This is a genomic window from Arcobacter siniprincipis (SeqCode), assembly GCF_048571125.1.
Classification (GTDB): domain Bacteria; phylum Campylobacterota; class Campylobacteria; order Campylobacterales; family Arcobacteraceae; genus Arcobacter; species Arcobacter siniprincipis.
Genome location: NZ_CP182343.1, coordinates 1 through 57,671 on the forward strand (window position 1 = coordinate 1; position 57,671 = coordinate 57,671).

Genomic DNA, 57,671 nt, shown 5'->3' on the forward strand with positions numbered 1-57,671 from the left:
ATGACAACAAAAGAGATTTTATCAGTTTTAAAAAATGAAACATCAAAATCAGACTATGACAGATACCTAAAACAACTTATTTACAAAAAAATTTCATCTGACGATAACATAGCTATTTTTGAAGTTCCTAATAAATACATTGCAAACTGGATAAAAAGCAAATATTCAAAAATCATTCAACACTGTATTGAGACAATAGATGGTACTAAGCCAACTGTTGAAATAAAATTAACAGGTGAGAAGAAGACTAAAAAAGAGATACTAAAAGAACAAGTAGGAAAATCAGATGTGGAAAGCACTATATTAAATCCATCATATACTTTTGATTCTTTTGTAGTTGGTTCATCAAATCAAATGGCCTTTAATGCTTCCCTTGCCGTTTCAAAAAAACCAGGTATTCAATACAACCCCTTATTTATCTATGGTGGAACTGGTTTAGGTAAAACTCACTTGCTTCAAGCAATTGGAAACGATGCAATAGAGCATGGTAGAACAATTATTTATGTTACAATTGAACAGTTCATGAATGACTTTACTTTTGCAATTAAAAACAAAAATATGGAACATTTTAGAAGTAAATATAGAAAATGTGATGTCCTACTAATCGATGATATTCAATTTTTAAGTGGAAAAGAACAAACTCAAGAAGAGTTCTTTCACACTTTTAATGAACTTCATAATGCTGAAAAACAAATTGTCATGACTTCAGATAGACTTCCATCTCAAATAGCAGGCCTTGTGGATAGATTAAAATCAAGATTTGAGTGGGGTTTAACAGCTGATGTTCAAATTCCTGGATTAGAGACAAAAATAGCAATTATTGAAAAAAAATCTGAATTAAATGGCATTCATTTAGATAGGGAAATAGTAAATTATATTGCTACAAATCTTGATAACTCTATTAGAGAAATAGAAGGTGTACTAATTAGAATAAATGCAAGTGCAGCCTTACTTAACCAAGAGATTAATTTACCTATGGTACAAAACCTTTTAAAAGAGCAAATTAAAGAAACAAAAGAAAATATAAAACTTCCTGATATAATAACAATCGTTGCAATAGAACTTAATATCAAACCAAGTGATATTAAATCTAAAAAAAGAACAGCAATTGTTGCAAATGCAAGAAGAATAGTGATATATTTAGCAAGAGAATTAACACATAACTCTATGCCAGATATTGCTAAGTTTTTAGGTATGAAAGATCATAGTTCAATTTCTCATAATATTAAAAAAGCAAATGAGTTAATTGAAAAAGATGAAAATTTTAAACTTATAATAGAAAATTTAAAAAATAAAATCATAAATAGAGGATAGTCGTAGAAAAGTTTTAAACCATTATGTGAATAGGTGTGAATATCTTTAATCTTTTAATCACTCTTCCAAGAGTTGATTTTATCGGATTAAACCAAGAGTTTTCATCTATTCACATAGTCTACTACTACCACTAAATAAAATAATAAATAAAGGGGATAACATGAGATTTATCATTGCTAAAAATATCTTTGAAAATATAATCTCTTCAATGCAACCATTTTTAGAAAAAAAAGATTCTAGTTCTATTACTTCACATATATATTTAGAAGTAATAAATTCTAAATTAATATTAAAAGCTACAGATTATGAAATTGGATTAGAATCTTATGTTAATGATATTGAAGAATCAACAGATGGAAAAGGTACAGTTAACGGAAGTAATTTATTAGGTATTATTAAAAGATTAAAAAATGACAAAATTACTGTTGAAACTATAGATAATAATTTAGTTATAAAACAAAGTAGATCAACTTTTAAATTACCAATGTATGATGCTAATGAATATCCTAATTTAATTATGAATACTGAATTAAATATATTAAATATTTCAACTATTAGTTTAGTAAATAGTATTAGAAAAATTACACCAGCTATTGATAACAACAATCCAAAATTTGAATTAAATGGTGCATTAATTGATATTAAAAATTCTAAAATCAATTTTGTAGCAACAGATACAAGAAGACTTGCTATTTCTCATTTACAAAATATTTCAAATAATGAAGCGCAATTTATTATTCCAAAAAAAGCAATTATAGAAATACAAAAACTATTTTTAGATGATGCAAAAATATCTTATGATGATACAAATTTAGTAGTAGAAACTGATAATTCTAAATTTTTTACAAAACTAATTAATGGGAAATTTCCAGATTATGAAAGAATTATTCCAAATACTTTAAAATATAATTTAACTTTACCAAAAGCTGTTTTAATAGATTCTATTAAACTAGTTACATCTTTGTTTTCAAATATCAAAATTACTTTTTCTCCAAATTCTATGGTATTTGAATCTTTAGATGAAGATACAGAATCTAAAACTCAAATTGATATTGATTTAAATATTAGTGAAAATTTTTATTTAGCAGTAAATGCTAAATATTTATTAGATTTTTTAAGCATGTCAAATAATGAAAATGTTGTAGTTGGATTCAATGAATCTAACTTACCATTTTATTTAGAAGATGATAAATTTTTTACAATTGTAATGCCAATTGTGTTAGACAAATAAAAAAGGATAATTAATGAGCCAAGAATATGGTGCTAGCAATATTAAAGTTTTAAAAGGTCTTGAAGCTGTTAGAAAAAGACCAGGTATGTATATTGGTGATACTAACACTAATGGATTACATCATATGGTTTACGAAGTTGTTGATAACTCTATTGATGAAGCAATGGCTGGATATTGTAAAAATATAAAAATTACTATGACAAAAGATCATTGGATCAAAGTTGAAGATGATGGAAGAGGTATTCCAACTGCTATTCATGAAGGTGAAGGAATTTCAGCTGCTACTGTTGTTTTAACTGTACTTCATGCTGGTGGTAAATTTGACAAAGATACGTATAAAGTTTCTGGTGGTCTTCATGGAGTTGGGGTTTCTGTTGTAAATGCCTTATCTAAAGAAGTTAAAATGACTATTTACAGAGAAGGAAAAATTCATTATCAAGAGTTTTCAAAAGGTATTCCAAAAGCTCCTTTAGAAGTTATTGGAGAAAGTCCTAGAAAAACTGGTACTACTATTGAATTTTTAGCTGATGATTCTATTTTTGAAGTAAATACTTATGATTTTGCTGTTTTAGCAAAAAGATTTAGAGAAGTAGCATATTTAAACTCATTTATCTCAATTACTTTAATAAATGAAATAACTAAAAAAACAGAAGTTTATCATTTTGAAGGTGGTATTAAACAGTTTGTTGAAGATATAAATACTGCAACAGCCGTATCAGACGCAGTAGCATTTAATGACAATGTTGATGGAGTAGAAGTTGATATTGCTGTTATGTATAACGATACTTATGTTGAAAAAACTTTATCATTTGTAAATAATATTAGAACAATTGATGGGGGAACTCATGAGGCTGGATTTAAAGCTGGACTTACAAGAAGTATTGTTAAATATTTAAATGAAAATGCAGCAGCTAGAGAAAAAGATACAAAAATCACAGGTGATGATGTAAGAGAAGGTCTTATTGCAATTATTTCTGTAAAAGTTCCAGAACCTCAATTTGAAGGTCAAACAAAAGGTAAACTTGGAAGTTCTTATGTAAAACCTATTTGCCAAAGATTAACATCTGAACAACTAGATAAATACTTTGAAGAAAATCCAGCACAAGCAAAAGCAATTATGGATAAAGCTTTAATGGCAGCACGAGGTAGAGAAGCAGCTAAAAAAGCTAGAGATATGACTAGAAAAAAAGATGCTATGACAGTAGGAACTCTTCCTGGTAAACTAGCAGAATGTCAAAGTAAAGATCCAGCTATTAGAGAATTATATCTAGTAGAAGGGGACTCTGCGGGAGGTTCTGCAAAACAAGGTAGAGATAGGGTTTATCAAGCAATTTTACCACTTAAAGGTAAGATTTTAAATGTAGAAAAATCAAGACTTGATAAGATTTTAAAATCTGATGAAATTAGAAACATGATTACAGCTCTTGGTTGTGGTATTGGTGAAGATTTTGATGAAGAAAAAATCAGATATCATAAAATCATTTTTATGACGGATGCCGATGTTGATGGATCTCACATTCAAACACTGCTTTTAACTTTCTTCTTTAGATTTTTAAGACCAGTTATTGAAAAAGGTTATTTATATATTGCTCAACCACCTCTTTATAGATATAAAAAAGGTAAAAATGAGACATATTTAAAAGATGACAATGCTTTATCTGCTTTTTTAATTGAAAATGGTTTAGAATCATTTGAATTCCAAGGTCTTGGATATAATGATTTAGTGGATTTATTTAAAACAGTTTCTAGATATAGAGGTATGTTACAACAATTAGAAAAAAGATACTCTTTAGCAGAAGTTTTAAAACACTTAATTGAGAATTCAAATTTAGTAAATTTAGATTATCAAGCTTTATATGAAGAAGTAAAAGGATTCCTTGAAGCTAAGGGATATAATATTTTATCAAAAAGATTAACTGATGAAAGTATTCAACTTTTCGTTCAAACAAATGAAGGTCTAGAAGAGTTACTAATAGATGATGAACTTTTTGCCTCACCATATTTTAGTGAAGCTACTTATATTTATAACAAATTAGTAGAAAGAGATTTAACTGTATTTGAAGGAAGAGATTTAGTAGAAATACTTGATGAAATAGAAACTTTAGCTAAAAAAGGTGCATATATCCAAAGATATAAAGGTCTTGGAGAAATGAATCCAGAGCAACTTTGGGAAACAACAATGACACCAGAAGCAAGAAGACTTCTAAGAGTTACTATTGATGATGCAACAATTGCATCTGATACTTTCACACTATTTATGGGTGATGAAGTAGAGCCAAGAAGAAACTATATCGAAGAGCACGCAAAAGACGTAGAACACCTAGACGTTTAGGAATTGATTCTTTTAATCAATTTCTGCGTTGGAGGAGTAATTTTTACTCCTCACGTACTTTAGTACGCTCCTTCCTAAAAATTCCACTCCGCCTTGAACTTAATCAAAATAATAAATTCCTATAGAAAAAAATTTTCTAATATAAATTCTGTTATACTCATTAATTAAATATAGGATAATCATATGATGACACAAGAAGATAAAGAATATATGTATTTTAATAAGCTTGAAAAAAATACTTTAAGTGTAAGTCCTCAATTTAAAAATACTAGCTTTGTTGAGGGTAAAGAATTTATACGATTTAGTAGAGGTGTCTCTATGAAATTCGGTGAAAGTCCTGATCATAAAATGCATAAAAGAGTAGAAACTAAAGATGGAATTGAAATTGATTTAAAAACAACAGATAATAAACAACAAGAAATAAAAGCTTATTTTTATGAAGATACTAGAAATATTAATACTTTAACAATTCAAAGATGGATGACAAAAACTGGAAATGCACATAAAGAATCTATGGTCATTTATGGTGAACAATTAGATTTATTAATAAATTTTGTTAGTGCATTAAAAGGTATACCATTAAATGGAAAAGGAAAAGTTACAATTCCAATAGATATGGCTTTGAATAATATAAGTAATATCACAGATGATACGGTATTAAATTATTTAGAGAAAAATCCAAACTTGATAAATAAAATTGTGAATAGTCAATTAACAGAGAAAGATATTGTTTCTATAGGTTATAGAAAAGAACAACTTAATATTTTTAAATCTATGCTTAATAATGATAACTTAAAAGAATCTGATTGGCAAAATTTTTTTGAAAAAAATACTTGGATTTTTGGTTATGGATTATCGTATATCTTTAATGAAAAGGTTATTGAAGAAAAACTTGAACAATATTCTAGTGGTTTTGATTTTAATACTAATGGAAAAAGAACAGATGCACTATTAAAAACATCAGGATTTATAAAGTCACTTTGTTTTGTTGAAATTAAAACACACAAAACAGATTTATTAAAACAAATGAAAATGTCTTATAGAGGTGATTGTTGGGCTATTTCGGACGAATTAGCAGGAGGTGTTTCTCAAGTTCAGAATACAATATCATCAAATTTAAAAAAATATTATGGGAAAATAGAAATAAAAAATAAAAAAACTGGAAATTTAACGGGAGAAGAAATTTTTAATTTTTTGCCTAGTTCTTTTTTAATTATCGGAAAGTTAGATGAATTTATATCAGAATTTGGAGTTAATGAAGATAAATATCGTTCATTCGAATTATTTAGGAAGAATATTAATTCACCTGAAATAATTACCTTTGATGAACTTTATGAAAGAGCTAAATATATAGTTGAATCAAATATTTAAATAAAGCCAAGATAGCATATAATCTCTAATATGAAAAAACTAAAATACCTCGAACATTATCCTAAAGATATAATTTTGCAAATACAAAAGCTAATAGATAATAAAAAGCTGGATAAGTATTTATTAAATAAATACAAAACTTCACATGATTATAAAAATGATAAAGCACTCTACTCTTATGCTATGGATTTTAAAAATAGTTATTTGAAAAAGTCACTTCCTCTTAGTAAGGTGATTTATGATGGGAAGATAAATGTTATCAATGATGCTTTGGGTTTGCATACTATTATTTCTCGGGTTCAAGGTGGGAAGCTTAAGAGTAAAAATGAGATACGAATAGGAACTTTGTTTAAAAATGTTCCAGAAGAGTTTCTTAGGATGATTGTAGTGCATGAATTAGCTCATTTAAAGGAAAAAGAACACGATAAGGCGTTTTATAGTTTATGTTGCTTTATGGAGCCTAATTATCATCAATATGAATTTGACCTAAGAGTTTATCTTACATATATGGATTTATATGGGAAACTTTATTAATATATAACAATCTGCAATAAAATCAATCCACTTTAAAAATTTATCTTATACTTCTACAAATCATATGATTAATGTCCCTTTTAAATGGGACATTTAAAAGGAATAATAAAATGAATATATGTGGAATAGAACTAAAAGCAAATCAAACAATCTTAGCAGTTCAGATTGATGGCGAATATAAAGATTTAAAAACTAAAAAAATCACTTTGGAAGATGATGAACTCCAAGAGTCTATAAGAAGTTATTGTAATGACTTATTAGTGTTTTTGACCGAAAATGATATTGAACAAGTATATATCAAAAAAAGAGCAAAAAAAGGAAACTTTGCAGGTGGTGCAGTTACTTTCAAAATGGAGAGTTTAATCCAACTAAATCCCAAATGTACAGTTGATTTGGTATCCGCTCAAGCTATGGGAAGTTTTGAGAGAAAAAATAGTATTGAGTACCCAGAAGCACTAAATAAATATCAAGAACAAGCTTATCTTACAATTTTAACTTCTAAATAAAAATAGCTTACAAAAATGTAAGTCAAATAAAGCGGAATTATCAAAAATGTCAAAATTATGTATAATTTTTTTGTAAAATAGTCTATTTTACGTTAAAGTTTTGTTTATCTTTTAAAAAAAATTTTACTTTTTTGCTAAAAGATAGCCTAAAAATCGATATTACTCATTATTTGTACTTATATAAGAACAAGTCCTTATATAAGTATAGTTTAAGCTTTAACATATAATACTTAAGTTTATTAAACAGTAGTTTAAAATAATATAAGAAATTTAAACTCAGTTTTTTAAAGTATATAACAAAGGGGAAAAAATGTTTAAAAAATTAGTAAAGCTATCTTTAGCTATAGCAATGTTTGGTACATTCTTGCAAGGGGCAAGTACATTTACTTTAAAACTACAATCTGCAGATCCATCAGGGTCTATTAATTTTAAGTTACAAGAGAAGTGGGCAAAAACTGTTGCTACAATGACTAATTCTGATATTAATATAGAAGTTTTACCTGTAAATAGTATTGTAAAATATACTGAAACATTAGATGCAATTGGTGCAGGTGTTCTTGATGGAGAAATTTCTTCAATTGCATATTTTTCTGGTAAAGATCCAGCATTTGCTTTAATGGGAAATACTGTTGGTGCATGGAGTGATCCAAATGATTTAATTTTGTTTATGGAATATGGAGGAGGAAATGAATTTATGAATAAATTGATGAATCCTTATGGTGTAACATTTGTTTCTGCTATGACAAATGGTTTAGAATCATTGGTTGCAAAAAAACCAATAAGAAGTGTTGCAGAGTTAAAAGGTTTGAAAATGAGAGCACCTGAGGGTCTTGTTCAAGCAGTATTTAAAGCAGCAGGTGCAGCGCCTGTAAATTTACCATATAGTGAAGTATTTACTTCATTAGATAAAGGGGTTATAGAAGCAGCGGATGCATCTACTTTAGCTGTAAATGCTCAAGCAGGACTTAATAAAATTGCTAAATTTCCTATATTCCCAGGTTTTCATTCTATTCCTTTAATGGATCTTTCTATTAATACTAAAACTTGGAATAAAATGCCAAAAAATTATCAAGAAATAATTAAAGTTTCTTTTAGAGATTATGTGAGACAAATTATTTCTACAATAAAACTTTCTGATAAAGCAGAAGCTGCAAGAGCAACAGAAACTAAAGATTATACTATTGTAACTTGGCCAGAATCAGAAAAAATAAAATTTAGGAGAATTGCACAAGGTGAGTGGGAAAAAATGTCTACACAATCTCCTAATGCAAAAGAAGCTTATGATCTTATTACTAAGTTTTTAAAAGATAATGGAATGATTTAATGGAAAATACTGAGCTGAAATATAATAAACTTGACCGATTAATAATTTTAATCGGTCGAAAGATTTGTATTTTTTATATAGTTTGTTTTATCATTATTTGTTATGAGGTTTTTTCTCGATATGTACTTAATTCACCTACTTCTTGGGTTCAAGAAACAACAACTTTGATTGCAGGTATTTTATTTATTTGGGGAGGATTACACTCTTTAACAATTGATAGACATATAAAAATAACTATTTTATATGATATGCTATCAAAAAAATACAAGTATTATGTTGATATTTTAATCTCAACATTATTGATAATTTGTTTAGTATTTATGAACTATTCAGCTTTTTTACTTTTCAAAAGTTCTTGGTTTAAGCCATGGGGTGCTTTTTATATGGAAACTTCGGGTTCTGCATGGAATCCACCTTTTCCAGCAATATCAAAACTTGTTTTATTTGTGGTTTTAATATTGATGCTTATACAAGTACTTGTTAAATTTATTTCTATACTTAGGAGAAAATAATGTTTGAATTACTTAATATTTCTTCTATGGGAATAGAAGCTGGTAGTTTATTGATGCTAGGAATGATAATTGGATTATTGATTCTTGGATTACCTTTGGCATTTATAACTGCCTTGGTTGCTGGATTCTTTTTGCTTTTTTGGATTGGACCCCAAGCTTCAAGTTTAATATCAACAAGAGTTTATGCCTTTGTTACATCTTATGCCTTTGTGTCCGTGCCCATGTTTGTATTGATGGCCGCCATACTTGATGGGTCAAATATATCAAGGGACTTATTTGCTGCTATGAAATCTTTTAGTGGTAATATAAGAGGAAGTGTTGCTATACAAACTATAGTTCTAGCAGTTTTTTTAGCTGCAATGTCTGGAATTATAGGTGGTGAAACAATTTTATTAGGAATGATTGCTCTGCCTCAAATGTTAAAAATGGGTTATGATAAAAAACTTGCAATTGGGGTTGTTGTATCTGGTGGTGCTTTAGGAACCATGGTTCCTCCATCTATTGTATTGATAATTTTTGGTTTAACAGCAAATGTTTCAATTTCAGATTTGTTTACAGCATCATTTTTACCGGCTTTAATGCTTGCAGGATTTTATATAGCGTATGTATTAATAAGAGGATATTTAAATCCAAGTATGGTGCCTGAATCAGTACAAGAGTATGTTCCTTGGAGCGAGAAGATTAAGTCTTTAAAAAAAGTTATTCTACCATTATTGGTTGCAGCAAGTGTTTTAGGAAGTATTTATATGGGTATAGCATCAGTTACAGAATCTTCTGCTATTGGTGTATTGGGTATTACTCTTTCTGTTTATTTAAGAAAAGAACTTACTTGGAAATTGATGGTTGATAGTGCTTATAAAACGCTAGAAACTTGCGGTACTATTATTTGGATAGGAATAGGTGCTACTTTATTAGTAGGTGTATTTAATCTTATGGGTGGAATTGAGTTTGTTAAAGGTGTAATATTAGCACATGGAAGTGGTTCTCCTATTTATATAATATTTTTAATGATGGTAATTCTATTTTTCTTAGGTATGTTTTTGGATTGGGTTGGAATTGTTTTATTAACAATACCTATTTTTATGCCAATTGTTATTGCCTTAGGTTATGACCCTGTTTGGTTTGGTGTGTTGTTTGCTTTAAATATGCAAATAGCATTTTTATCCCCTCCATTTGGAACGGGTGTATTTATTTTAAAAACTGTTGCTCCGCCAGATGTCTCATTAGGTGATATATTTAAAGCTGTAATACCTTTTATAATGTTACAGGCTTTAGCAATTGTCGTGTTAATTATATTTCCAGAAATTGCATTATGGTGGAAATAAAAATTTTATTTGTAATTATTTGAATATATAAAAGTTAATAAGGAGAAAATTATGTCAGAAAAAAGAGTTTATGAAATGTATATTAATGGAGAGTTTGTTTCTAATAAAGGTGAAACAACTCCCGTAATTAATCCTTCAACAAAAGAGATTATTTCTTATATCCCAAAAGGAAATGCAGAAGATGCAAAAGTTGCTATTGATGCAGCACACAATGCACAAGATTCATGGGGAAAATTACCAGCAGTAGAGCGTGGTAATTACCTAAGAAAAATTGCACAAAAAATTAGAGAAAATAGTGATATGCTTGCAAAAACTATCACTGAAGAACAAGGAAAAGTATTAGGTTTAGCAGAAGTTGAAGTTAATTTCACTGCTGATTATTTGGATTATATGGCTGAATGGGCGAGAAGATATGAAGGTGAAATAATCCAAAGTGATAGACCAAATGAAAATATCTTTTTATTTAAATTACCAATAGGAGTAGCAACTGGTGTCTTACCTTGGAATTTCCCATTTTTCTTAATTGCAAGAAAATTAGCTCCTGCACTTTTAACAGGTAATACTATTGTTATAAAACCAAGTGGTGAAACTCCAAACAATGCCTTTGAATTTGCAAAATTAGTTGATGAAATAGATCTTCCAAAAGGTGTATTTAACTTAGTTTCTGGATCTGGTTCAACTGTTGGAAATGAACTTGCAGCAAATGAAAAAGTAGGAATCGTAAGTTTTACAGGAAGTGTGCCTACAGGTGTTAAAATCATGGAAGCAGCTTCTAAAAATGTAACAAAAGTATCTTTAGAATTAGGTGGGAAAGCACCTGCGATTGTTATGGCAGATGCTAATCTTGATATTGCAGTTGAAGCTATCAAAAATTCTAGAGTTACAAATAATGGACAAGTTTGTAATTGTGCTGAAAGAGTTTATGTACATAAAAGTATTGCAAAAGAGTTCAGTGAAAGAATTACAAAATCTATGGCTGCTTTAACTTGTGGTAATCCTTTAACAGAAAAAATTGATATGGGACCACTTATTAATGAAGATGCTATTACTCATGTTCAAAAATTAGTAGATTCAGCAGTTGCAGCAGGAGCTTCTATTACAACTGGTGGTAAAAGATGCGATAGAGATGATGGATATTTTTATGAGCCAACAGTAATAATTGATGTAAAACAAGATATGGATATTATCAAAGAAGAGATTTTTGGACCAGTACTTCCAATCGTAACATTTGATACACTTGATGAAGCTATTGCTTTAGCAAATGATAGTGAGTTTGGATTAACTTCATCAATCTATACACAAAACCTTGATATAGCTATGAGAGCTTGCAAAGAGATAAAATGTGGAGAAACATATATCAATAGAGAAAACTTTGAAGCAATGCAAGGTTTCCACGCTGGATGGAAAAAATCTGGTATTGGTGGAGCTGATGGTAAACATGGTTTAGAAGAATTCTTACAAACTAAAGTTGTATATTTACAATACGATTTAAATAAACAATAATCTATCTATAAAAATAAGTTACCTTTTAAGGTAACTTATTTAAAACTACAAATTCTATAAAAACTATTACAATTAATTATTTCATTTTTATATAAAGTATTTAGATTAATTTTTTTGAAGAGTTATGTGAGATAAGAAATTATCTCACATAGTTAAGAGTTAAGCTTCTTTTTTTACTTCTACTAGATTTTCTCTATTTAAAGTAACACCAAACCCTGGTTTATCAGAAACTTTTAGTCTCCCATTTACTGGAACTGGCTCATCTAATAGTAGTGGATAATATTGTGGTAAAACTTTATCAGCTTTTGGTGCCATCATTAAACATTCTGTAAAAGGTGATGATAGCTTAGTAATAACATAATGGTGGCTATAAACACCACTTCCATGTGGAATAACTAACTTACCTGCTGCTTCTGCGAGATTACCTATTTTGATTAGTTCAGTCATACCACCACACCAACCAACATCTGGTTGTAATATATCTAAATCACACATTTCAATTAACATTTTGAAACCATATTTAGTAGCTTCATGTTCTCCACCTGTGACCATCATAGTATTACCAGCTGCTTTTTTCAAGTCTCTATAAGCCCAATAATCATCAGGGTTAAAACACTCTTCAATCCATTTCATACCTAGTTTTTCAGATTCATGCATAAGTTTTTTTGCGTATGGAAGATCTAGTGACATCCAACAATCCCACATTAGCATAAAATCATCACCAACTGCTTCTCTCATTTTTCTTGCGTATTCTATGTTTTTCTTCAATCCTTCTTCACCATCCGCTGGACCATATACAAGTGGCATTTTTCCACCAATAAATCCCATCTCTTTTGCTAAATCTGGTCTAGGACCTGTGGCATAAAACTCTAATTCATCTCTTACTTTTCCACCAATCATAGAATAAACAGGCTCATTTCTTATTTTTCCTAGTAAATCCCAAAGGGCAAGGTCTACAGCAGAAATAGCATTCATAACAATACCTTTTCTACCATAATAAAGTGTTCCTCTGTACATTTGTTCCCACATCTTTTCGGTGTCTGAGGGATTTTGGCCTACAATAAATCTATCTATATGATTCATCACTAGCCAAGCTGCAGGGTAACCACCAGTTGAGATACCAAAACCTACTTTTCCAGTATTATCTTCAACTTCTACTACAATAGTTTTAAGGGCATTAATTCCAAAGCTTGTTCTTGTTTGTTTATATTCAGGGAAAAGGCTCATAGGAGTTGATATTTGTTTAACAATCCAATGCTCTTCACCTTGATCATGGTAATCAGCCCCTCCACCGCTTACTACATAAGCTCTGATACTTTTAATTGTTCTTTTTGACATTTCCATAATTTACCTTTTAATTATAAGATATTAAGTTTTTGCAAATCACTTTTTAGTTCTTGCTTTTTTTCTTCACTTAAAGAATATGCTGGTAACTTTTCATGTTTATTTTCTTTTAGTACTCTAAAATATACAGCTTGTTTACAAGCTTGTAAAAGAGGTTGGCTATATGTATAAATTTTCATTGCACTATTCATTTTATCAAAGTACTCTTTTGTAAGTTCTTCATTTCCTTCATTAAAATATTTATATGTATTTACAGTAAATTCAGGTGCAAAGTTTACTGTAGCATTGATAAATCCATCAACACCTAGATTTAAAGCATCTATGGCTTGACTTTCAAAAGCACAAAAAACTGAAAAATCTTTTTTCTCATCTTTTATTTTTAACATTTTTTCAATATGTTTTATATTTTCAACAGTCTCTTTTATACCTATTAAATTGTCATTTTTTAAGGCGATTTTTCTAACAATATCATATGTAAAATCAAATCCACTCAATGTTGGGAAATTATAAATTAGTACATTTTTAGATGTTCTATTACATATTTCACCATAATATTTTATAATAGTTTCTTCATCATATACAACAAAATATGGATTGATAACCAATAATGCTTCTACATCTTTATCTTCTAAATAGTTTATAAATTTAAATGCTTTACTTGAATTTGTTTCTCCAACACCTACTATAACTTTTATTCTATTTTTTGTATGTGCTAATATGTTTTCAACCAAAAATTTCTTTTCTTCAAATGAAAGTGAGAAGAATTCCCCTGTTGTACCTAAAATGGCTACCCCATCTACACCTTTTTCAATTAAAAAATCTATGTGTTTTTTTATAGAATCAATATCTATTGTTGAATCTTCATTAAATACAGTTATTAAAGGTGGAAATACCCCTTGAATTTTACCCATAAAACTCTCCTTATTTTTTATATAGTACTTATATAAGTATATGAACTTATATACGTTTAGATAAGTTTAATGTTTTTTTACTGTTTTGTCAAGGCAAATTTATTGGAATTTTTAAATTCTTAGCTTTATATTTTAATATGATATAATATTTTTACTACGCAATTTTTAATAAATTTTATATGGAGAAATATTGAAGGCATTACATTCAACAACTTCTAGAATTATCAATATTCTTGAGTTAATTTCTAATAACAAAGAGGGTTATACCTTAACTGAAGTTTCTAAGCTTTTGGAGATACCAAAGACGAGTTTATCTCCTATATTAAAAACCTTGGCTTATTATAATTATCTAGCTTACAATGAGATAACATTAAAGTACTCTATTTATATTGGAATATTAAGTGTATCCTCTTCTGTAAATAAAAATAATGCAATTGTGAAGTTTATAAAAGAAGAGATGAATAAAATAGTAGCAAGTTGCAATGAGATTTGCCAATTGGGAGTTCTTGATAAGGATGAAGTATTATATGTGGAAAAAGTAAATGCTTCAAATCCCATTCAATTAGCAACTTCAGTGGGTGTACAATTTCCTGCAAACTGTAGTGCACTTGGAAAAGCATTACTTTATAAACACTCATTTAAAGAGTTAAAGAACGTGTTTCCTGGTGAACTTGAAAGAAGAACAGAAAACACTATTACCTCTATTAAAGACTTGTATGAAGATATTATAAAAATAGATCAAAATGGATATGCAACAGAGAGAGAAGAAGGAATGAAAGAAGTTGAGTGTATTGCGGTTCCTATTATCAAAGATAATCTTGTTTTAGCAGCTATTAGTGTATCTATACCTTTATTTAGAAGTTCTCAAAAGAAAAAAGACAAAGTAATTGACTTATTGACTGAAAGTAGAAAAAAAGTAGAAAAGTATATTTCAAATATGAATGTAAAATCTATTTTTGACTAAAGTCTATTTTATTTAAAATAGACTTATCAAAATTGCAAAACCTAATACAAAAAGAATCACTCCTGAAATCTTCTCTATTTTATTTGAGTATTTTTGTATTAGAACTCTATTATTTTTTGAATTGATTAAATATACGATAAAAATATCCCAAAATAAAACTACAAAAAACATCCAAAAGGCATAAATTATCTGAAAATCCAAGGGTATTTTATGCGTGCTTGAAATAGAAAACATAGTGAAATAAAATATTGAATTTTTCGGATTTAATATTGCTGATAAAAATCCTTTTAGAAAGTTTTTTAATAACTCTTTTGTTCTTTTGATATTTTTATCATTTTTAAATAACTCCCTTTGTTTTGAAAATATCAAGTGATAAGATAAGTATAATAAATATAGAGCACCTACTAGTTTTATACTTATAAAAAGTATTTGATTATTTTGAATAAGTAAAATTCCAAAAAGAGCAAATAAAATATAAAGTCCATTTGCAAAAGCAATACCAAAAGCTGTAAGAATACCTGCTGCTTTTCCATTTTTTGAAGAGCTTGAAACTAATATAAAAAAATCAGCACCAGGACTTAGAAGTGCAATAAAGTGTGCAAGCGCTAGGGGAATAAAACCTTGTATAAAAATATCTATATTCATAAACTTCCTTTTTAGAAGTCTATACAAATAAAAAATATTTTTATTGTACGAAGTTGTCCTGATACTCTTTTGGAGTTAAGGCTACGATTTTTAAAAAGTTTCTATGCAAATGGCTTTGATCATAAAAACCACACTCTAAAGCAGTCTCTACTATACTTATGCCTTTTTTTAGTAGTACCTTCGCATACTCAATTTTTAGATTTATAAAATATGAATATACAGATATTCCTAACTCCTTTTTAAAAAGTTTGATAATATAAAATGTAGAAAGATTAAACTTTTTTGATAGTTCATCTAAAGATATATTTTCACTAACATTTTTATTTAGATATTCCATAATATCTTTTACTTTTGTTTTATAACTCTCTTTTGAAGCTATTTTAAAATCACAATGATTTAAGTATAAATTTGAAATAAATTCCAATAATAAAACCTCTTTTTCTAAATAGAGTTCAGAAGAAAAAATCACTTCACATAATTTAATAAAATCTTCATACTCTTTTTTATTTTCAAGAAATTCTTTAGAAAAAGGAACAAAAGAGTTTAAAGCTGGATTTAACTCTTTTTGTATTTTAAACAGCCATTGTTTTTTTATATAAAGCATATAATAACTTGTCTCTTCACTAGTGATATTATTACAAGAGTGAATTATATTTGGATTTACTATTGCTAAACTATTTTTTGCAATTATATATTTATTGTTTTTATTTGTATATTCTCTTTTTCCACTAACTAAAGCACCTATTGATAAATCATCGTGCAAGTGCTCTTTATAGTTTAATTTGGTCTTAGAGTATCTTAGTTCAATATAAGGAATTTTTTCATCTATAAAAAATTGGGTTTTGTTCATTTTAAATTATTTTATCAATCCAATCTCTTTGAAATATTTTTTAGCACCAGTATGTAATGGAGCAGATAATCCTTCTAAAAAAGATTTTTTGGTAATAGGTGTAAGTGCTAGATGGGCTTTTTTAAATTCATTAAAGTTTTCCATAATCTGTTTTACTACGGTATAAACAGCTTTATCGCTCATCGTAGAATTTGCAACTAATACAGCCTTTACAGCAAAAGTTGGTATCTCTTTTGGGTTACCCCTATAAATTCCACCGGGAATATCAGTTTTTGTGAAGTATGGATGCTCTTTAACAAATTTATCAACTTTTGCTCCTATGATAGGGACAATTTTAGTATCTGTAGAGTTTGAGGCATCTTTAATATTAGCTGTTGGATGCCCAACCATATAAAAGTATCCATCAAGTTTATTATCCCTTAGGGCATCTGGCATTGCTGAAGACTTTAGATTTCCAACATAAGATAAATCAGATGTTTTTATATTTAAGGCTTTAAATAGAGCTAATGCAGTGGCTTCATTACCTGATCCTACATTTCCTATATTTATTCTTTTCCCTTTTATATCCATAATGCCATTTATATTTGCATCTCTTCTTGTAACTAAAGTAAATGATTCTGGATAAATAGCAAGTATTGATCTTAATTTAGGAAATTTTTCACCTTTAAACTCCCCTATACCCTTTGATGCTTGATAAACAATATCTGACTGAACAATTGCAAAATCTAGTTCACCACTTTTTATTGCATTTATATTATAAACAGAACCTCCTGTTGATTCAATAGAGCATCTAATATTTGTCTTTTCTTTTATTTTATTTACAAACTTACAGATTGTTCCACCAGTTGGGTAATATGTTCCTGTTACTCCACCTGTACCTATTGTAATAAATTGTGTAGCAAATAAGAAAGTGGCTGAAATTCCCAATAATATAAACTTTTTCATAATGACTCTTTTGATTATTTTTTGCTTTTTATTATACACATAAAAGATACAAAATAAATAAAAAAATAGTTTATTTATCTTTTTTATATATTGATATTAATATTCCAAATAGTATTAAAATTGTAGAAATTATCAAAGTAGAAGTTATTTTTTCATTTAAAAATAATACTCCTAAAAATATAGCAAGGGGAGGAATAAGTAGTTGTAAAATCCCAGAAGTTATAATTTTCATATTTGGAAGTAAGTGGTACCATAAAAGATATCCAATAGAAGAAGTTATGCCTCCTGAAACAAATGCTAAAGTTATCCCATAACTTGAAAGCTTTACATTATGAACAAATAATGCAAAAAATATAATCGCAAAAAAAAGAGATATTGTAAAGTTATCGGTTGTATTTAGTGTAGCATTTGATGATTTCTTTCCAAAGATTGTATAAAGTCCCCACGCAACACCCGATATCATCATCAAAATAGAGTGATAAAGTGATACTTCAAAACCTTCACTTGGATATAATAAGTAAATCAATCCTACAAAAGCTAAACTTATTCCTAAAGCTTTCCTAATATCAATACGCTCCTTTTTTATCAAGGCTGTAATTATAATAGTCAGTTGTACCATTGCAAAAAGTATTAAAGCTCCAAGTCCCGCATCTAAATTTATATAAGCATAAGAAAAACAAATAGCATATAAAAAAAGTAAAAAGGAAGTATGCCAATTTTTATTTAGGCTTAAATTTAGTTTTTTTTCTTTAAAAGACAAAATAACTAATAAAGTCAAAGCTCCAAAAAAAAGCCTAAAAAATGTAAAAGAGTAAGGGTCAATTGAGTTATTTATTAATGCAGCTCTTGCTAAAACTGAGCTTGTTGCAAAGAAAAACAAAGTAAGAGAAACAAGCAAAACAAGTTTTATATTCATCATTTTATTTAAACTCTGGATTATTTTTAAGAAACTCTTCTACTTTGTCTGTATGAGCGTAGATTTTTCCTGTTCTTCTCATATATGAGTTTACTATGTGATAACCATGATTTAATGATGCGGCAATTGACCCTCCTGTATTAAAAGCGATATCTCCTGCAACATACAAAAAAAGTATATTTGTCATGTAGTGTTCATTGTAAATTGGTTTATTTTCACTATCTAATTTTATTCCACAATTTTTTAGAAAATCTATTGGACTAGTTCCTCCAATGGCATATATTATCCTATCAAACAAAGTAAAATATCCATCATCAAAATTAACTTTTATTTTACCCTTTTCATTTTCTAATGAGATAATATTTGTATTTAGTCTAAGTCTTAATTTCTCTTGTCCATTATAGGTTCTTAAAATCTCTTCATTTTCTGGATTTAATCTTGTAAATTGTGCTTTTCTATAAACAAGTGTTACATTATTGTTTTCATCAGCTAATTCATATGCATACTCAGCAGCACTATTCCCACCACCTACTACTAATATTTTCTCCCCTTCACTACAGCCGTCAAGATTAAAATTTACCTTTGCTTTTATAGAAGGGGGAATTCTATAATCTGGCTTATTTGGTTTACCCATTTTACCAATTGCAACTACGACAGCTTTTGATTTGAAACTTTGACTTCCTGTACTAATTAAAAACTCATCTTCTTTTTCATTTTTAATTATTGATTCAACTTCTGTATTAAATAAAGTATCAATCTTATCAAGGTCAAGAAGTTTGTCAAAAAAATCCAAGGTTGACTCTTTAGTTCCATCCATAAAGGGAATATTCCCTTCTATTTGCACACTTTTACCTTTCCAATCTTTATCAACTCTTTTATTTTCTTTATAGAATTTTCTAATAGTACTTGAGTGATTATCAGCTTTATCTATAAGTATGATATTTTGGATACCATGAACTGCAGCTTCAAGTGCTGTAGCAATTCCCCCTGGTCCTCCACCAATAATAGCTATGTCATAATTATCTGTTTTCATAATAAAGCTCCATAAAATAAGTTTTTCTAATAATATAATAGCATGAAATGATAGTAGTATAACATTTGTAAGAATATTTTTGATAAAATCATGTACTTATATTATTTAAATAAATTTTTAAACAAAAGGCAAGAAACAATGAAATATGGTGAAAAAGAGATAGTAGAATTTGATATTAACAAAGAAGAGAATTTTTGGCCAAACAAAAATGATAAAAATTATGTAATAAATATAGAATTACCAGAATTCATGGCAAAATGTCCAAGAAGTGGTTATCCTGATTTTGCAACAATATTTATACATTATACACCTAATAAAAAAGTTATAGAATTAAAGGCTTTAAAATTATATATAAATTCATTTATGCTTAGGGAAGTTTCTCATGAAAATGGAGCAAATGAGATTTTTGATACTTTAATGGAGAAATTGGAGCCTAAATGGTTAAAAGTTATTGCTGATTTCAAACCTCGTGGAAATGTTCATACGGTTATTGAAATAGACTCAGATAAACTATAGGTTGTAACCTTGGAAAGATTAGTAACTACAGCACAAGCGGCAGAGATACTTGGTATATCTTTACAAGGTGTTCACTATAGAATAAAAAGTAATCAACTAAAGTCAATAAAACAATCTGGAAAAACCTATGTTTACCTTTGGGATGATAATACTAAAAAAGAGGGTTATTCCACTTCGGTTGAAGAAGTAGCCCAAAGAAAAGAAGAAGAAAATATCTATATCCAAAAAGTAATAGAAACAAAAGATGAACAAATTCTTCTTTTGAAAAAGTCAGTAAAATGGCTACGAAGACAGTACCAAGAAGAGATTGAAAGACTAGAAAAAAATCAAGATAAGATTATAAGCGTATTTGATTCAGAGATAAAACTTCTACAAAGTGCCTTTAATGAAATGCGTGCAATTTATAAACCACAATTAAAACCCTTGAGTCCAAAGAAGAAATTTATATCCCTAGTAGACTTTACAGCTTTGATGAAAACCTATAAAAAAACTGATAAAGAGATAAAAATTTTGATTTTAAAAGCTATTAAAAATGGGGATAAAAGATTTATTTATAATAAACATACAAAAAAAGTTTTGATTTTAGATGAAGATTTTTCGGATTTTAAGTAAGAAAGAAGTGCTAATAGCACTCCTCTCCAGATACCTAAACACACCATAAAAGAAGGTGCCTTGCTATGTTCCCATCCTGGGGCGTTGTCTTCAGATATGATTGTAAAGGTCTAAAGAAGAGCACAAAAAGTACTTTATACTCTTTGTGCTTCTCTTTAAGGGTTGTAATCTTATCCTAATAAACTTAAAATTCTTATAAATTGAAAACTTGACTTTTAATTATAGAAGAGTACAATTCTATCCTTATTTTAAAAAAAAGTGATAATTTGACTAAAAATTTTAATCTCATAGGAATATTTTCCTTAATCTTTGCAATGTTTATTTGGGGTAGCTCTTTTATTGCATTAAAAATAGCGATGCAAGATTTAGGAGAGTTTACAGTTCTATTTTTTAGAATGTTGATAGCTTCTTTGTGTTTTGTTTATTTTATAAAAAGATTTTCAAAATATAGTTTTGAAAAAAGTGATATAAAATATATGCTTTTATTATGTATTTTTGAACCCTCATTATATTTTATCTTTGAAATTAAAGCTTTAACTTATACTTCTGTATCTCAAGCTGGAATGATTACCTCTTTGATGCCTATTATTACTGCAATGGGAGCTGGTTATTTTCTTAAAGAGCTTGTTTCAAGACAACTTTTATTTGGTTCTGTAATAGCAATGATTGGAGCTATTTGGTTAAGTGTACAAGGTAGTGTAACTTTTGGTGCACCAAATCCTATGCTTGGCAATTTTTTAGAGTTGTGTGCTATGGCTTGTGGGGCAGCTTATACAATACTTGCTAGACATTTAATAGAAAAATATCCTGCTCTTTTTATAACTGCAATTCAAGCGTTTGCAGGAGCTATTTTCTTTTTTCCTTTTTTTATATATGAATATATGACGCGAGATATAGTTTTTACTCAAAATTCTGTTATATCTTTAGTTTATTTAGGTGTTGTAGTTACTTTGGCTGGTTATGGCTTATATAATTATGCCTTGACTAAAATTGAAGCTTCAAAGGCGGCAATGTACATAAATCTAATTCCTATCTTTACAATGATTTTGGCATTTTTTATATTAAAAGAAAAATTGAGTATTGAAGAGTTGATTGCTAGTGTAACAATTTTAAGTGGAGTTATAATATCTCAAATCCCTGTTAAAAGATTTAGAAGAAAAAGAAAAATAGTTTGATTTATCTAACTCTTTTTTTCTCAAGTTTTGTTTCGGCAACATTTTTCCCAATGGTTAGTGAAGCAGTTCTTGTCTATGATATTTTACAAGGATATAATTTAACTCTTTTGCTTTTTGTAGCAACTTTAGGTAATAGTTTAGGCTCATGTGTAAATTATTTTCTTGGGTTAAAAGGTGAAGAGTATTTAGAAAATAAAAAGTATATCTCTAAAAAGAGTATAGATAGGGCAAAAATTTTTTTTGATAAATATGGAGGCTGGTCACTACTTCTATCTTGGATGCCAATTATTGGTGATCCTATTACTTTAATAGCTGGTGTTTTAAAATACAAATTCACATATTTTTTTGCTTTAGTAATAGTTGCTAAATTTGTAAGATATGCAGTATTGGCATATCTTACTTTATTGTATTAGATTATATTTATATTATAAGCTTTAAATTGAGCAAAAATATTATCATTTATTTTAATTCCAAGATTTTTATAACTTGAATTTGTAATTTTTGCATCTATTAAATCTTTTTCTCCACATCTAATACTCAAAAAAGTATTAATTCCATCATCATTAATCTTTTCAACTATTCCTTTTAAAGAGTTTCTTGCACTATTTGAGTTTATACCTTTTGTAATTACTATTGAGCTTGTTTCAATTAAGAGTTTTACAGATTTATTAAGAGTTAATTCTCTTTTTTCTAAAAACTCTGTGCTAACTATTGTTATTAGCTTTTGTTCTGAAGCTAAGGTAATCTCTATTTCACAAGTTTCATTTTTCGATAATATATTAGTGATTTTACCTTCAAGTTTTGAAAAAACCGGTTTTTCATTTTTGAGATTTATAACAAGATTATCAAAAAGATTACTCATATTTTTTAAATAAGTTTCGTGAAGATTCATTAACTCATCGTATGCACTTATAATCTCTTTTGCATAAGTGGTTATAACTGTACCTCCACCCCCAACACCACCAGTTACTTTTGTGACTAAAGGTTCTTGCGAAAGTTTGTTCATAATATCTACACTATCCCATGCTGCTTTATAGCTCATCTTCATTTGTTTTGCAGCTTTTGAAATAGAACCATATATTTGGATATTTTTTAAAAGTTCTACTCTTCCTTTACCTATAAAGCCTTTTTCATCTTTATTTACCCAAAAATTGCCATTAATATTAAATTTATTTTCCATAAATGAAATATAACCTAATGAAATATAATTGTCAATATTTTATAATATAAATAAATGAATAAAAAATAAACAGAAATTAATTCCTTATATATAAAAAAAAGGTAATATATTAAATTTATAATTTATTTTAAGGCTTATAATGGGAAAAATACCTAAAAGTATTTTTTTAATAATTTTTTTTACATCATATCTATTTGCTTCACCTTCACAGAAAGAACTTTCTTTGAGTTTTAAAGAAAAAGAGTGGATAAAAAATAACCCAAATGTTGATATTGCTATATCAATGCGTTTCCCTCCTTTTTCTTATATTGAAAATGGCAATTCAAAAGGTCTAGTTATCGATATTCTTCAAAGAATTGAAAATTTATCAGGTTTAACTTTTAAGATAAATGCATTACCTTGGTCCGAAGCTTTGAACAGTTTTAAGAACAAAGATGTAAAGATTATCTGTAATATATCTTATACTAAAAAGAGGGAATCTTTTACTTTATTTTCAAAGCCTTATTATGAAATACCTAATTTTATTTTTGGATTAAAAGATAATGAAAGCTATAAGGGAGCGGATAGTTTAAAGGGAAAAACTTTAGCTGTGACTAAAGGTATTTTTTATATTAATGATATAAAAAAACAAGGAATAAATGTCTTAGAATTTGATACGGCATTAGAAAAAATCAAAGCAGTTATTGAAGGAAAAGCAGATTATTTTGTATCTTCTTATACAAAAGGAGAAGAAGTAATTAAAGATAATTCATTTACAAATTTAAAAGTAATAGATGAGTTTACAAAAATCAAAAAAGAGGATTTAAGATTTGGAGTTAATGTAGATAATCCTATTTTAAACTCTATAATAGAAAAAGCCTTAGATAAAATTTCCACTCAAGAGTTAAACTCAATAGCGGATAAATGGATTATATTTGCTAAAGATAATGCTGATTATAAATATGTTAACTTTACTGAAGAAGAAATAAAATATATTAAGAGTAATCCTAATATAAAATATAGTGAAATAAATTGGATGCCTTTGTCTATTATTGAAAATAATGAGATGCAAGGTATTATAGGAGACTTTCTTAAAATAATAAGTGTTAGATCAGGTCTTAAGTTTCAATTTGTTCCTTCAAGGTCTTGGAAAGATGTTTTGGATAAATTTAATGAAGGAGAAATAGATTTAATTCCTTCTGTTACTTCAAGTTCAGAAAAAGAGTCCTTGGGGCTTGTTTCTAAAATGTATTCAAAGTTTCCCATGGTAATAATAACTGGTTCAAAGTATTCTTATGTAAATAGTTTAAATGATTTAAAAAATAAAGTAATTGCTGTTCCTAAACATTATACAAGTTATAATTTTATCAAAAAAAATTATCCAGCTATCCAGATATTAGAAACTTCCAATATCCAAGAAGCTTTAATTTTAGTTGAAAAAGGCAGAGCAGATGCTTTTATTGGACATATTGCAACTTCAGTATTTTATATTTCTCAACTTCATTTAAGTGATTTAAAGATTTCAGGAAGTACACTTTTTGATTTTGAACATCGTTATTTAGTACAAAAAAATAATCCAATTTTATTATCAATAATTAATAAATCAATAGATTCAATTACACAAAAAGAGAAAAAAGATATTTATTCAAATTGGATTCAAACTACTGTTAAAGAAAAAACACTAGATTATAAAATCTTGATAATTATTTTATTAATAACTTTATTTATAGTTATAGGTTTTATATATAGGCAAATTGTTTTAAAAAAATATAATAATGAACTAAAGAAATCATATCATAATGTACAAAGTATTATTAATTCGACATTAGAAGCAATTATCATCACTGAAAATAGAATATGTATTGATGCAAATGAGTCAGCATTAAAGCTTTTTAATTTAAGTAAAGATGAAATGATAGGATTAGATTATTTAGAGTTTGTATCTGATGAATATAAACAAAAAATTAAAGAAACCTTTTCAAGTGATAGTAGTGAACCTTTTGAATTAAATGTTGTAAGTTCAGAAAAAAAGATTATCCCTGCTTTAGGAAGAGGTACTAATTTAAAATTGAATGATAGACTTATTAGAATCTCTTCTATTATTGACTTATCAGAGGTAAAGAACAAAGAAAAACTTTTGATTGAACAATCTAAAATGGCAGCATTAGGTGAGATGATTGGACATATTGCTCACCAATGGAGGCAACCATTAAGTGTAATTACGACAATAAGTAGTAGTTGGAGTATTTATAATGAGATTGGAAAATTAAACAATACTAAGGTTTTAAAAGACTCAAAGCAGATTATAGCAAATGCTAATTATTTATCTCAAACAATTGATGACTTTAGATCTTTTATTAAAGATGCAGAGAGCTCAAAAGAGTTTGATATAAAAGAGTTAATGGAGAATTTAAATAGACTTATTTCTCATTCTTTACACAGTTCTCAGGTTAAGTTCATATTTACTAATAATTTAAAAAAAGTGGTAAAAGGAAATCAAAATCAAGTACTTCAAGCTCTTATTAATATAGTAAATAATGCTGTTGATGCTTTAACAGAAAACAAAAAAGATGGAGAGAGATTGCTCTTTATTAAAGTTACACAAGATAAAGATACTATTTGTGTAAGTATAAAAGATAACGCCAATGGAATACCTGCAAATATAATGAATAAAATATATGAACCATATTTTACTACAAAACATGAATCTAATGGAACAGGGCTTGGTTTATATATGTCTTATTCAATAATTAAAAAAATGGGTGGAGAAATAAAAGTTTCAAATGTAGAATATGAGTATGAGAATAAAAAATATACAGGTGCAAAATTTCTAATCTCTTTAAAGAGTGTTGATTAGAACAAAGACTTTAACGTCTTTGTTTTAATCTTAAAATTGTCCTACATTTGCGTAAGATTCTCTATCTTCCATTGGAATGTCAGCAATAAATTTTTGCTCTTTTACGCTTGGAAGCATAAGACCTTTTGTTTTATGTTCTCTAATTTTATAAGTGCCTTCATCGTTACCCATTGCATAATAATCTGAGAATTCACTAGTATAAGGCATGTCCCATACAATTGCACCTTCTGTTGGACAAGCTTCCGCACATCTTGGTTTATCTGCATGATCAACACATTCAACACATGATTCTGGTTTTACATAAAATACATCTGTAGGATTTTTAGCATTGCCATCTTCTAAAATCGCTGCAACTGGACACTCTGGAGCACATGCTTCACAACTTATACACTCTTCTGTAATTTTAACTGCCATTGTCTTTCCTTATATAAAAATATAAGAAATAAGATGCAAATAGTGTTCCACTATTGCTTTAGTTTTCTACATGATAGTACCAAGCATTTAAATTACTTCTTTTAAATTTTTTATTTGTGTAAAATTCTTTGGCTGTAGTATTATCTTCATCACAAACAAGTTGTAATCTTGTCAATGAGTTTTTTTTAGCATAATCTTTTATATACTCTAAAAGATAAGTTCCTACTCCTAAATCTCTATAGTCATCTTTGATTACAAAGTCTTCAATAAGTCCTACTTTTGTCCCCATAACCGTTGAAATAATTTTTTGAATAGTTATCATTCCTATTACTTCATTTTCAAATTTTACAAGAATCACTTCCGCACTTCGATTATTTAATAATAATTTGATACCTTCTTCATGTCTTTTTTCATTGAAAGTAAAATCTTCTTCAATGCAAAATAATGATTGAAGAAGATTTACAATGCTTGGGAAATCTTCTTTTGTAGCTTTACATATTTGTAGATTGCTTTTTAATATCATTGTAGTTTATCTCCTTAGAGACTTTTTTCTGAGTACTTTTTTCATAGATTAAATCTATATCTTTTTTATTACAAATATACTCTTGTGTAATTACACATGAACCTAAGTTCTCTTCTGATGGTATTGTATATTGTAATGGTAACATAAGTTTTTCAATTATACCCCTAAGTCCTCTAGCTCCTACATCTTTTTCATAGGCGATATTTGCAATTTCATCTAGGGCTTTATCTTCAAATTTTAAATCTACTCCATCAAGCTCAAAAAGTATTTCATACTGTTTTGTGATGGCATTTTTAGGCTCTTTTAAAACTCTTATTAAATCTTCTTTTGAAAGCTTGTTAAGTTCTGCAATTACTGGAATTCTACCAATAAACTCAGGAATCAATCCAAAAGAGATAAGCTCTTTTGCTTCTATATCTTTTTTATCTTTTAGTTTGTTATCTTTATTTAAAAATCCCATGACAGATGATTTTTCTTTGTTTTCATCTTTTCTCAATCCAACAAAAGCGCCACCACAGATAAATAAGACATGGGTAGTATCAAAAATTATTGTTTCAGCTGAAGAGTTTTTTCTACTTCCTTTTACTGGAACATAAACTTCTGCCCCTTCTAGAATTTTTAATAGTCCTTGTTGAACACCCTCTCCACTTACATCTCTACCACTTGTGGCACTTTCACTTTTATTGGCTATTTTGTCTATTTCATCGATATAAACAATACCTCTTTTTGCTTTTTCCAAATCAAAATCAGCAGCTGCCAAAAGTCTTGAAAGTATAGATTCCACATCTTCACCCACATATCCAGCTTCAGTTAAAGCTGTTGCATCTGCAACTGCAAAGGGTACATCCATGATTTTAGCAAGTGATTTTGCAAGTAGAGTTTTACCACTTCCTGTTGGACCTATTAGCATGATATTTGATTTTTCTAGTTCAACATTTTTGATAATTGGTTTATCGATTCTTTTGTAATGATTATATAAAGCTACTGCTAAAACTTTTTTAGCATCATCTTGACCTATAACATACTCATCAAGATGTTCTTTTATTTTAATAGGAACACTAAGACCTTTTTGGAACTCTTTTTTTGCCTCTTTTATTGTCTCTTTTTCCATAACATTTGAACACATAGAGATACATTCATCACAAATATTTGATTTTTCACTTGAAAATATTTTTTTAACTTCTTTTATCTCTTTCCCACAAAAGTCACATGATTTTAATTTACTAGACATGGCTATTTATAAACTCATTTAAACTCAAATTTAAATTTTCTAAATTATGAGTTTTGATAAATTTATCCTCTTTTTTTGTTAATTCAGGTTTATTAAGTATAGTAAACCCACCTTTTAAATCCATTGTTATTTCATTTGCAACCATTCTAAAAGTATCTTTTGAAAAATCAACACCCATAAAAAGGTACTCTTTATCTTTTCTAAAATCTTTTAAAATAGGAGGCATAGCAAATCCACCCATAGCTTCTGTTAACCAATCCACAAAATCAGCATCAGAGATGATAAAGTTCATCTCAGGTTTTGTTGAGCCCATAGGTTTAAATAAAATTGGCAAATCTAAAGTTAAAGCCTCTTTTTCTATCTTTTCATAGGCATTTTTACTCACATCAAATTTATAAATAATAAATCTATCATAATCAGCAGTTATTCTAGAAAGCCCAGTTATTAAGAAGTGTTCAACATCACTATAGATTTTTTGTAAACTATCATCTAGATTTGTATCAATTACATATTTGGGTTTGATTTGTTTTAGCCAAGTATAAACTTTAGGTAAATCATACTCTTTGGAACTATAGATGTGGTTTGTCATTTGAATAATAAACTCTCTACCTTTTCTCTGCTCTAAACTCATAGCAGCTCTTGAATATTCATACATAAGTCTTGGGCTCATAGCTCTTCCATTATTTAAAGCTAAAATCATCGAATCACTATCATATGGCAACTGACTACCATCTTTTGCTTGTATTTTTTCAAAGACACCCATACCAAGAAATGGTACCATCGATCCATTTTTTAATTTTTCTACTATATCTTCCATTAAATATCCTATAGTAATATTTAATTAACTACTATGCAAAAACCGTTCCCTAATATTATGATTTTAAATTTACTATTTTGCCACATTTTCGCCACAGCATTAATTTACAATTACATTAAATTATTAAACTAAAAAATTAATTCATTAATTTTTAAGTTATTAAATTAATTTTAAATCTAGGAGAATAAAATGGAAAATGGAATGAATAGACGTACATTTTTAAAATCAAGTACAGTTGCTGCAGCTGCAGTAGTCCAAGCTCATGCAATACCATTAGTTGGTGAAAGTTTATTTAATGATAAACCTTTAGAGATGAGTGCTTCTCACTTTGGCGCATTTAGAGCAAGAGATAAAAACTCAAGATTTGAAGGTGTGGAAGCATTTAAAGGTGATGAATATCCATCTTCTTTAATAAACGCACTTCCAGCAAGAACATATGCAGAAGATAGAATTCTTTACCCGTGTGTTAGAGAAGATTATCTTAAAAATGGATATAAAAGTGATAAATCAAAAAGAGGTAAAGATAAATTTGTTCGTGTTTCATGGGAAAAAGCTTTAGAATTAGTTGCTAATGAAATTAAAAGAACACATAAAGATTATGGTGATGAAGCCATTTATGGAGGAAGTTATGGTTGGTATTGTGTAGGATCATTAAATAATCCTCAAGCACTTTTAGGAAGAATGCTTCATTTAACAGGTGGATACACTTCAAGAACTTGTACATATTCAACACATGCTATTAGACAAATTACTCCTTATATTGTAGGAACAGATGAATCTACTGCAAGACCAACTGCTTATCCAGTATTAATTGAAAATTCTGAATGTATTGTATTTTGGGGTGCTGATATTGTAAATACAAATCAAATTGCATGGGGTGTTCCAGATCATAAAACATATACTTATTTAAAAGAGTTAAAAGCACAAGCTAAAAAAAGAGGATTAAAATTTTATATAATTGACCCTGTTTATAATAATACTGGGATGTATTTTGATGCAGAGCATATTAAAATTAATCCTACAACGGATGTCGCTTTGATGCTTGGAATAGCTCATTATCTTTATACTAATAAATTACATGATGAGAAATTTTTGAGAAAATGTACTTATGGATTTAAACAATTTTCACAATACTTAATTGGTAAAACTGAAGATATGATTGAAAAAACTCCAGAATGGGCATCTAAAATTTGTGGTGTTGATGCTGAAGTAATTAAAATGTTAGCAAAAGAATTTGCTTCAAAAAGAACAATGTTAATGGGAGGATGGTCTACACAAAGAGCTCATCATGGGGAACAACCAAACTGGATGTTAATTACTCTTGCAACTATGCTTGGAGATATTGGATTACCTGGTGGGGGATACTCTTGTAATTATCATTATTCTGGAAATGGTGTTCCAATGCCAGCTGCTGCAACAGGAAATGCTCAAAGTGAAAAAGGTTCTAAAAGTGAAAAAAATGGACTTTCTGCTTCTCCTGGACTTGGTGGAATAGGAAGAAAAACAATAATTGATGGACCATGGAAAGATAATAAAGTTCCAGTTATCCCTGTTTCTAGAATTGTTGAGTGTTTAGAAAATCCAGGAAAAGAGATAAAATTTGATGGGAAAATAATCAAATATCCAGATATCAAAATGGCATACTGGGCAGGAGGAAATCCTTTCCACCATCACCAAGATAGAAATAGAATGATTAAAGCATATAGAAAATTAGAAACATTTGTTGTACAAGATGCCTTCTGGACTGCAACTGCTAGAATGGGAGATATTATTCTTCCTTCAACACTAGAGCAAGAAAGAAATGATATTGCAAAAGCTCATTCAAATAGTTTTATTTTTGCTATGAAACAAGTATCTAAACCATATGCAGAAGTGAAAGATGATTTTGATATTTTTACTGGAATATTAGAACATTTCTCTAAAGAGCATGTTCATGCTTTCACAGAAGGTAGAGACAAAATGGGATGGATTAAACACTTCTATGAAGTTTCATATAAAAAAGCACAAAGTTCTGGAGTGAAAATGCCTACTTTTGATGAATTTTGGAAAAAAGGATTTTGTGAATTTGAAACTCCAGAAATCGCAAAAAAATACATAAGATTTGAAGAATTTAGAAAAAATCCAATTATTAATAGACTTGGAACTCCATCTGGAAAAATTGAGATTTTCTCAAAAAAAGTGGCAAGTTATGGTTATGATGATTGTAAAGGACATCCTATGTGGTTTGAACCAATGGAATGGGTAGGTTCTAAAAAAGCTGAAAAATATCCATTGAATTTAATTACACCACATCCTAAATATAGACTTCACTCTCAATTGAATAATACTTGGATTAGACATCTTGAAGAAGTAAATGGAAGAGAACCTATTTGGTTAAATACTGATGATGCAAAAAAACGTGGTATAAAAAATGGTGATGTTGTAAGAGTATTTAATGGACGAGGGCAAATCTTAGCGGGTGCAGTAGTAACTGAATTTGTAAAAAAAGGTGCAGTACGAATGCAAGAGGGAGCTTGGTATGATCCAACTGAAGCAGGAGAACCTGGTACTTTATGTAGACATGGTGATGTTAATGTATTAATTCCTGATGAAGGAACTTCAAGTCTTGCTCAAGGAAATCAAGCAACTGCGCTTGTTGAAATTGAAAAATTTGATGGAGAGATTCCAGCTATTGGAATATTTAAAGCTCCAAAAATAAAAGGAGCTTAGATGAAAAATTTAAGAAAAATATTATTGGTTTTAGTATCAGTTGTTACACTTGGTGTAGCTGCTGATACAGCATATTTATCTCAAAATACAAAATTGTATAAAGATGTAAATAAAAAAGAGGTTATTGGTGATTTAATTGTGGCTTCGCACTTAAAAGTTCTTTCAAAAGAAGGTAACCTAACAAAAGTAGAATTTATTGGTTATGCTCCTGAAGATAGTCCAACTGTTTATGAAAAGGCAGGTTTCTTAATCACTGGCTTTGAAGGTAAAGATTTTGCTGATTATAAAATTATCGGAAAAAAAGTTGATGAGTATGATAATGAATGGTTTGAAGTTTTAATAAAAGGTTATATTATAAGTGATTCTTTAACAAATGATAAAACTAAAATTATAGCAGAAGGTAAAAATATGTTTGAGGCGAAATGTGGTATATGTCATGATATTCATCATAAAGAGGAATTTATCCCAAATGTATGGCCAAGTATTTTAAATAATATGGCACCACAAGCTGGGCTTACAAAAGATGAAAGAATGAAAATAGAAAAATATCTTCAAGAACAATAAATTTATGGTTTCTTCTATTTGAAGAAACCTACTGGATATGTTAAAATAGAGTTATATTTTATAAAAAAGGCTTATATGTTTAAAAAGTTATTCTTAATATTTTTTATTGTTTCTTCTTTAAGTGCATCATCAAAGTATATATTATTATTACACTCATATAATAAAGGCTTAGTTTGGAGTGAAAATATTTCCAAAGGTATTGATGATTCTTTAAAAGTACTTCCTGATTATGAACTCTCTACGGAATATTTAGATAATAAAAGAAATAAAAATAAAGAGTATCACAAACTTATTAGACAAGCTTACATAGAAAAATTCAAAAAACAAAAATTTGATATTGTTATCGCAGCAGATAATGCAGCTGTTCAATTTGTGTTAAAACATAAAAATGAACTGTTTAAAAATACTCCTTTAGTCTTTACAGGAATTGAAGAGATGAATCCGGGTATTGATGTTACTAAAGTATTAAAAGATAAAATTAGCTTAATACTGGAGCATAAACCTTTAAAAAGTGGCATTGAAGCAATCTTGCAAGTAATGCCTGATTTAAAATATTTATATGTTATAAATGATAAAACTTATACTTCTGAAATGATTAATAAAATACTAAAAGAAAAATTAGATAGTTTTAAAAATAAAATTGATTATAAATTATATTTAGATGGGAATATTTCTCAAATCTATAAAGATTTTAAAACTCTTCCAAAAAATAGTGCAGTTTGGTTTGGAAATTTATATCTTAATGAAAATGAAAACTATATACCTTTTTTAAAAGTCAATAAACTTTTAAATAACTCTCCTGTTCCTGTATTTTCTATGACTGATTATCACTTAGGTAAAGGAGTTATTGGAGGTCATTTATTGAGAGGTTATTATGTTGGCTATGAAGCTGGTAAAAGGGCTGTTGAAATTATGCAAGGTAAGAAAGTTGATTATACAAAACCAATATTGGCACATACCCAATATGTTTATGATTATAAAGTTATGGAAAAATATGGCTTAAATACAAATTTAGTCCCTTCAGGTTCAATTTTTATAAATGAACCAGAAACATTTTTTGAAAAATATAAAATTTGGATTTATAGAATATTTATAATCTCCCCTTTTATTCTATTTTTCTTAGTTCTTGCACTTATAAATATTTATAAAAGAGATAAATTGTCAAAACAATTGATAGCTGAAAATAAAAGAGAACAAGTTCTTTTAAATAATGTAAAAAGTGCAGTGTTTTGGATTGATATAAATGGATATATTAGAGGTCATAATCGATCTTTTTCAAAAATATTTTATAATGGGAAAGATGGAATTGGTCTTTATATTTGTGATGTTTTTAAACCATTTTGCACAGTAATAACAAAAGAAAAAATATCTATTGATGAAGATATTGAATTTGTTTATAATAATAATTCCTTTTTTGCAAGAAGTAAAACATATTATGATGAAAATGGAAAAGATAGTGGAACAGTAACAATTATTACTGATATAACAGAAAAGAAACAACTTGAAATCAATAAACAGTTTATAATCCAACAATCAAAACTAACAGAAGTTGGAGAAATGCTTTCAGCTATTGTGCATCAATGGAAGGTACCACTAATTGAACTTTCAGTAGTTGCCCATAAAATGCAAAGTTATTACAAAAAAGATAAATTAAGTAAAGAGAATATGGATGGATTTTTTGATACTATTATGAAACAAATCATTTATATGGGTGATACAATAGATGAATTTAGACAATTTATCAAACCATCTAATAAACCAGTACTTTTTGATATTGATAAAGGAATTAATGAAATTGAGACAATACTTGATAGTTCATTAAAATATAACAATATTCAACTAGAATATGTTAATAACTTAGATAGTTCATATAGTCTTTTTGGATATCCAAATGAGTTTAAACAAGTTTTACTAAACATAATAAACAATGCAAAAGATTCAATTATATTATCAAGAGAGTTTAAAAAGAGTGGAAAAATCATGATTTTACTTTCTAGAAATGCAACTTATATTAATTTAAGTGTAATTGATGATGGGAAAGGATTTGATGCTGATGCATTAAAACATCTTTTTGAAGCTTTTTATACTAATAAAAAAAATGGTGATGGCTTTGGTTTGTATATGGCAAAACTTATTATTGAAAATAAAATGCATGGTGTAATAAACGCTTTCAATACAGAAAATGGTGCAAATATAGAGATATTACTACCTTTGAATATAGAGAGAGATTAGATGAAAGTTTTAGTATTAGAAGATAATGAAAGTTTATTAGAATTAATTACAGAAGAATTAGAAGATATGGGATATGAAGTATCAAGTTTTAATGATGGATTGGCTGCTCTTGATCATTGTATAGATGGATTTGATTGTTTTATTTTAGATATAAATGTCCCAAATATAGATGGAATTTCATTGTTAAAAGAGATAAGAAATAGGGATAAAACAACTCCTGCAATAATTATAAGTGCAAACTTTGAATTGGAAAATGTAAAAAAAGCATATTCAAATGGATGCAATGATTTTTTAAAAAAACCATTTTACATGTATGAGTTAGAGACAAAAATAAAACAACTATGTCATCTTGGAGAAGAAAAAAAGCTATTGGCTAATTATACATATAATTTAAGTTCAGAAACATTATTTGATGAAAACAAAGAAGCGGTAAAACTTACAAGAAAAGAGAGACGCTTTATGTCCCTTTTAATTAAACATGAAAATAAAATGACTCCTTTAGAGTATATAGAAGATTATGTTTGGGAAGGAGAAATGACAACTTCAGTTGGAATTAGATCTATGATTAAAAGATTAAGAGTAAAACTTCCAGAGGGAATGATAATTTCACAACACTTTGGATATGAAATAAAAACCTTTTAAATATTCTACAAAGACTAAAATCCAATCATTTTGCCACAAAATTTTTATATAATTTTTTGATTAAAAGAAAGGAGGGTTCATTTTTTCTCTTTTTGTTGCCTTTTTAGCTTATGGAAAATGGATAGCTTATTATGGGGAAAATGGAGAAAAACAAGCTTTAAATAGTAAATCAATAATTATTAATGAGAGGGTCAAAGACAGATATGAAATCTGTACTAATTGACTACAAAAATGGAACTTATGGTAGGGCTTTAAAAAGAATGGTGAAGTCTAATTTATACCATTAAGTAATGTGATTTTGAATTTATAGCTAATAAGATTGGTAAATAAATTTAAAATTTGGATGGTCTTTTGACTTAACAATATAAAAAATAAAAATAAAATAAAATCAATTAGCTACAAGATGAGAGTCTTGTAGCTATTTTTTGTTAACCGTGGCAACCAACTCCTGTATATGATTGATAAACTTTATTTAATTCGATTCTTATTCTTTCCATATCTAAAGGTTTTGATAAATCTTCTGGCATATCAATATGATATATAGCACCATCTTTTCCAACTAAAAACAGGGCTTTTGTTAAACAATTTTTTAAAGTTCCGCTTATTATTTTTGTTCCATACATATTTCCATAATCTTCATTGATATCAAAAACAGGAAGTATTTTTTTAAACTTATAATCAAAATCAATCTTTTTATCAAATATTATATAAGTAAAAATTTCAACTTTTGCATCATTCATAAACTCATCAAAAGCTATAATCTCTTCTTTAAACTCTTCAAAATTTGGAAATGATAAAAAAATTTGAATCATTCTATTTGGACTTGCTTTTTTTAAAGTTAGTTCTTTGTCTTGTAAATCTATAGCTTCAATATCTTCAGCCATATATCCCACATCTATCAATTCATCAATAAGCTCAAATTCTTCATTCTTGTATTTCATTTGTTATTCCATATTTATTGATTTTATAACCCATTTGTCTAAGAGTTATTCCTAACTCTTTTGCAGCACTTGATTGGTTAAAGTTATTTGCAATTAAAGCTTCTTTAATAGCTTCTTTTTCCATATCTTCTAAGCTTTTTTTGTGGCTTGCTTGTTTTGATGAAGCTATTGGTTTATCTTCTAATTTTCCTTTTTCAAGTGCAGGAAGAAGAAGTGACATATCAAAACTATCTATGCCATTTTCATTACCCATTAAAACAATTCTCTCCATAGTATTTTCTAGTTCTCTTACATTTCCTGGCCATGGATAAGAAGCTAAAAGTTCCATTGCTTCATCTAATATTTTCACATTCTTTTTATGGTTTTTAATTGCTCGTTCTAAAAAGAAATTAACAAGTTGTTTTATATCATCACCCCTTTCTCTAAGTGGTGGTAAATCAATTGGAATTACATTTAATCTATAATACAAATCTTCTCTAAATTTGCCCTCTTTAACCATTTGCTCTAAATTTCTATTTGTTGCTGCAACTAGTCTAACATTTACTTTAATAGTCTTACTTCCACCTACTCTTTCGAACTCTCTCTCTTGTAAGACTCTTAGAAGTTTTACTTGAGCAGAAGATGAAATATCACCTATCTCATCTAAGAATAATGTCCCTTTATCTGCTAATTCAAATCTTCCTTTTCTAGTCTCTCTTGCATCTGTAAAAGCACCTTTCTCATGACCAAAAAGTTCACTTTCAAGTAAGGTATCAGTAATAGCCGCACAGTTTAATTTAATAAAAGGTTCATTTGCTCTTTTACTTCTTTTATGAATTGCAGCAGCAACTAGTTCTTTACCCGTTCCTGTTTCTCCTCTTACTAATATTGTAACCTCTGATTGGGCTATTCTTTGTATTACTTGAAAAACTTGTTTCATCTTTGGACTATCACCAATGATATCTCCAAAGTTGTGAACCTTTGAGTCCCATTCCATTTTATAATATGATTTCAAATCTTCTAATCTTTCTTTTTCTTTTATATTTAATTGATAAGAGTAGATAGTTTGTGCAAATATTGAACCAATAATTGTAAGTATTCTTACACAATCTTCAAATCCTATTTCCGTACTTTTAGTAAGAGCAGCACCCAAAACACCAACAGTTTCATTTTCAACAACTAAAGGAACAGCTACATATGAAAGATTTGAAAAATCTCTTTTCCCTGATTTATTTAAAAATAATGAATCATTGTGAATATTTTCCACAACAACTGGTTCTTTAGATAAAGCAGCAACACCAGTTGCTCCTTCGCCTACTTTATAAACTGATAGTTTTTTTTGAATAGTTGATAATTCAACTGAAGCAAATACTGTAAGTAAATCATCTTCTAAAATATGAACTGTACAGTTTGTAAGATTCAAACTATTTTTTAAAATCTTTATAGATTTTTCAAGGGAAGTTTCCAAATCATAATGATTTGATATTACTGCTGAAATTTCATAAAGTGTTGTTAATTCTCTAAGAGTTAAACATGAGTTACAGGCTGTATTATCAAATAATGACATGAAAAATCCTTTTTAATAATAGTATAACATACTGAATACAAATTCATATGTAATTTTGTATATAAAATATACAAACTAAGCTTAGTTGTTAAGTTTTTTACAAACTTCTTCTTTTGGTAAATTTTTAGGACCTGGTTGAATCCACCACGTTTCACCATTTGAAAGTTCACACTCTCCACCCCAATTTTCTTCACTATCAAACTCAACAGTTTCTATAATTTCTTCCATATCTTTTTTCGCAAAATAAAAATATATTTTGCCCTCATTTTCTCTTAACATAACTTTTGCCATTTTCTTCTCCTTTTTTAATTTAGTCCAATCTATTTATAAATAGATTTCTTATTTTTGTAAGTAATGAATTATCTTCATATCTTAATCTAAAGTAACCTTTTTGAATCTCTTTTATTAAAATATGATTTTTAAGATTCTCATCTTCATTTGGATAATCTTCTCTAAAATGAGCTCCACGGCTCTCTTTTCTTTTCTGTGCTGAAAGTATTATGGCTTCAGATATTTCAAGGGCATTTCTTAGTTCCAATATGGAAATAAGTTCAACATTATTTGTTTTTTCTTTATTTATGCAATGAAGTGAATATGACTCTCTTCTTAGATATTTTACATAATCAAAAGCTTGAATTAAACTCTTTTCAGATCTTATAATTCCTACTTTTTCAAATAAAACTTTTCCTAATGAGATTCTAATTGCATTAAAATTTTTTGTAGTATCACCTTCAAAAATTTTATCTATATTTTGAATATCTTTTATAACCGTATTATAATCAATTGGTAAATACTCTTTATAGTGAGTATATTTATAAGCTTTTTGACCTACTAGTTCCCCAAAGATAGTTCCCTCTAAAAGAGAATTTCCTCCAAGTCTATTTGCTCCATGTACTCCATTTGACGCCATTTCTCCACATACAAAAAGTCCTTTTATTGAAGTGTCACCCATATTTGTATCCACTCCACCCATACTATAATGAGCCACAGGTTTTACTTTTAATAACTCTTTGCTAATATCTATTCCCACTTGATTATAAGCTGCATTAAATAGTGAGGGTAATTTTTCTTGAATTTTTTCATATCCTAAATGTCTTAAGTCAATAAAAACTTCTTTTCCATTTTGTTGTTGTTCAAGTATTGCTTTTGCAATTTTATCTCTAGTTTCAAGTTCATTAATGAATCGCTCACCATCACTATTCACTAAGTAACCACCTTCTCCTCTAGCAGCTTCAGTTACAAGATAATTTGTTTTTGCTATTCCAGTTGGATGAAATTGCATAAATTCCATATCTTTTAAAACTAATCTAGCTCTTAAACAAACAGCTAATAAATCACCCGTATAATCTTGTGCATTAGTAGAGTTTCCTCTAAATATTCCAGCATAGCCACCACCAGCAAGAACAACAGCTTTTGCAGGATATACTAAAACAGAAGTGTCTGATCTTCTTAGGCAAACTACCCCAGAAATAGAGTTTTCATGGGTAGCTAGATTTAAAACATAAGTATTAATTAAAAAAGTTATACCAACTTCTTTTGCTTTTTTTATAAGTGCTTGCGTTATAGCAAAACCAGTTTTATCTCCCACATAACAAGTTCTATTTGCCGAGCCTCCACCAAAGGGTCTTTGTAAGATATTTCCTTTTTCATCTTTGTCAAAATTTACTCCATACTCTTCAAGTTTTGAGATTATACTAGAAGCATTTTTGCACATGAAAGTTATAGCATTTATATCTGCTAAACTTTTTGATGATTTGAAAGTATCATCAATATGAGAATTTATTGCATAAGAATCTTTAGGATTTAAAACTGCATTTATTCCACCACTTGCCATAGCAGAATTTGATTTGAAGATATTTCCTTTTGTGATGAGGGCTACAGTATTATCAACTTTTTTGGCTTCTATTGCTGCCATAAGTCCAGCAACGCCACCACCAACTACAACTACATCATAAATCATTATTAGACTCTATACATTAAATCGTAGTGTGCTCTTGGAGTTGTTTTTATTTGTGTTATTTTTAGATTACTTTTTATATGAACTGGAACTTTTGATGCAAAAAGTGAAGTTATGATTCCAGGAGTTGATCTTACAAATTGAAGTGCTAATTGAATGTCATTTTCTAAAACCATTTTATTATCTAATAAGTAACCAGTTTCTGCTTTAAATGATTTTTTGAATAGGTGCATTTGAAGTAATGAAGAACTGCTAATAACACCAATTTTTAGCCTATGTGCAGCTTGTAATAAAGTACACTCTTCACCTTTTACCATTTGTGTTGGCATTGTATATATGTTTGTTTTTGCAATATTAAAAGGAGTTTGAATATATTTAAAATGATGATTTTCTCCACCAACTTTAAGTGCAATTTCTACTAAATCTTCTAAATTGATATGTTCACCTGTAGATTTATCACTAAATCCATTCCAAACAGCAACTCCATAATATTTTATAAAGCCCATTTTTACCATTTTTTCAAATCGTTTAAAAATAGACTCAACTTTCTTTAGAAATTTTTTGTATCCATTCTTTTGTATTTGTATTTCTGGATTATGCAAATAATAAATATCAAACTTATCAATTCCCATATTTTCAAGTGACTTTTTACACGACCACTCTATAAAATCAGCACTTAAACAGTGTTGGTCTAGTTCAATATCTTCTTTTGTAGCGAGTTTTGTTTTGATAATATTATCTTCAATCCAAGTATATGGATTCTTTGGAAATGGATATTCAAGTTGAATAAAACCACCCTTTGAACAAATAATTAGTTCTTCTCTTGTAACTATTTTCTCTTCAAAAAGTTCTTTTAATGCAATACCAATCTCTTTTTCACTTTGACCATATCTATAATTACTAGCACTATCTATTAAATTTATGCCATTTTTAACAGCCTCTTTAACACCCTCTATATAGTGAAAAACATAATTCTCTTCTTTATAAGGTTCTTTATTAAAAGTACCAAGACCAAGTTTTGAAAAAATCAGGTCATTGTGTTTAATATAAAATTCTTTGTAAGTTGAAAATTTTTTTGCAAAATTATGAGTTGCTTCTAGAGTTGCTTCTGTCATAAATACTTTTCCTTATTCAATTCCTTTGTAAAAAAAGAGTAAAATTGGGGAAATTTTACTCTTTAAAATTTAACTACAAAAGGTTGACTAATATATATGCAAGAAGTGTTCCTTAAGAAATTAAGAGTTTTAAGTAATTAAAGAGTAACTTATCTTTTGTTATCATTAAATAATTCAAAAAAAGAGATATCAAATGAAAATAGTTATTATTGGTGGAGGAATTGCCGCAGTTTATTTAGCAAATAATATTTTAAATGTAGATTCATCATGCAGTGTTACTATGCTCAGTGATGAAGAATATATTCCTTATGATAGGATACATCTTTGTAGACTAATTGATACTAAGACTGATGTTGAAAGCATAAAACTAGAATTAAATAGTGCTGTAAACTTACAACTTAATCAAACTATTTCAAATATCAATAAAGATAAAAAACAAGTTCTTTCAAATGACAAAACTTATGACTACGATAAACTTATAATTGCCACAGGCTCTACTCCCATAACTCTTTTAGATACAACTTTAGAAAATGTTTCTGTTTTTAGAAATGTAAATGATTGTAAAAAGATAGAACAATATTGTAAAACAAATGAAGTAGTACTTGTAGGAAGTGGACCCATTGCTTTAGAGTTATTAGATGCTTTAAATGAAATGAGTGATGTAAAAAGCATAACTTTGCTTATAAGAAGCAGACATTTATATGATAAGTATATATCTAATGAATCTATGCAAATAATGCAAACGAGTTTTCTAAAAAACAAAAAAGTAAAAATCTCTTATGAAGATGAGATTGTTGATACCGAAATTAGAAATAACAAAATAGAAGTTTTAAAAACAAAAAAACTAAATATAAAAAATCCTTTTATTGTTTTTGGAATAGGAATAAAAGCAAATGCAAAACCCTTCGAAAAATTTATTGATGTAAACAGAGGTATTTTAGTAAATGAGTTTATGCAAAGTAGTGATGAAAATATCTATGCAGTTGGAGAGTGTGCCGAAGTTGTAAAAGATAATTTTGTAGCAGGTCATGTAAAAGAGTGTACAACTCAAGCAAATGTTGCAATATCCCATATCTTTGAAAAAGAATCAAAGCCATTTGAACTTGATGTTGCCGTTGACATGCTTAAAATTGGGGATTTTACTTTAGTTGAAATTTGCTCTTCAGATTTTAATAAAGATTTTGAAAAAGTTGCTATTGAGTCTAAAGATAAAAAAAGAGTTGATGAATACTTCTTAAAAGATAAAAAACTCATAAGATTTATAGGAATTAATTCAAATATTGATACAGCATATTTAGAAAAAGTCATAAAAGAAAATAGTGTAATAGATTTAAACTATTTGTATGAAAACAGAGAATTAAGCCCAAGGGGGAAATTGGTCTGTGCATGTAAACATATCTATTATGATGATTTAAAAAGTCTTATAGTCTCATGTAAGATTGACTCTTTTTCTTCAATGAAAGAGTTCAGTGAGGCAGGAAGAGTTTGTGGAAGATGTAAAAAAGAGGTTGATGATATTATCATTGCTTCACAAGATTTAATAGATAATAAAACTCCTAAAAAAACTTTAGAAGAGATAAAATTAGAAGAAGAGTTAAAAAGAAGTCAAAGAAGTGTAGATAAATTTAAAAAACTACACCCTAAAAATGACATGGATGAAAAGAATCTAGAATCAGCTTTAAAAATGCTTGATATTGGAAAAGGTGAAATAAATAGTTGGATCTCAATGGTAACAGCTAGTATGAAACTAAATCCAGCTTTTGAAGATGTTGTAAGTGAGGGAATTAAGAATCTAAATAAGATTCCAATTATTTGGTTGGAACTTAGTGATTGTAGTGGAAATAGTGAAGCCTTTATAAAATCCTCAAATCCAGTTCTTGAGGACTTGATATTTGATTATATCTCTTTGGATTATCATGAGTTACTTATGAGTGCAAGTGGTGATGAGAGTGAGACTATTTTAGAAAATATAATTAAAAATGATAAAGGTAAATATGTCTTGATAGTTGAAGGTGCTGTTCCTTTAGCCCTTGATGGAAAATATTTGAGAATAGGTAAAAAAGGTGAAACGGGAGTTGAACTTTTAAAAAAATGTGCAAAAGATGCAGCACTTGTATTAGCAGTTGGTTCTTGTGCTTTTGATGGAGGAGTTGTATCTGCTTATCCTAATCCAACAGGAGCTGTGGGAGTTGCCCAAGCTTTAAATAGAGATGATATTATAAATATCACAGGCTGTCCAACGAATCCTATAAATATAGTAGGAACTCTACTTTCTTATATGATGTTTGAAGAGTTGCCAGCTTTAGATAAATTTAATCGTCCACTTTGGGCTTATGAGCAAAGGGTTCATGATAATTGTGAAAGAAGAGGTCATTATGAACTTGGTGAATTTGTAAAAGAGTGGGGAGATGATGGGGCCAAAAATGGTTGGTGTCTTTTTGAGATGGGTTGTAAAGGACCCTATGCCAATGTAAATTGTCCATCTATGAAGTTTAACCAAGGAACAAGTTGGCCTGTGCAAGTTGGACATGGCTGTATGGGTTGTACTGAGCTTGGATTTTTTGATAAATTCGCAAATGAGAGAGTATATACAGAAACAAAAGAGGATGAAAAATAATGAAAAAGATTGTTATTGATCCCATTACTAGAATTGAAGGGCACTTAAGAGCTGAAGTTGAAGTGGATGAAAATGGTATTGTAAAAGAAGCTTATGTAAGTGGTCAACTTTTTAGAGGTATTGAGATAATTTTGCAAAATAGAGATCCAAGAGATGCAGGATTATTAGCTGGAAGAGTATGTGGAGTTTGTACAAATTCACACTTTAGAGGAGCTATTAATGCTGTTGAAAATGCTTACTCTTTAAGTATTCCAGAAAATGCAAAGATAATAAGAGATTTGATGTCTATGGCTTTGTTTATTCAAGATCATGTTGTCCATTTTTATCAGTTACACTTACTTGATTTTGTAGATGTGTTAAGTGCATTAAAGGCAAATCCTAAAGAGACTACAAAAGAAGCTCACAAATATTGCCAAAAACCTTTTAGAAACTCAAATACACATTATGAAGCAGTTTTAGAAAAGCTTCAAAACTTTATAGATGCAGGAAGATTAGGACCTTTTAATAGTGGATATTGGGGGCATAGTGATTATAAGTTAAGTAGTGAACAAAACTTGATTTTATTATCCCACTATTTTGAAGCCTTGCAATTTCAAATAAAAATCTCAAAAGCCATAGCTATCTTTGGAGGGAAAACACCCCATCCTCAATCTTTGGTTGTAGGTGGTATTACAAGTGTTGCTGATATGTTAAACCCCCAAAGATTAAATGATTTTATTTTTGTAATAAAAGAAGCAAGTGATTTTATAAATCGGGCTTATTTACCTGATATGAGACTTTTAGCAATTGCTTATAAAGATGAAATAAAATCTAAAAGCGGGAAAACGGCTGGAAATTTTTTAAGTGTGGGTGGTTACCCTATAAACAAAGAGATGAAACTTTTCTCTGGTGGAGTAATTTTTGAACAAGATTTTTCAAATATACAAGAGTTTGATGCAGATAAAATAAAAGAAGAAGTACAAAGAGCTTGGTATAGCGATGATGAAAAACAAGAACCTTTTTATACTGATTTAAATGATGATGGAACTTTAAAAACTAAAAATAAAGATGATAAATACTCTTGGATAAAAGCTCCTCGATATGATGGAAAGACTATGGAAACAGGGCCAGTTGCAAGATTGTTTATTAGTTATTTAAATAATAACACTGCCATAAACTCTTTTGTAGATGAGTTCTTAAAAGAGACTTCTTTGAAGTTAGAAGATTTTAACTCAACTGTTGGAAGAAATTGTGCAAGGGCTATTGAGAGCCAATATATTTGTGAATATATTTTTAAACTAGTTTCTAATTTGATTCAAAATATTAAATATTATGATACGAATACTTGGGATAAATACAATTTTAGTGAACTAGAAAAAGATGCAAGTGGATATATCTTTTTAGAAGTTCCACGAGGAGTTTTGCTTCATAGTATAAATATAGAAAACTCCAAAATAAAAAATTATCAAATCATTGCCCCAACAACTTGGAACGCAACTCCCAAAAATAGTGATGGAATTAGAGGTGCATATGAAGAAGCTTTAATTGGTATTGAAATAAAAGATTTAGAAAAACCTCTTGAGGTTTTAAAAGTCCTACACTCTTTTGATCCATGTTTAGCATGTGCTGTGCATATCATAGATACAAAAGGTAAGTATTTAGGAGAGTATAAAGTTTAATTTTCTTTTGGAAGTAATTTCATTTTACTTCCAAAATCTGCCATACCACTTGAGTACATAGCACTTGAAACTATACCGTCAACGCCTAAAGAGGCATATTCTTTTACATTTGATAAATTTATTCCACCTGCAGCTAAGATGCTTACGCTTGGAAAATTCTCATTTTTATATTGAATGATTTTTTTTAATATAGGAATTTTTATTTTATCAATTTGAATTACATCTACTTCATTTTGCATTAGAATTATTGCATCTTCATATGTTTCAGTTTCTATTACTATTTTTTTCTCTGGGGCTTTTTGTTTTAATCTTTTTATATCATTTAAAAAGTCTTTTTCATTTTTATAAACTATTCTGTGTTGAGGGAAAAGAAGAATACTTTCACTTAATCCTAAACGATGTGGTATAGCTCCACCTATTATAATTGATTTTATACATAATTTTTTTGCAAAAGGAAAACTTTTTCTAGTGGATAAAAGTTCACAAGTTTTATTTACGCTTTCTATTTCTCTTTTCATTTTATTAGTATTACTTGCCATCTTACAACTATATTCTAATAATACTTGACAAACTTTCCATGCCTTATGAACATCTTCATATTTACCAATAAACTCCAAAATTACATCATTTTGTTTTATAAAAGTTTTTGATGGAACAAAACTTTTCACTTCGCAATTTAAAAGCTCAGCAATTCTTTTTGCTTCTTCACTACAAGAGACAATAATATCTTCTCTAGTAAAGATACTTAATTTTGCTTTCTTATTTGATTGTCCTTGAAGATAAGTGGTTAAATCAAAGTAAGGTATATCATCATTTATATATTGTTGAAGTTCATTATCTGTTAGAATGAACATATTTTTATCCTTTTATTTTAAATCTGTTTTATTAATGGGGCAAAAGCTTTTGTACTTACTAAAACTTTTTGTCCTATATTTAAATTTTTTGCTTCATCATTACTTATAACAACTTCCACAAGCTGTTGACCTATTGATACAATTGCTACTTGAATAACATCAACTTTTATAATATCAAGTAATTCTCCCTCAAATGAGAATTTTTGAGAACCACTTGTTTTTAATAAAATATCTTTAGCTTTTCCATCATTTATAACTAGACCTTGATTTAAAACTATAACTCTATTTGATAATCTATACATTTCACTTGGATCATGACTTACCATTATTGTGGTTGTATTAAACTCTTTGTGAAGTGTTAATATCTCTTGTTGTAGTTTTACTCTCATTTGAGGGTCTAAGGCTGATAAAGGCTCATCCATAAGTAAAAGTTTTGGTTTATTCATTAGTGCTCGACAAAGACTAACTCTTTGTTTTTGTCCACCACTTAAAGTGTTAGGTAATCTATTTTTTAACTCTTGCATTTCGGTTAGTTTTAAAAGTTTTATTGCTAAGTCTTTATCTTTTTTTACAAATAAAAGATTATCTATCACACTCATATTTGGAAATAGTGCATAGTCTTGGAAAACAAAACCTATTTCTCTTTTTTGTGGAGCTAGAAAAATTGATTCATTTTGCCAATAGCTTTCACCTATTTTTATCTCACCTTTGGCTTCTTCTAGACCTGCAAGTATTCTTAAAAGTGTAGTTTTACCACTCCCGCTCAATCCTGCTAATGCAATAAAATCACTCTCATTAATCTCTAAATTTACATCCAAATTCATCTGTCCATCTGAACCATGTAGTTTTTTAAAAATATCTATTTTTATCATAACCTATATCCCAAACTTTTTGTTATTTCTGCCATTGAAGATATAAACACTAAGAAGTACTAAAAAGCTTATTATTACCATAATAGCACTATAAATATGGGCACTTTTATAATCCATAATCTCTACCATTTCATATATTGCAACTGAAGCTACTTTTGTTTCACCTGGAATACTTCCTCCTACCATAAGAACAACTCCAAACTCTCCTACTGTATGAGCAAAGGTTACAATTATTGCTGTAAGAAGAGCTGGTTTTATATTTGGTAAGGCAACTTTTAATAAAGTTTTTATTTTCCCTTTACCACATATATAACTAGCTTCAATCATATTTTTACTAATACTTTCAAAACCACTTTGTAAGGGTTGAACCATAAAAGGCAGACTGTAAAAACAACTAGCAATTACAAGCCCATAAAAATTGAATACTAGTTTTACTCCAAGAGTATTTTCAAAAAAGGCACCTATTGGAGAATTATAAGATAAAGCCCACAAAATATAAAACCCTAGAACAGAAGGAGGTAAAACTATTGGAAGAGCTGTAATTGCTTCTAAAAAAGGTTTCAATTTTGATTTTGTTTGTGAGAGATACCAAGAAAGAGGTAATGAAATAACAAATAAAATTAAAGTTGTAATAAATGCTAATTTAAATGAGAGTATAAAGGGACCAAATTCTATAGCTTTCAAAGTTTCAAACATTTATTACTTCCTCAATAGATAAATCACTTGCTTTTATAAAAATATTAATTTCATCATCTTTTTTTAGATTCATTTTTTTTGCACTTGCTTGGGTTATAATTGATTGGAAATATGAATTTTTAGCTTTTATTGTCACACTACAAAGGAGTTTACCCTCTTCTATACTTTCAATCTTTGCTTTTATTTGATTAGAGAAACTAATCATACCTTCAAAATCTCTTGCCAAGATAATATTTGTAGCTTTTGCCACTAATATAACTTTTTGACCGATTTTAATATTTTCATTAAGATCTAAACTCATCATTTTGAGTTTAATTCCTGAAAAATCAAATTGCACAATATTGAGATTATCAATATTGTCTATTTGAGATATGATAGCTTCTATTTTATTCATGGTACTAAATATCCAAATTTGTTAAATATTTTTTTTGCATCTGCACTTAAGATAAAGTCATAAAATGCTTTTGCTTCTTTATTGTCTTTTGCATTTTTTATAATAACAATTCCTTGATTAATAGGAGTATAAAGTTTTGGATTTACATCTACCCAGTTTACTCCTTCTTTATACATACTCATTTTTGGACTATATAAAGATGATTTTGCAATAAATCCTATATCAGTTGCAGTTGTGGCATAAGTTACTGTTTGAGAGATAGATTCGGCATAAACATATTTTTTTACAACTTCGTCATAAATTTTTGCATTTTTCATAGCTTCAACTGCAGCTTTACCATAAGGGGCAGTTTTTGGATTTGCAATAGCAATTTTATTTACTGAACTGTCATTTGCTAGATTTATTCCTTTTGACATATCTAGTTTTTTAATACTTAAAATTGCTAAACTTCCTTGTGCATAAATAACTGGTTTTGTAATAGCAATCTTATCACTATATAAAGCTTCTGGATATTTCATATTTGCAGCCATCAAAATATTATAAGGGGCACCATTTTTAATTTGTGCCGTTAGTTTTCCACTACTTCCAAGTGTAACATTTACTTTTGTATCTGGATTTGTTTTATTAAACTCATTAATCAAATCACCAATTGCATAACTTACATTTGCAGCAACTGCAATATTGATTTGTCCTGCAAATAAACTTAAACTTACAACTAATATTCCTAGTACTATTTTTTTCATGTTTTTCCTTATTTTCCTATCATTACATCTGTTGCTTTTATAATTGCACTTAATTGATTTCCAATTTTTACTTTTAAGTTCTTTATTGAACTGGAGGTTATTACAGCAACAACACTATCTTTATTCCCTATGTTTATCTCTAATTCTGCGCTAACAGAGCCTAAATAGAGATTTTCTACTATTCCTTGAAGTTTATTTCTTGCACTAATATTCAATGTTATTTCTGTAGTAACAAGAACAGAGCTTGATTTAAATATGGTAGTTACTTTATCTCCAATTTTTAAATCAAGTTTTTTAACTGCATTATTTGTTATTACTGAAACTATTGTATATCCACAATTTAGTTTCACAAAGATCTCAGAATTTACATTCCCTTGCTGAACTAGTTCAACAACTCCAAGCAATTGATTCCTTGCACTTATTTGCATAATCATCCTTTGGATAGATTAAGAGCTCTTGTATCAAAATCAGTCATCTTTGTTAAATGTGTTAAAATTTTTTGACGTGCTTTTGTAGCTTTAATTATTGATTCTACTCGTTCAATAGCTACTAGAAGTTGTATCCTTTTTTCTAACAAAAAAGTTGTGTCAGAATTTAACAAAGTCAAAGATGATCGAAATTCCAAAAGGACTCCTTATATATTAATATATATAGCGATAATCATAAAAATATGAAAATCAATAAACAATATGCAAGAAGCATACCGTTATATACTTTAATATATAATGAATTACTTCTCTTTTATTATTTTTCTTAATACATATTCCAAAATACCGTTGTTTTTATAATATTCAACTTCTATTTGCGTATCAAGGCGACATAATACTTGGAATTCCAATACTTTCCCATTTGTTTTATATGCTTTTACTTGTAGAATAGTTCTTGGAGTTATCTCACTTATTTCTAAGATATCGATTGTTTCACTTCCATCTAATCCTAAGTCTTTCCAGCTTGTATCTATAAATTGTAAAGGCAAGACACCCATACCTACAAGATTACTTCTATGGATTCGTTCGTAACTTTGAGCAATTACTGCGCTTACTCCTAAAAGTGATGTTCCTTTTGCTGCCCAGTCTCTTGAACTACCTGTTCCGTACTCTTTTCCTGCTAAAATAACACTTGCAGAATTTTCTTGTTTGTATTTCATCGCAATATTGTAGATATAATCTTCTTCTTCGTTTGGCATATATTTTGAAAAACCACCCTCTTTTGGATAAACAAGATTATTATTTATACGAACATTAGCAAATGTTCCTCTCATCATTACTTCATGATTTCCTCTTCTTGAACCATAAGAGTTAAACTCTTCAACTTTTATTCCTTCTTCTTGCAAGTATTTACCTGCTGGATACTCAGGTGGAATTATTCCTGCAGGAGAGATATGATCTGTAGTTACAGTATCTCCAAACATTGCTAATATTTTAGCTTTTTGAATATCTTCTTTTTTTGTTGTATTTAAAGTAAAATTATCAAAAAAAGGTGCTTTTTTAATATAGCTTGACTTTTCAATCCATTTATAAGTATCTGATTTAGTTATTGGTAAACTTTTCCAATTTTCATCACCTTGTAAAATTTGTGCATATCTTTGTTTATATTGTTCACTAGTAACATTTTTATTAATTAGTTCTCTTACTTCATCATTTTGAGGCCATAAATCTTTCATAAAAATAGGATTTTCATTTTTATCAAAAGCAATTGGATCTTTGTATAAATCAATATCAACAGTTCCTGCTATTGCATAAATCATTACTAGCATTGGAGACATTAGATAGTTTTGTCTTACATAAGGATGAATTCGCGCTTCAAAGTTTCTATTTCCAGAAAGCACTGAAGCAACTGAAAGTTTATTTTCAATGATAGCATCATTGATAGGTTTTTTTAAAGGCCCTGAATTCCCTATACAAGTAGTACAGCCATAAGCTGTAAGATTAAAGCCTAATTTATCTAGATATTTATCAAGTTGGGCACTTTTTAAGTAGTCAGTGACCACTTTAGACCCTGGAGCTAAACTTGTTTTTACATATGGTTTTATAGACAGACCTAGTTCTACAGCTTTTTTTGCAATAAGACCAGCTCCTAGCATAACAAAGGGATTTGAGGTATTTGTACAGCTGGTAATTGCTGCAATTACTATATCACTTTGTTTTAAAGCTATTGTTTCTGTCTCAAGTTCTATGTCTACACTTTTGTAACTTCCTGCTTCTTCTTTTGTAGTTTTTTGCAATTGGTCTAAGAATAAATGTTGATGTGGTTCTTTAGGTCCTGCTATACTTGGTTTTACACTTGAGAGATCAAATTCAATAGTATCTGTATATTCAGGTTCATTTTCTTCATCATAAAAAAGCATATTGTTTTTTGTATAACTTTCAACAAATTGTGCTTGATCTGCTCTATTTGTCTCTTTCATATATCGTAAAGTCTCATCATCTACTGGGAAAAATGCCATAGTTGAACCAAATTCAGGAGACATATTAGATATAGTGGCTCTATCTGGTAATGTTAAAGATTTTAGTCCTGGTCCGTATACTTCAACAAATTTCTCTACAACTTTATATTCACGAAGTATTTTTGTTATAGCTAATACTACATCCGTTCCTGTAATTCCTTCCTTTATCTCTCCTGATAAACGAAGTCCTATCACTTCAGGTATTGGCATATAATAAGGTTGCCCTAACATTACGGCTTCTGCTTCAATTCCACCTACTCCCCAACCCATTACCCCAATAGAATTTATCATAGTTGTATGGGAATCAGTTCCAACTAATGTGTCACAATAAGCAATTTTCTCTCCATCTTTTTCTTCTCTTTGAACAATTTGTCCTAAATATTCTAGATTTACTTGATGGCAAATTCCTGACCTTGGAGGAACAATACGAAGATTATCAAAACTTACTTGAGCCCATTTTAAAACAGAATATCTTTCTTCATTTCTTTTATATTCCATTTGTACATTTTTATCTAAACTATCTTCTGTTCCATTAAAATCAACTTGTACAGAGTGATCTACAATAAGATCAACTGGTACCAAAGGATTGATAAGTGATGCATCTTTGCCTTCTTTTGCAATAGCATCTCGCATAGAAGCTAAATCAACAATTGCAGGTATTCCTGTAAAATCTTGCATAATAACTCTTGCTGGATGATATGGAATTTCATATGGAGTTTCATATTTCTTTTTCCAAGAAGCAAGTTCTTTTATATCTTGTTCCGTAATCATTTTCTGATCAAAATTCCTAAGTAGGTTTTCTAATAAGATACGAATTGAGTAGGGAAGTTTATTTATTTTTGTTAAATCTGAGGTTTGAAGTTTTTTTAGATCATAAAAAGTATATTTCTGTTCAGCAAACTCAAAGTGGCTTTTAAACTCTTCTTTTTTCATAGGTATCCCCTTTTTTAAAGATGAATCCTACAATTATATTTAAATTTACTGATGATAATTTTAAGTGTATAGATTAAATTAAAAAACCAAGAACCTAAGTTCTTGGTCTTAATATGATTTGAAATAATGTTAGACTATCTTACTGAATCGAAGAAATAATCTGTTTCAGCTATATCTTTAGTCTCTTCATCTAATTGGTCTAAGATACCATTAGTAATCCAAGTTAAAAGGTTGATACCACCTTCATAACCACTCATAGAGTATCTATGTAAGTGATGTCTATCAAAAATTGGGAAACCAATTCTAATAAGTGGAGTTTTTGTATCTCTATAAAGTTCTTTACCATAAACGTTACCAATCATGAAATCAACTGGTTCTGTGAATAATAATGATCTTAATGCCCATAAATCTTTACCTGGCCAAATATTACATTCGTCAGATCTGTTTGATTTATCTAAGATTGCTCTCATTTCTGCTTCCCAATTTTTTCTTGGAGCATTATGACAAACAACATGAGTTGGAATTGCACCCATTTCAACTAAGAAAGAAACCATACCTAATAAAAAGTCAGGATCTCCCCAGATTGCAATTTTTTTACCATGCATATATGGATAAGAATCTTGCATAGCATCAACAAGTCTAGCTCTTTGTTGTTTTAATTCTTCTGGAATTTCTTTACCAGTTAATTCTGCTAATTTCATAACAAATGCATCAGTACCACTTAAACCAATTGGATTACAAGTTTCATAAGTTTGTTTCCATTTGTTTTTAATAGTTTTAGCTGTTGCTATTGATGAATATTTTTGTAAAGATATTGTTGCTTTCGCATTAATTGAACCTTTAAGGTCTTCAATTTTTGTTCCACCAGCATACAATTTATACTCACCAGCTCCAGTATCCCATTGCTCTTCATGGTCACCAATCATTACGATTTTATCACCGAACATTTTAGATATTTTTTTAATCTCTTTTAATGATCCTAAATAAGGTTCAAATCCAGGGATAATATTAATTCTTTCTTCATCAACAGTAGTTTTTTCAGTACTTACTTGCTCTAAAATAGATTTCATCATATTATCATAACCTGTAATATGAGAACCTACGAATGAAGGAGTATGTGCATTAGGAATTAAAACATTGTCTAATTCACCTTCAGCTTCATCTTTAGCTCCAATAATAAAAGCACCTAAGTCATCACCGATAACTTCTGCCATACATGTAGTAGATACAGCAATCATTTCTGGTTTATATAAAGCATTACAATTTCGTAAACCATCTTTCATATTTGCTAATCCACCAAATACCGCTGCAGATTCACTCATAGAATCTGAAACACAAGGAGTTGGTTCTTTAAAGTGTCTTGTAAAATATGTTCTAAAGTATGCAACACATCCATGGCTTCCATGAACATAAGGCATAGTATTTTCAAATCCAAGAGCTACCATAACAGCACCAAGAGGTTGACAAGCTTTAGCAGGGTTAACAGTAATTGCTTCTCTTGCTAAATTTTTTTCTCTATAATCCCAAGACTCAGTCCATTTTTGAATTTCTTCAACTTTAGCAGGATTAATTGCTCCCATTGAACCTTCAAATTCTTTTTTGTTTTTTAAAACTTCTTGATATTCAGGTTTTAAAAACAGTTTTTGTCCGTTTACTATATTATCTAAATCTTGCATATTACGCTCCCTCTACTTCTTTGTCCCATGGTGCTTTAGTATGATTCCAAACAGGAGAATTCATTGCTAAATCCATATCTTTTGCAAAAATTGCAAATGCATCATACCCATGGTATGGTCCACTATAATCCCAAGAGTGCATTTGTCTAAATGGTAATCCCATTTTTTGAAATACATATTTCTCTTTTACACCAGCTGCAACTAAGTCAGGTCTCAATTTTTTAACAAATTCTTCTAACTCATACTCATTCGCATCATCATAAATAAGTGTTGATCTTCCTAAATCTTCTTTAGTTCTTTTATAATCATCACCATGTCCGAACTCATAACCAGTACCAATAACTTCCATCCCTAAATCTTCATAAGCACCAATAACGTGTCTTGGTCTTAATCCACCAACATAAAGCATAACTTTTTTACCCTCTAATATTGGTCTAAATTTAGCAATAACTGCATCTGTCATAGCAGTATATTTAGCAATAACTTTTTCTGTTTGTTCTTGAATTTTTTCATCAAAAAATGATGCAATTTTTCTCAAACTTTCGGTTGTTTTTGTAGGTCCAAAGAAGTTATATTCCATCCAAGGTATACCAAACTCTTGCTCCATATGTCTAGAAATATAGTTCATAGATCTATAACAGTGAAGTAAGTTTAATTTTGCTTTTGGTGCGATTGCTAACTCTTTATAAGTTGCATCCCCAGACCATTGTGCAATTACTCTTAATCCCATTTCTTCTAAGATTAATCTTGTAGACCAAGCATCTCCACCGATGTTATAATCTCCAATAATTGCTACATCATAAGGAGTTGATTCAAAATCTTTTCTATGTGATGTATCAGGCATAACATGATCTCTAATCATATCATTTGCGATGTGGTGACCAAGAGATTGCGAAACCCCTCTAAACCCTTCACATGATACAGCAACAGTTTGATGACCTGTCTCTTTTTTATGAACTTTTGCAACAGCTTGAATATCATCTCCAATTAAACCAATTGGACACTCTGATTGAATTGAAATACCATTGTTTAATGGGAATAATTCATCAATCTCTTCTAACGCTTTTTTAAGTTTTTTATCTCCACCAAATACGATATCTTTTTCATTGAAGTCAGTTGAAAAGTTCATAGTAACAAAAGTGTCAATACCAGTTGTTCCTATATAATAATTTCTTCTTCCACCTCTTGAATATTGCCCACAACCTATTGGTCCATGAGAAATATGAATCATATCTTTAATTGGTCCCCAAACAACACCTTTAGATCCTGCATATGCACAACCTCTTTGTGACATAACACCTGGTACTGTTTGTTTGTTACTTCTTGTAGTATCACAAGAACCTTTTACACCTTCTGGATTATCAGTTCCAAGGTGTTTTGCTCTATTCTTCTTCGCTTTTTCTGGATAAGCTTCAAGTACTTCTGCAATTGCTTGCTTTTGAAGACTTTCTAATGTTTCTGGTCCCATAATTTTTTCCTTATAAATTGTCCCAATTTTTAAGGGACTTTATTTTTATAATTTCTTTTGACAAGGATTTGTAAAAAATCCGCAAAAGTTGTCAACTCCTAAAGAGAACAACGAGTTGTCCTTTTTATAATTTTGTTTATGCTACTTTTACTCTATATAGATTCATGTCATCTAATTTTTTACAAATAGCTTTAGTTTCATCACCATCAACAGATTTTGAGATTTCAGAAATTTGGTATTTATTAGTATAATAAACCATTTTATAACCATCTTTTTCTTTACACTCAGTATTAGTATAATAATCAACTAAGGCAGTATGTAAAAAAGAACCTTCTGGGATAGAAATTTCTTCTAACTTTACACCTTCTCTTGTTTCACTTGAAACAGTTACAGATTTACCTGTAGCATCAATTCCATCTTGTACTTTTTCTATTACTTTATCAAAACTTACATCATTACCCATATCAGCTGGGAAGTGGTATCCACATACAAACATTTTATTCTCCTTTTAAAATGTCCCATTTTTAAAGGGACCTATATTTTATGACTTCTTTTAACAAGATTTATAAAAAATCTTTAAAGAAGCAAATCCTAAAGGGCGAAAGAATTCACCAACATACAGCTTAATACTTACTATTTTTTAAGCTTCTTCTGCTTTTTTACCTAAGTTTTCTTCGTCAACTTCTTCTTCTAATCCAAATTCCATTAATAGATTTTCTAAGTCATCCATTTCTAATGGTTCAGGAATAACTTTTAAATCATTAGCGATGATTTTTCTAGCTAATTCTTTATATTCCATAGCTTGATCTGAAGATGGAGCAAATTCAACAACTGTCATTCTTCTTAATTCAGCTCTTTGTACATGGTTAGATCTTGGTACGAAGTGAATCATTTGAGTACCAATTTGCATTGCTAAGTGTTTAGCAAGGTCATACTCTTTATCTGTCATTCTCGCATTACAAATTAAACCAGCAAGTCTAACTCCACCAGTATTCGCATATTTTAAAATACCTTTAGAAATATTGTTAGCTGCGTACATAGCCATCATTTCACCAGACATTACGATATAAATCTCTTGTGCTTTACCTTCTCTAATTGGCATAGCAAATCCACCACAAACAACATCTCCAAGAACATCATAAGATACGAAATCTAACTCATCATCATATGCACCTTCTTCTTCTAAGAAGTTAATTGCTGTAATAACACCTCTACCTGCACATCCAACACCTGGCTCAGGACCACCTGATTCTGTACAATTAATATAACCTTCAGTAATATCAGTATTGTCTGGGTGAAATTCACCAGCACCTGGTTTACATACATCTTCTAATTCTAAATCTTCAACAGTTCCAGCCTCAGATGCTAATTGCATAATTGTAGATTGTGCTTTTTCATGTAAGATAAGTCTAGTTGAATCCGCTTTTGGGTCACACCCAACGATTAAAATTTTCTTTGCATAGTAGTGACACATTGCTGCTAATGTGTTTTGAGATGTAGTTGATTTACCAATCCCACCTTTTCCATAAAACGCTATTTGTCTTAAATCTGACATATTGTCTCCTTTTAATATTATTAATTACAAATAGATAATTGCATATTGCGTTCCACAAGATGAAAAAAAGAATATTTTTTTTAAATATTTTTATAATTCCCCGTAAAATAGGAGTTTGGGTGGATAAATTCTTTTTATAAGTTGAAAATAGGATAAAATTTATCTTGTTTGCATAATTGTTTTTTTACTACAAATTTTGTAAATTTTGTTATTTTGGAGTGTAAGTTTTAGTAAAATCAACCATAGGTTGATTTAAAATGTGAGCTTTATTTTAATTAAATTTTAGAATTCTTTACAAAACTCTTTACTATATTTAGCTTCTCCTATAAAAACTAAAATATCATTTTCTTTTATTTTATAAGAGGAGTCAATATTTAAAACCCAAGTTCCATCTGATTTATAAGAGACTATTTTAAGTTTTTTGTACTCTTCTTTTATCTCATAAATTCTTCTATTGATAAATTTTTCATTTGCTACTAGTTTTATGATTTTTATATTGTTACTTATGTCTATCTCTTCTATAGTCATATTATCAATAAGTTTATTTACTAACATTCTTCCCGCTATTTTTTCAGGATAGATTATTTTAAAAGCACCAATTTTTGATAATATTTCACCATGAGTTGATGTGATAGCTTTTGCAATAATATTTTGATTATTTAAATCTTTTAGTGCCATTACTGTTAAAATACTTGCTTCTATATTTTCACCAATACTAACAATAACCGTATCAAGATTGTATATTCCAACATCTTCTAGGGCTTGTTTATTTGTACTATCGAGAACAAAAGCATTATCAATGTATTCGCTTATCTCTTGAATTCTTTTTTCGTCATTATCTACTGCTATTACTTTTACATCTAACCTTGATAAACTCTTTACAATATAAGATCCAAATTTTCCTAATCCAATAACTGCGATTGTTTTCATATAATAATCCTTCCTACTGGGTATTTAAAATGTTTTGTTTTTGCTTTTCCTACTAAAATTAAACCAAAGGCAAAGACTCCAAGTCTTCCTGCTAACATCATAATTATGATAATACTTTTTCCAAAGGTATCAAATTCTTGAGAAAAACTTAGAATATCACCATTACCTGTTGATACTCCAACTGTCCCAAAGGCAGAAACAACTTCAAATAAAATTCTTAAAAAAGGTAAGTTTTGTGTTTCCACTAATATTAAAGTGG

53 protein-coding genes (1 of these 53 running past the window's edge) are annotated in these 57,671 nt (G+C 28.8%); 22 read left to right on the forward strand and 31 right to left on the reverse strand.

The annotated features are described in order from the left end of the window. The 10 genes from dnaA (at position 1) to aldA (ending at position 11,952) form a co-directional block, all read left to right on the forward strand. The gene (dnaA, locus tag ACNI3D_RS00005; protein ID WP_129100400.1) at positions 1–1,314 is read left to right on the forward strand and encodes a chromosomal replication initiator protein DnaA; all 1,314 of its coding nucleotides are present in this window, start codon (positions 1–3) and stop codon (positions 1,312–1,314) included. A gap of 160 nt (positions 1,315–1,474) precedes the next feature. Then, complete coding sequence (gene dnaN / locus ACNI3D_RS00010) at positions 1,475–2,545, forward strand: DNA polymerase III subunit beta (RefSeq protein ID WP_419767826.1); 1,071 nt, start codon at positions 1,475–1,477, stop codon at positions 2,543–2,545. Positions 2,546–2,558: 13 nt separating this feature from the next. Further along, positions 2,559–4,877: a DNA topoisomerase (ATP-hydrolyzing) subunit B gene (gene gyrB, locus ACNI3D_RS00015; protein ID WP_129100398.1), complete on the forward strand. Its 2,319-nt coding sequence runs from the start codon at positions 2,559–2,561 to the stop codon at positions 4,875–4,877. 183 nt (positions 4,878–5,060) lie between these two features. Next, positions 5,061–6,248, forward strand: a complete 1,188-nt coding sequence (locus ACNI3D_RS00020; protein ID WP_419767827.1) for a Shedu immune nuclease family protein — start codon at positions 5,061–5,063, stop codon at positions 6,246–6,248. Positions 6,249–6,278: 30 nt separating this feature from the next. Further along, a complete protein-coding gene (locus ACNI3D_RS00025; RefSeq protein WP_419767828.1) occupies positions 6,279–6,782 on the forward strand; it encodes a M48 metallopeptidase family protein in 504 nt (167 codons plus the stop codon). Between the two features lie 110 nt (positions 6,783–6,892). Further along, complete coding sequence (locus tag ACNI3D_RS00030) at positions 6,893–7,288, forward strand: DUF3010 family protein (protein ID WP_419767829.1); 396 nt, start codon at positions 6,893–6,895, stop codon at positions 7,286–7,288. Positions 7,289–7,598: 310 nt separating this feature from the next. Then, on the forward strand, positions 7,599–8,612 hold the full coding sequence (locus ACNI3D_RS00035; protein ID WP_129100394.1) for a TRAP transporter substrate-binding protein: 1,014 nt from the start codon (positions 7,599–7,601) through the stop codon (positions 8,610–8,612). After that, the gene (locus ACNI3D_RS00040) at positions 8,612–9,124 is read left to right on the forward strand and encodes a TRAP transporter small permease subunit (RefSeq protein ID WP_419767830.1); all 513 of its coding nucleotides are present in this window, start codon (positions 8,612–8,614) and stop codon (positions 9,122–9,124) included. Before ACNI3D_RS00035 ends, ACNI3D_RS00040 begins: the two co-directional genes overlap by 1 nt. Beyond that, a complete protein-coding gene (locus tag ACNI3D_RS00045; protein WP_419767831.1) occupies positions 9,124–10,449 on the forward strand; it encodes a TRAP transporter large permease in 1,326 nt (441 codons plus the stop codon). Before ACNI3D_RS00040 ends, ACNI3D_RS00045 begins: the two co-directional genes overlap by 1 nt. 51 nt (positions 10,450–10,500) lie before the next feature. Then, positions 10,501–11,952 (forward strand): aldehyde dehydrogenase, encoded by a 1,452-nt coding sequence (gene aldA / locus ACNI3D_RS00050; protein ID WP_419767832.1) that lies wholly within the window; start codon positions 10,501–10,503, stop codon positions 11,950–11,952. A gap of 159 nt (positions 11,953–12,111) precedes the next feature. Here the strand turns inward: aldA and rhmD are convergent, their stop codons facing one another. Then, on the reverse strand, positions 12,112–13,296 hold the full coding sequence (rhmD, locus tag ACNI3D_RS00055; protein WP_419767833.1) for an L-rhamnonate dehydratase: 1,185 nt from the start codon (positions 13,294–13,296) through the stop codon (positions 12,112–12,114). A gap of 14 nt (positions 13,297–13,310) precedes the next feature. Further along, positions 13,311–14,207, reverse strand: a complete 897-nt coding sequence (locus tag ACNI3D_RS00060; protein ID WP_419767834.1) for a dihydrodipicolinate synthase family protein — start codon at positions 14,205–14,207, stop codon at positions 13,311–13,313. 190 nt (positions 14,208–14,397) lie between these two features. Between ACNI3D_RS00060 and ACNI3D_RS00065 the strand changes: the two genes are divergently transcribed. Next, positions 14,398–15,171: an IclR family transcriptional regulator gene (locus ACNI3D_RS00065; protein ID WP_419767835.1), complete on the forward strand. Its 774-nt coding sequence runs from the start codon at positions 14,398–14,400 to the stop codon at positions 15,169–15,171. A gap of 12 nt (positions 15,172–15,183) precedes the next feature. Here ACNI3D_RS00065 and ACNI3D_RS00070 read toward each other — a convergent pair whose 3' ends face one another. From ACNI3D_RS00070 to ACNI3D_RS00090, 5 genes are all read right to left on the reverse strand, one after another. After that, complete coding sequence (locus tag ACNI3D_RS00070; protein WP_419767836.1) at positions 15,184–15,816, reverse strand: LysE family translocator; 633 nt, start codon at positions 15,814–15,816, stop codon at positions 15,184–15,186. A 40-nt stretch (positions 15,817–15,856) separates the two neighbouring features. Further along, positions 15,857–16,666 (reverse strand): helix-turn-helix domain-containing protein, encoded by an 810-nt coding sequence (locus ACNI3D_RS00075; RefSeq protein WP_419767837.1) that lies wholly within the window; start codon positions 16,664–16,666, stop codon positions 15,857–15,859. A gap of 6 nt (positions 16,667–16,672) precedes the next feature. Continuing rightward, positions 16,673–17,611 carry a TAXI family TRAP transporter solute-binding subunit gene (locus ACNI3D_RS00080; RefSeq protein ID WP_419767838.1) on the reverse strand — a complete coding sequence of 313 codons (939 nt, stop codon included), beginning with the start codon at positions 17,609–17,611 and terminating at the stop codon, positions 16,673–16,675. A gap of 70 nt (positions 17,612–17,681) precedes the next feature. Beyond that, entirely contained in the window at positions 17,682–18,527 is an 846-nt protein-coding gene (locus ACNI3D_RS00085; protein ID WP_419767839.1) for a DMT family transporter, read from the reverse strand. 4 nt (positions 18,528–18,531) lie between these two features. Next, a complete protein-coding gene (locus ACNI3D_RS00090; protein WP_129100384.1) occupies positions 18,532–19,560 on the reverse strand; it encodes an NAD(P)-binding domain-containing protein in 1,029 nt (342 codons plus the stop codon). A gap of 138 nt (positions 19,561–19,698) precedes the next feature. Between ACNI3D_RS00090 and queF the strand changes: the two genes are divergently transcribed. The 4 genes from queF (at position 19,699) to ACNI3D_RS00110 (ending at position 22,276) form a co-directional block, all read left to right on the forward strand. Continuing rightward, positions 19,699–20,076, forward strand: coding sequence for a preQ(1) synthase (gene queF / locus ACNI3D_RS00095; protein WP_375725111.1), 378 nt, complete (start codon positions 19,699–19,701; stop codon positions 20,074–20,076). 9 nt (positions 20,077–20,085) lie between these two features. Beyond that, a complete protein-coding gene (locus tag ACNI3D_RS00100; RefSeq protein WP_419767840.1) occupies positions 20,086–20,688 on the forward strand; it encodes a DNA-binding protein in 603 nt (200 codons plus the stop codon). Positions 20,689–20,954: 266 nt separating this feature from the next. Beyond that, positions 20,955–21,863: a DMT family transporter gene (locus ACNI3D_RS00105; protein ID WP_258238647.1), complete on the forward strand. Its 909-nt coding sequence runs from the start codon at positions 20,955–20,957 to the stop codon at positions 21,861–21,863. Further along, a complete protein-coding gene (locus tag ACNI3D_RS00110) occupies positions 21,860–22,276 on the forward strand; it encodes a YqaA family protein (protein ID WP_419767841.1) in 417 nt (138 codons plus the stop codon). The genes ACNI3D_RS00105 and ACNI3D_RS00110 overlap by 4 nt, the downstream gene beginning before the upstream one ends. On the opposite strand, the gene ACNI3D_RS00115 is transcribed toward ACNI3D_RS00110, so the two are convergent. After that, positions 22,273–23,043, reverse strand: coding sequence for a TOBE domain-containing protein (locus tag ACNI3D_RS00115; protein ID WP_419767842.1), 771 nt, complete (start codon positions 23,041–23,043; stop codon positions 22,273–22,275). The two genes, ACNI3D_RS00110 and ACNI3D_RS00115, sit on opposite strands and share 4 nt — an antisense overlap. A gap of 139 nt (positions 23,044–23,182) precedes the next feature. On the opposite strand from ACNI3D_RS00115, the gene ACNI3D_RS00120 reads away from it, so the two are divergent. After that, positions 23,183–25,879 (forward strand): transporter substrate-binding domain-containing protein, encoded by a 2,697-nt coding sequence (locus ACNI3D_RS00120; protein WP_419767843.1) that lies wholly within the window; start codon positions 23,183–23,185, stop codon positions 25,877–25,879. A gap of 30 nt (positions 25,880–25,909) precedes the next feature. On the opposite strand, the gene ACNI3D_RS00125 is transcribed toward ACNI3D_RS00120, so the two are convergent. From ACNI3D_RS00125 to ACNI3D_RS00140, 4 genes are read right to left on the reverse strand one after another with little or no spacing between them, the layout of a single operon-like run. Continuing rightward, positions 25,910–26,293, reverse strand: coding sequence for a 4Fe-4S dicluster domain-containing protein (locus ACNI3D_RS00125; RefSeq protein ID WP_419767844.1), 384 nt, complete (start codon positions 26,291–26,293; stop codon positions 25,910–25,912). 58 nt (positions 26,294–26,351) lie between these two features. Further along, a complete protein-coding gene (locus ACNI3D_RS00130; RefSeq protein WP_129100378.1) occupies positions 26,352–26,816 on the reverse strand; it encodes a GNAT family N-acetyltransferase in 465 nt (154 codons plus the stop codon). After that, the gene (clpX, locus tag ACNI3D_RS00135; protein ID WP_419767845.1) at positions 26,785–28,047 is read right to left on the reverse strand and encodes an ATP-dependent Clp protease ATP-binding subunit ClpX; all 1,263 of its coding nucleotides are present in this window, start codon (positions 28,045–28,047) and stop codon (positions 26,785–26,787) included. The genes ACNI3D_RS00130 and clpX overlap by 32 nt, the downstream gene beginning before the upstream one ends. Then, positions 28,040–28,864 (reverse strand): SIR2 family protein, encoded by an 825-nt coding sequence (locus tag ACNI3D_RS00140; RefSeq protein WP_419767846.1) that lies wholly within the window; start codon positions 28,862–28,864, stop codon positions 28,040–28,042. Before ACNI3D_RS00140 ends, clpX begins: the two co-directional genes overlap by 8 nt. Positions 28,865–29,053: 189 nt before the next feature. Between ACNI3D_RS00140 and ACNI3D_RS00145 the strand changes: the two genes are divergently transcribed. The 4 genes from ACNI3D_RS00145 to ACNI3D_RS00160 all read left to right on the forward strand — a co-directional run bounded on the left by ACNI3D_RS00145 (position 29,054) and on the right by ACNI3D_RS00160 (position 35,011). Then, entirely contained in the window at positions 29,054–31,573 is a 2,520-nt protein-coding gene (locus ACNI3D_RS00145; RefSeq protein ID WP_419767847.1) for a molybdopterin guanine dinucleotide-containing S/N-oxide reductase, read from the forward strand. Beyond that, complete coding sequence (locus ACNI3D_RS00150; RefSeq protein ID WP_419767848.1) at positions 31,574–32,137, forward strand: hypothetical protein; 564 nt, start codon at positions 31,574–31,576, stop codon at positions 32,135–32,137. It begins immediately after the preceding gene. 75 nt (positions 32,138–32,212) lie between these two features. Next, entirely contained in the window at positions 32,213–34,369 is a 2,157-nt protein-coding gene (locus ACNI3D_RS00155) for an ABC transporter substrate binding protein (RefSeq protein ID WP_419767849.1), read from the forward strand. Then, positions 34,370–35,011: a response regulator transcription factor gene (locus tag ACNI3D_RS00160; RefSeq protein ID WP_419767850.1), complete on the forward strand. Its 642-nt coding sequence runs from the start codon at positions 34,370–34,372 to the stop codon at positions 35,009–35,011. It begins immediately after the preceding gene. A 428-nt stretch (positions 35,012–35,439) separates the two neighbouring features. Here ACNI3D_RS00160 and ACNI3D_RS00165 read toward each other — a convergent pair whose 3' ends face one another. The 5 genes from ACNI3D_RS00165 to ACNI3D_RS00185 all read right to left on the reverse strand — a co-directional run bounded on the left by ACNI3D_RS00165 (position 35,440) and on the right by ACNI3D_RS00185 (position 40,570). Continuing rightward, positions 35,440–35,952, reverse strand: a complete 513-nt coding sequence (locus ACNI3D_RS00165) for a hypothetical protein (RefSeq protein ID WP_419767851.1) — start codon at positions 35,950–35,952, stop codon at positions 35,440–35,442. Continuing rightward, positions 35,936–37,498, reverse strand: coding sequence for a sigma-54-dependent Fis family transcriptional regulator (locus tag ACNI3D_RS00170; RefSeq protein WP_013133846.1), 1,563 nt, complete (start codon positions 37,496–37,498; stop codon positions 35,936–35,938). The genes ACNI3D_RS00165 and ACNI3D_RS00170 overlap by 17 nt, the downstream gene beginning before the upstream one ends. Positions 37,499–37,579: 81 nt before the next feature. Next, complete coding sequence (gene nifT / locus ACNI3D_RS00175) at positions 37,580–37,789, reverse strand: putative nitrogen fixation protein NifT (RefSeq protein WP_013133847.1); 210 nt, start codon at positions 37,787–37,789, stop codon at positions 37,580–37,582. A gap of 19 nt (positions 37,790–37,808) precedes the next feature. Further along, the gene (locus ACNI3D_RS00180; RefSeq protein WP_013133848.1) at positions 37,809–39,458 is read right to left on the reverse strand and encodes an L-aspartate oxidase; all 1,650 of its coding nucleotides are present in this window, start codon (positions 39,456–39,458) and stop codon (positions 37,809–37,811) included. Between the two features lie 2 nt (positions 39,459–39,460). Beyond that, positions 39,461–40,570 carry an aldo/keto reductase gene (locus ACNI3D_RS00185; RefSeq protein WP_013133849.1) on the reverse strand — a complete coding sequence of 370 codons (1,110 nt, stop codon included), beginning with the start codon at positions 40,568–40,570 and terminating at the stop codon, positions 39,461–39,463. 193 nt (positions 40,571–40,763) lie between these two features. Here ACNI3D_RS00185 and ACNI3D_RS00190 point away from each other — a divergent pair, with 193 nt between their 5' ends. Continuing rightward, positions 40,764–43,187 carry a hydrogenase small subunit gene (locus tag ACNI3D_RS00190; protein WP_419767852.1) on the forward strand — a complete coding sequence of 808 codons (2,424 nt, stop codon included), beginning with the start codon at positions 40,764–40,766 and terminating at the stop codon, positions 43,185–43,187. Beyond that, positions 43,187–44,845 (forward strand): nickel-dependent hydrogenase large subunit, encoded by a 1,659-nt coding sequence (locus tag ACNI3D_RS00195; protein WP_419767853.1) that lies wholly within the window; start codon positions 43,187–43,189, stop codon positions 44,843–44,845. Before ACNI3D_RS00190 ends, ACNI3D_RS00195 begins: the two co-directional genes overlap by 1 nt. Here the strand turns inward: ACNI3D_RS00195 and modD are convergent. From modD to ACNI3D_RS00265, 14 genes are all read right to left on the reverse strand, one after another. Continuing rightward, the gene (modD, locus tag ACNI3D_RS00200) at positions 44,842–45,699 is read right to left on the reverse strand and encodes a ModD protein (RefSeq protein ID WP_419767854.1); all 858 of its coding nucleotides are present in this window, start codon (positions 45,697–45,699) and stop codon (positions 44,842–44,844) included. The genes ACNI3D_RS00195 and modD overlap by 4 nt on opposite strands. A gap of 17 nt (positions 45,700–45,716) precedes the next feature. Then, on the reverse strand, positions 45,717–46,571 hold the full coding sequence (locus ACNI3D_RS00205) for an ABC transporter ATP-binding protein (protein WP_419767855.1): 855 nt from the start codon (positions 46,569–46,571) through the stop codon (positions 45,717–45,719). 3 nt (positions 46,572–46,574) lie between these two features. Next, positions 46,575–47,267, reverse strand: coding sequence for a molybdate ABC transporter permease subunit (gene modB, locus ACNI3D_RS00210; protein WP_419767856.1), 693 nt, complete (start codon positions 47,265–47,267; stop codon positions 46,575–46,577). Next, a complete protein-coding gene (locus ACNI3D_RS00215) occupies positions 47,260–47,661 on the reverse strand; it encodes a TOBE domain-containing protein (RefSeq protein ID WP_129100360.1) in 402 nt (133 codons plus the stop codon). The genes modB and ACNI3D_RS00215 overlap by 8 nt, the downstream gene beginning before the upstream one ends. Continuing rightward, positions 47,658–48,404: a molybdate ABC transporter substrate-binding protein gene (gene modA / locus ACNI3D_RS00220; RefSeq protein ID WP_419767857.1), complete on the reverse strand. Its 747-nt coding sequence runs from the start codon at positions 48,402–48,404 to the stop codon at positions 47,658–47,660. Before modA ends, ACNI3D_RS00215 begins: the two co-directional genes overlap by 4 nt. 8 nt (positions 48,405–48,412) lie before the next feature. After that, positions 48,413–48,832: a TOBE domain-containing protein gene (locus ACNI3D_RS00225; RefSeq protein WP_419767858.1), complete on the reverse strand. Its 420-nt coding sequence runs from the start codon at positions 48,830–48,832 to the stop codon at positions 48,413–48,415. 2 nt (positions 48,833–48,834) lie between these two features. Beyond that, positions 48,835–49,029: a hypothetical protein gene (locus ACNI3D_RS00230; protein ID WP_419767859.1), complete on the reverse strand. Its 195-nt coding sequence runs from the start codon at positions 49,027–49,029 to the stop codon at positions 48,835–48,837. A gap of 105 nt (positions 49,030–49,134) precedes the next feature. Beyond that, positions 49,135–51,783 (reverse strand): aconitate hydratase AcnA, encoded by a 2,649-nt coding sequence (gene acnA, locus ACNI3D_RS00235; protein ID WP_419767860.1) that lies wholly within the window; start codon positions 51,781–51,783, stop codon positions 49,135–49,137. 134 nt (positions 51,784–51,917) lie between these two features. Then, positions 51,918–53,459, reverse strand: coding sequence for a nitrogenase molybdenum-iron protein subunit beta (nifK, locus tag ACNI3D_RS00240; RefSeq protein ID WP_013133861.1), 1,542 nt, complete (start codon positions 53,457–53,459; stop codon positions 51,918–51,920). A 1-nt stretch (position 53,460) separates the two neighbouring features. Further along, on the reverse strand, positions 53,461–54,927 hold the full coding sequence (gene nifD, locus ACNI3D_RS00245) for a nitrogenase molybdenum-iron protein alpha chain (RefSeq protein WP_419767861.1): 1,467 nt from the start codon (positions 54,925–54,927) through the stop codon (positions 53,461–53,463). Between the two features lie 136 nt (positions 54,928–55,063). Further along, positions 55,064–55,423, reverse strand: coding sequence for a hypothetical protein (locus ACNI3D_RS00250; RefSeq protein ID WP_419767862.1), 360 nt, complete (start codon positions 55,421–55,423; stop codon positions 55,064–55,066). 144 nt (positions 55,424–55,567) lie between these two features. Continuing rightward, positions 55,568–56,482, reverse strand: coding sequence for a nitrogenase iron protein (gene nifH, locus ACNI3D_RS00255; RefSeq protein ID WP_129100353.1), 915 nt, complete (start codon positions 56,480–56,482; stop codon positions 55,568–55,570). A 282-nt stretch (positions 56,483–56,764) separates the two neighbouring features. Then, positions 56,765–57,412, reverse strand: coding sequence for a potassium channel family protein (locus ACNI3D_RS00260; protein WP_129100352.1), 648 nt, complete (start codon positions 57,410–57,412; stop codon positions 56,765–56,767). After that, positions 57,409–57,671 carry the final stretch of a TrkH family potassium uptake protein gene (locus ACNI3D_RS00265; protein WP_419767863.1) on the reverse strand. The gene runs 1,063 nt beyond the window's last position, so 263 of the gene's 1,326 nt are visible here — the last part of the coding sequence; the start codon falls outside the window, past its right edge; the stop codon is at positions 57,409–57,411. The genes ACNI3D_RS00260 and ACNI3D_RS00265 overlap by 4 nt, the downstream gene beginning before the upstream one ends.

Coding starts and splice junctions, on each gene's coding strand:
- ACNI3D_RS00030 (WP_419767829.1), top strand. CDS start 6,893: ATGAATATATGTGGAATAGAACTAAAAGCAAATCAAACAATCTTAGCA.
- nifH (WP_129100353.1), bottom strand. CDS start 56,482: ATGTCAGATTTAAGACAAATAGCGTTTTATGGAAAAGGTGGGATTGGT.
- queF (WP_375725111.1), top strand. CDS start 19,699: ATGAAATATGGTGAAAAAGAGATAGTAGAATTTGATATTAACAAAGAA.
- ACNI3D_RS00075 (WP_419767837.1), bottom strand. CDS start 16,666: ATGAACAAAACCCAATTTTTTATAGATGAAAAAATTCCTTATATTGAA.
- ACNI3D_RS00170 (WP_013133846.1), bottom strand. CDS start 37,498: ATGTCATTATTTGATAATACAGCCTGTAACTCATGTTTAACTCTTAGA.
- ACNI3D_RS00225 (WP_419767858.1), bottom strand. CDS start 48,832: ATGCAAATAAGTGCAAGGAATCAATTGCTTGGAGTTGTTGAACTAGTT.
- ACNI3D_RS00260 (WP_129100352.1), bottom strand. CDS start 57,412: ATGAAAACAATCGCAGTTATTGGATTAGGAAAATTTGGATCTTATATT.
- ACNI3D_RS00020 (WP_419767827.1), top strand. CDS start 5,061: ATGATGACACAAGAAGATAAAGAATATATGTATTTTAATAAGCTTGAA.
- modA (WP_419767857.1), bottom strand. CDS start 48,404: ATGAAAAAAATAGTACTAGGAATATTAGTTGTAAGTTTAAGTTTATTT.
- modD (WP_419767854.1), bottom strand. CDS start 45,699: ATGTTCATTCTAACAGATAATGAACTTCAACAATATATAAATGATGAT.
- ACNI3D_RS00140 (WP_419767846.1), bottom strand. CDS start 28,864: ATGGAAGATATAGTAGAAAAATTAAAAAATGGATCGATGGTACCATTT.
- ACNI3D_RS00155 (WP_419767849.1), top strand. CDS start 32,213: ATGTTTAAAAAGTTATTCTTAATATTTTTTATTGTTTCTTCTTTAAGT.
- ACNI3D_RS00090 (WP_129100384.1), bottom strand. CDS start 19,560: ATGAAAACAGATAATTATGACATAGCTATTATTGGTGGAGGACCAGGG.
- ACNI3D_RS00085 (WP_419767839.1), bottom strand. CDS start 18,527: ATGAATATAAAACTTGTTTTGCTTGTTTCTCTTACTTTGTTTTTCTTT.
- ACNI3D_RS00115 (WP_419767842.1), bottom strand. CDS start 23,043: ATGGAAAATAAATTTAATATTAATGGCAATTTTTGGGTAAATAAAGAT.
- ACNI3D_RS00070 (WP_419767836.1), bottom strand. CDS start 15,816: ATGAATATAGATATTTTTATACAAGGTTTTATTCCCCTAGCGCTTGCA.
- ACNI3D_RS00195 (WP_419767853.1), top strand. CDS start 43,187: ATGAAAAAGATTGTTATTGATCCCATTACTAGAATTGAAGGGCACTTA.
- ACNI3D_RS00180 (WP_013133848.1), bottom strand. CDS start 39,458: ATGATTTATGATGTAGTTGTAGTTGGTGGTGGCGTTGCTGGACTTATG.
- ACNI3D_RS00060 (WP_419767834.1), bottom strand. CDS start 14,207: ATGGGTAAAATTCAAGGGGTATTTCCACCTTTAATAACTGTATTTAAT.
- rhmD (WP_419767833.1), bottom strand. CDS start 13,296: ATGGAAATGTCAAAAAGAACAATTAAAAGTATCAGAGCTTATGTAGTA.
- ACNI3D_RS00035 (WP_129100394.1), top strand. CDS start 7,599: ATGTTTAAAAAATTAGTAAAGCTATCTTTAGCTATAGCAATGTTTGGT.
- ACNI3D_RS00025 (WP_419767828.1), top strand. CDS start 6,279: ATGAAAAAACTAAAATACCTCGAACATTATCCTAAAGATATAATTTTG.
- ACNI3D_RS00205 (WP_419767855.1), bottom strand. CDS start 46,571: ATGATAAAAATAGATATTTTTAAAAAACTACATGGTTCAGATGGACAG.
- ACNI3D_RS00215 (WP_129100360.1), bottom strand. CDS start 47,661: ATGAATAAAATAGAAGCTATCATATCTCAAATAGACAATATTGATAAT.
- aldA (WP_419767832.1), top strand. CDS start 10,501: ATGTCAGAAAAAAGAGTTTATGAAATGTATATTAATGGAGAGTTTGTT.
- ACNI3D_RS00185 (WP_013133849.1), bottom strand. CDS start 40,570: ATGACAGAAGCAACTCTAGAAGCAACTCATAATTTTGCAAAAAAATTT.
- nifK (WP_013133861.1), bottom strand. CDS start 53,459: ATGCAAGATTTAGATAATATAGTAAACGGACAAAAACTGTTTTTAAAA.
- ACNI3D_RS00125 (WP_419767844.1), bottom strand. CDS start 26,293: ATGGCAGTTAAAATTACAGAAGAGTGTATAAGTTGTGAAGCATGTGCT.
- ACNI3D_RS00040 (WP_419767830.1), top strand. CDS start 8,612: ATGGAAAATACTGAGCTGAAATATAATAAACTTGACCGATTAATAATT.
- ACNI3D_RS00145 (WP_419767847.1), top strand. CDS start 29,054: ATGGAAAATGGAATGAATAGACGTACATTTTTAAAATCAAGTACAGTT.
- ACNI3D_RS00120 (WP_419767843.1), top strand. CDS start 23,183: ATGGGAAAAATACCTAAAAGTATTTTTTTAATAATTTTTTTTACATCA.
- nifT (WP_013133847.1), bottom strand. CDS start 37,789: ATGGCAAAAGTTATGTTAAGAGAAAATGAGGGCAAAATATATTTTTAT.
- dnaN (WP_419767826.1), top strand. CDS start 1,475: ATGAGATTTATCATTGCTAAAAATATCTTTGAAAATATAATCTCTTCA.
- dnaA (WP_129100400.1), top strand. CDS start 1: ATGACAACAAAAGAGATTTTATCAGTTTTAAAAAATGAAACATCAAAA.
- ACNI3D_RS00080 (WP_419767838.1), bottom strand. CDS start 17,611: ATGAAAAAGTTTATATTATTGGGAATTTCAGCCACTTTCTTATTTGCT.
- modB (WP_419767856.1), bottom strand. CDS start 47,267: ATGTTTGAAACTTTGAAAGCTATAGAATTTGGTCCCTTTATACTCTCA.
- ACNI3D_RS00190 (WP_419767852.1), top strand. CDS start 40,764: ATGAAAATAGTTATTATTGGTGGAGGAATTGCCGCAGTTTATTTAGCA.
- clpX (WP_419767845.1), bottom strand. CDS start 28,047: ATGTCTAGTAAATTAAAATCATGTGACTTTTGTGGGAAAGAGATAAAA.
- gyrB (WP_129100398.1), top strand. CDS start 2,559: ATGAGCCAAGAATATGGTGCTAGCAATATTAAAGTTTTAAAAGGTCTT.
- ACNI3D_RS00130 (WP_129100378.1), bottom strand. CDS start 26,816: ATGATATTAAAAAGCAATCTACAAATATGTAAAGCTACAAAAGAAGAT.
- ACNI3D_RS00160 (WP_419767850.1), top strand. CDS start 34,370: ATGAAAGTTTTAGTATTAGAAGATAATGAAAGTTTATTAGAATTAATT.
- nifD (WP_419767861.1), bottom strand. CDS start 54,927: ATGGGACCAGAAACATTAGAAAGTCTTCAAAAGCAAGCAATTGCAGAA.
- ACNI3D_RS00045 (WP_419767831.1), top strand. CDS start 9,124: ATGTTTGAATTACTTAATATTTCTTCTATGGGAATAGAAGCTGGTAGT.
- ACNI3D_RS00165 (WP_419767851.1), bottom strand. CDS start 35,952: ATGAAATACAAGAATGAAGAATTTGAGCTTATTGATGAATTGATAGAT.
- acnA (WP_419767860.1), bottom strand. CDS start 51,783: ATGAAAAAAGAAGAGTTTAAAAGCCACTTTGAGTTTGCTGAACAGAAA.
- ACNI3D_RS00250 (WP_419767862.1), bottom strand. CDS start 55,423: ATGTTTGTATGTGGATACCACTTCCCAGCTGATATGGGTAATGATGTA.
- ACNI3D_RS00150 (WP_419767848.1), top strand. CDS start 31,574: ATGAAAAATTTAAGAAAAATATTATTGGTTTTAGTATCAGTTGTTACA.